This window comes from Alkalithermobacter paradoxus, from assembly GCA_002029295.1.
GTDB lineage: Bacteria > Bacillota > Clostridia > Peptostreptococcales > Peptostreptococcaceae > Alkalithermobacter > Alkalithermobacter paradoxus.
Window position 1 is genome coordinate 230,686 of record MZGW01000003.1, and the last position, 57,671, is coordinate 288,356.

Genomic DNA, 57,671 nt, shown 5'->3' on the forward strand with positions numbered 1-57,671 from the left:
TGAAATTAACTTCTTGAATGTAACATTATAATTTATATATTCGCTAGTATTCTTATCTCTTATTTCATCTATTTTAGCTATACAAGGAGATAAGAAAGCTATTTTATCGTTTATATTATTGTACTTTTTCATATATATAGCAGTACACATCATAGGACTGTGAATCGGTGCTAAACTATTTATAAGCTCTGGCTTGTATTTTTCTATATAACTAACTATAGAAGGACATGGCTGAGCTATGATGGATGATAAATTCATTTTCTTTATAGCTTTAAGATAAGCCCATGTTGTAATATCTGCTCCAAAAGATACATCGTATATTAAGTTTACTCCTAGTTTTTTTAGGTATCCAAATAATTTTTTATAGTTATCTATATTAACTCTTATTGCGGGGGCCACTATTAGAGATATCTTATTTCCTCTTTTCAAATCTTCAAAGAACCTTTGAGTATCGTCATAGTAATCTCTTGCTTTATGGTCACATACATCAATGCAATGTCCACAGTTTATGCATTTAGATTGATCTAGTTTAATTTTATTGTCTTTATCTACTACATAAGCATAATTTGCATCTTGTGCTGGACATCCATGAATGCATTTGTTGCAACCTACACATTTATCTTCATTAGTATATATAATTACATCACTATTTTTCATACTAAAGACCCCCTACTGTTAACTTATTAACAATTTTACATAAATTTTACCTTAATCTCAATAATAACAAATGCGACATAAATTTTCAATATATTACAATACACAAAAAGGAAGTCCTTTTACAGACTTCCCTTTACATTTATCTAAAATAATTTATTCCCGCTTCAAATAGCTTTTGATCTTTGTTTCCACTTATATTCTTTATTACATTAGATCCAACTCTTTCAGAGTGTCCCATCTTACCTAGTATTCTTCCATCTGGACTTGTAATTCCTTCAATTGCATTGAAAGATCCATTAGGGTTGTACTTAATATCATAAGTAGGATTTCCACTTATATCTACGTATTGAGTAGCTATCTGACCATTTAAAATTAATTTATTCATCATCTCTTCATTTGCAATAAATCTACCTTCTCCATGAGATACTGGAATAGAGTGTATATCTCCAACTTTTACATTGTTAAACCATGGAGATAAATTAGATACTACCTTGGTATTCACAACAGTAGATACATGTCTTCCTATTTTATTGTATGTTAGTGTAGGACAATTTTCAGTAATATCTCTTATCTCACCATAAGGGAGCAATCCAAGTTTTATTAACGCTTGAAATCCGTTACAAATTCCAAGTATCAATCCATCTTTATTTTTTATGAAGTTCATAACAGCTTCCTTTACCCTAGGATTTCTAAATACCGTTGCTATGAACTTTCCTGACCCCTCTGGTTCATCCCCTGCACTAAATCCTCCTGATAGCATTAATATCTGAGAATTATTTATTCCTTTAACTATCTCATCTAAAGATTCTTCTATATCTTTAGATGTTAAGTTCCTAAACACTTTAAGATCAACTTCTCCACCAGCATTTTCAAATGCTCTCATAGTATCGTATTCACAATTTGTTCCAGGAAACACTGGTATGAATACTCTTGGCTTTGCTATCCTTAGTAAAGGCTTAGAACTTGTAGGTGCATAGAATAAGTTTTCTTTTATACCTTCATTTATTTCTTCAGTTTTTGTAGGGAATATACTTTCAAGAGGCTCACTAAAAGCTTCAAAAGCTTTTTCTATTTCTATAGTTATTTCTCCTATTACTATAGTATCTCCTTGAGTAACCCCTAACAGCTTGTAATCTACATCTTCAAATATATCTTCTAATTTATGGGAGCTATCTATCTCTAGTATTATAGATCCATAATCTGGCATGAACAACTCTTTTTTAGTTATGCCATCATTAAACTTTACTCCTATTTTATTTCCAAAACTCATTTTGCTTATAGCTTCACAAATTCCACCATGTCTTACAGTGTGTGATGATAATATATATCCACCTTTTATAAGGTCATTTATTTTTGTGAAGTTTCTCTTTAATATATCAAAGTTAGGAATGTAATACTCATTCTTAGGAGCATGAATTAATACTACATTGCTTCCTTCTTTTTTAAGTTCTGGAGATACAACATTATTTACATTTACAGTATCAACAGCGAATGCAACAACTGTAGGTGGAACATCAAGATCATTAAAGCTTCCAGACATACTATCTTTCCCACCTATAGCAGGTATTTGAAGTTCACTTTGGACTAATAATGCTCCTAAAAGTGCACTTGTAGGTTTTCCCCATCTTACAGAGTCTTTTCCTAATTTTTCGAAATACTCCTGAAGTGAAAGTCTTATGCTTTGATATTCTCCACCAATTGCAACTACTTTTGTAACTGCTTCTATTATTGAGTATATGCCTCCATGAAATGGGCTCCACTTTGCAATCTTGGGATTGTATCCATGAGTCATTATAGTTCCAGTGCTTGTATCTTTAGATAAAACAGGTATTTTAGCTACCATACCCTCTGTAGGAGTGTTTTGATACTTACCACCAAACGGCATAAGTACAGAACCACTTCCTATAGTGCTGTCAAATCTTTCTACAAGCCCCTTTTGAGAGCATACATTGAGGTCTTTTAACTTTTCAAACCAAGCAGTTTTTATATCACTGTCCTCAGTTGTATCAAAGTAAGTATTATCTTCACTTGGAGGATCTATTACTACGTCTATTTTTTGCTTTACACCATTTGTATTTAGAAATTCTCTATCTATATCTACTACTTTATTTCCTTTCCAATTCATAATCAGTCTATTTTTATCAGTAACAACACCAACGGCAGTTGCCTCTAAATTCTCAACCTTAGCATATTCTATAAACTTTTCCACATTCTCACTATCTAAAACTACAGCCATACGCTCTTGAGATTCAGATATTGCAAGCTCTGTTCCATCTAGTCCTTCATACTTTTTAGGAATTAAGTCTAAATTTATATCAATGCCATCACAAAGTTCTCCTATTGCAACGCATACCCCACCTGCTCCAAAGTCATTACATTTTTTTATAAGTTTGCTTACATTAGGATTTCTAAAAAGCCTTTGTATCTTTCTTTCTGTAGGTGCATTTCCCTTTTGAACCTGTGCTCCACAAGTTAATATAGATTCTTCACTATGTTCTTTAGATGAACCTGTAGCTCCTCCACATCCATCTCTTCCTGTTCTTCCTCCAACTAAAACTACAACATCTCCACTTTTAGGCTTACTTCTTACAACATTTTCTAATGGAGCTGCTCCTATAAGTGCCCCTACTTCCATTCTCTTAGCTACAAATCCCTCATCATACACTTCACACACGTGACCTGTTGCAAGACCTATTTGATTGCCATAAGAACTATATCCAGCAGCAGCTTCAGTAGTTATTTTTCTTTGAGGAAGTTTTCCTGAAAGTGTATCTTCTATCTTAGCTCTAGGATCACCACTTCCTGTTACACGCATAGCCTGATATACATAACTTCTTCCAGATAAAGGATCTCTTATAGCTCCTCCTATACAAGTTGCAGCACCACCAAACGGCTCTATTTCTGTAGGGTGGTTGTGAGTTTCATTTTTGAACATAACTAGCCAGTCTTCATTTTTACCTTCTACATCTACACTTACCTTTATGCTGCAAGCATTTATTTCTTCAGATTCATCAAGGTCATTAAGTAATCCTCTTTTTCTAAGTTCTTTCATTCCTATTGTAGCTATGTCCATAAGAGATATATCTTTGTCTTTTCCTTGATATACATATTCTCTAGATTTTATATAATTCTCGTATGCATCTTTTATGACACTTGAGTACTTACCTTCATTTATTTTTATGTTTTCTAATTTAGTTAAAAATGTAGTATGTCTACAGTGATCTGACCAATAAGTGTCTATAACCTTTATTTCTGTTATAGTCGGATTTCTTTTTTCTTTACTCTTGAAGTATTCCTGACAAAGCTTAAGATCTTCAAAGTTCATAGCAAGTTCATTTTCTTCCATGAATTTTTTTAATCCTATATCATCTAAATCTATAAATCCATCTAATGTCCTAACACTCTCTGGTTGAGATGTTCTCATATTCAAATCTTCATATTTTCCAAGATATGCTTCTCTAGAGTCTACTGGATTTATACAGTATTTCTTTATTTTATCAAGTTCATCACTACTTATATTTCCTTTTAATACTATTATTCTAGCTGTTAAAACAGTAGGTTTCTCACCCTGTGTAAGTATTTGTATGCATTGCCCTGCCCAGTCACCTCTTTGGTCATATTGACCTGGAAGGTACTCTATTCCAAACTGTATTTCATCACTATCTACGTATAGTTCTTCATGATATATATAATCTACAGTAGGTTCTGACAAAATAGTTTTGTATGCTATTTCATATACCTGTTCAGAAATTGGATATATATCATATCTATTTGCGATTCTTATTCTTTCTAGATTTTTTATTCCTAGATTTTCTTTTAAATCTCTAAATAGGCCCTTAGCTTCAACATCAAATCCACTCTTTTTTTCAACAAAGATTCTTTTAATATTTTTCATGTCAATTTCCCCTTTATTTTAAAGTGAAATTCCTTTATTTATTCTTCCTATGTCTTTTCTATATTGCTTTCCTTCAAACTTTAGCTTTTCTATATTCTCATAAACTCTATTTCTAGCAATATCTATATCTTTTCCAAATGACGTTACACAAAGAACTCTTCCACCATTTGTAACTATATCTTCATTTTCTTTTTTTGTTCCACTGTGAAATACAATAATGTCGCTATCTAGATCATCAAGTCCGTATATTCTCTTATTAGTTTCATACTTTTTAGGATATCCTTTAGATGCTAAAACTACAGATACTACGCTTTCTTGTATCCAGCTTATTTGTATTTCTTTTAGCTTCTTATTAAGAACGCTATCTATTATATCTACAAGGCTTGTTTTTAATCTTGGAAGTATAGCCTGAGTTTCTGGATCTCCAAACCTAACATTAAATTCCAAAACTTTAGGACCTTCACTAGTAACCATTATCCCTATAAATATTATACCTTTGTAATTTAAATTTTCTCTTTTTAGGCCATCTATCACTTTGTCTAATATTTTTTCCTTAACTTCTTTTTCTAATTTATTATCATATATAAGACTAGGAGAGTATGCTCCCATACCACCAGTATTAGGGCCTTTATCTTCATCAAATACTTTCTTATAGTCTTGTGCACTCTCCATTGGAACTATACTTTCCCCATCTACGAATGCAAGTATTGAAGTTTCTATTCCATCTAAAAACTCCTCAACAACTATTTTATTTCCTGCTTGGCCAAGTTCCTTATCTTTCATAATGCTATCTATACTTTCTAATGCTTCTTTCTTGTCTTTAGCAATTACAACGCCTTTCCCAGCTGCTAGTCCATCTGCTTTTATAACTACTGGATATCCGTACATATCTATGCTTTCTCTTGCAGAATATATATCTTCAAACTCTTGATATCTTGCAGTTGGTATTTGATTTCTTACCATGAATTTCTTTGAAAATGCCTTACTTCCCTCAAGCATAGAGCATTCTTTATTTGGCCCAAATATCCTTAGATTGTTTTCTTCGAATTTATCTACTATTCCCATTACTAAAGGCTTTTCTGGACCTACTATAGTTAAGTCTATTTCGCTTTTTATTGCAAAATCTAAAAGCGAATCTATATCATCAGAAGATATATCTATATTTATAGCTATTTCACTAGTCCCTGCATTACCAGGAGCACAATATATAGTTTTTACTTTATCTTCATTTGCAAGTTTCCATACTATAGCGTGTTCTCTTCCTCCACTTCCTATTACCAAAACTTTCATAAAATCACTCCTAGTGTTTGAAATGTCTTATCTTGCTAAATACCATGGAAATACCTAATTCATTACAAGCATTTATAGAATCTTTGTCATTTATAGATCCACCAGGCTGAATTATAGCACTTACTTTATATTTTGCTGCAAGCCTTACACAATCATCAAATGGGAAGAAAGCATCTGATACTAACACAGAACCTTCAAAATTTTTCTCTTTATTGTTACTTAATGCATTTTCAAGTGCCCATATTCTAGAAGTCTGACCAGGTCCTAGTGCTAGTGTTTGTCCATTTTTTACTATAGCAACAGCATTAGATTTCATATGCTTTACTATTTTCATTCCAAATTTCATATCTTCTATTTCATTTTCTGTAGGTTGTTTGTTTGTAACAATCTCTAAGTCATCATAAAGGGATTTATTCTTATCTTGAACAAGCAATCTTCCATCACAGTATTTTAAGTCGTATTCTCCAGATTTATCTAAATTCTTTATCTTTAGTATTCTAAGATTTTTCTTAGTTTTAAGAATTTGCAGTGCTTCATCTGTATAATCATAAGCTGCTACTATCTCTAAGAATATTGCATTTAGAAGATTTGCTGTTTCTTTATCCACCACAGAGTTTATACCAACAATGCCTCCGAATATGGATACTTCATCACTTTTAAAGCATTTAGTAAATGCTTCAAGCGAGTTTTTTCCAACTCCTACTCCACAAGGATTTGTATGTTTTATTCCTACTGCTACTACTTCATCATCAAACTCCTTAAGTATTTCAATAGCTCCGTTTAAATCATTTATATTATTAAATGATAATTCTTTTCCATTTATTTGTTCAAAATCTATCAGCTCTGCAAATGTTTCTTTATATAAAGAAGCACTTTGATGAGGATTCTCTCCATATCTTAAATTGCTTTCTTTTTCAAACGTTAAGTTAAGGTATTGTGGATATTTCTCATTAGTGATCTGTGCAAAATAATTTGAGATTAGACTATCGTAATGACCAGTAATTGAGAATGCTTTAAATGCAAGATTTAATCTATCTTCAATATTTATTGAGTTATCTTTCAATTTAGATATTATAAAGTCGTAATCGCTAGGGTCTACTACCACTAATACATCTTTATAGTTTTTAGCAGCTGACCTTATCATACTAGGTCCACCTATATCTATATTTTCTATTATTTCTTCATGACTTTTTCCACTTTTCACAGTTTCTTTAAATTTATAAAGATTAACTACTACCATATCTATACTTTGTATATCAAGTTCATTTACAGTATTTACATGCTGATCATTGTCTCTTTTAAAGAGTATACCTCCATGAATATATGGATTTAATGTTTTAACTCTACCATCTAGTATCTCAGGGAATTTAGTAACTTCATCTATTAAAATAGTATCTACTCCATTTTCTCTCAAAACCTTATATGTATTTCCAGTAGATATTATTTCGTATCCAAGACTACAAAGATTCTTTGCAAATTCTACTATTCCATCTTTATTAGTAACACTTATTAATGCTCTTTTAGTCATTTATAATCACTTTCCTTCCTTGTATTTTGATCTTACCAAGACAGTAAAGCTTAACAGACTCTTTTAATATTTCATGCTCAACTTCCAAAACTCTATTCTTTAGGGTTTCTACAGTATCATCATCATAGACAACTACACACTTTTGCATTATTATAGGTCCATGATCTAATTTTTCATCTACAAAGTGAACTGTAGCTCCAGTTAATTTTGCTCCGTAATCTATAACACTTCTATGAACGTTCTCTCCATAATACCCCTTACCACAAAACGCAGGTATCAAAGATGGGTGTATATTTATTATCCTATTTTCAAATTCTTTTACGAATTCTTCTCCTATTTTTCTTAGGTATCCAGCTAATACAACAAGGTCTATTTTTTCTTCTTTGAGTATATCTATTATCTTCTTTTCGTTTTTCTCACATATCGCTTTTATACCGTTTTGCTTTGCACGTATCAATCCATATGCATTTTGATTATTTGAAATTACTACCTTTATAACTCCGTTTATATTTCCTTCATTCACTTCATCTATAAGACATTTTAAATTACTTCCACTCCCAGATATCAAAACAGCTATATTCAGCATAATATAACTCCTTCTTTTCCTTTTACTATCTCACCGATTATAAATCCTCTGTCTTCTTTGTTTATATCATTTAATATGCTTTCAGCTTCATCTTTATCAACTACCAAAACTAATCCTATACCCATATTAAAACTTCTATAAAGTTCATCTTCTTCTACTAAATTAAAGCTTTCTATAAGACTAAATATATCAACTTTATCCCAAGAATCTTTTTGTATCTTGCATGATAGTCCATTTGGTATAACTCTAGGGATATTTTCTACAAGCCCTCCACCTGTTATATGAGCTATTGCTTTTATTTCATAATTTCTCAATAAATTATTAACTAAACTTACATATATCTTAGTAGGTCTAAGTAGTGCCTCTCCTAATGTTTGGCCTAGTTCCTCAATATATTTATCAAGTTCCATCTTCATATGATCTATAAATATCTTCCTAACAAGTGAGTATCCATTACTGTGAATTCCTGAAGATGATATACCTATAATTACATCTCCTTCTTTTACTTTTTTGCCATCTATTATATTTTCTTTATCACATATCCCAACAGAAAAACCTGCCAAATCATATTCATCATCAGAGTACATTCCTGGCATTTCTGCTGTTTCTCCACCTATTAATGCACATCCAGAAAGTTTGCATCCAGTAGCTATTCCAGAAACTATTTCATCTACTTTATTAGCATCTAGCTTGCCAGTTGCTATATAATCTAGGAAAAATAATGGTCTTGCTCCCTGACATAAAAGATCATTTACACACATTGCTACTAAATCTATTCCTATTGTATGATGTATACCTGTCATTTGAGCTAATTTAAGCTTTGTTCCTACTCCATCCGTAGATGAAACGAGTACAGGCTCTTTCATATTAATAAATTCTTTAAGAGAGTATAATCCACCGAAATTTCCAAGATCACCTAACACATTATTATCATAAGTTGACTTAACCTTATCTTTTATAAGGGATACCGCTTTGTTACCTTCATCGATATCTACTCCTGCAGATTTATAACTAATTTTATTCATTGTCTTATTCCTCCCTCATAGGATTTATAGGATAATCTCCTGTAAAACAAGCCATGCAGAAATTACTTGAATTAGCTGCTTTTAACACTCCTTCTGTTGATAAAAACTTAAGTGAATCTGACCCTATAATTTCATTTATCTTATCAACTGAATTGTTAGAAGCTATCAACTGACTTCTTCTTGGAGTGTCTATTCCAAAGTAGCAAGGATGAGTAACTGGTGGTGATGTTACTCTAAGGTGTACCTTTTTAGCTCCAGCTTTTCTAAGACTTTCTATAAGTCTCTTTGATGTTGTTCCTCTAACTATAGAATCATCTAAAAGTACAACTGATTTTCCTTCAACAACTTCTCTAAGAGGATTAAGCTTTATTTTAACTCCTATCTCTCTTTCAGTTTGTGTCGGCTTTATAAATGTTCTTCCTACATATCTATTTTTAACTAACCCTTCCATAAAAGGGATTTTACTTTCATTTGAATATCCAACTGCTCCAGCCCACCCAGAATCAGGAACAGGAACAACTATATCAGCATCTACAAAAGACTCTTTAGCAAGTATTTCTCCACACTTTACTCTGAAGTCGTATACATTTATTCCATCTATATTTGCATCATTTCTTGCAAAGTATATATGCTCGAATATACATAAGCTTTTCTTTTCACTCTTATCGTAGTGATAAGAATTTGAACTTTCTTTATTTATAACTAGTATTTCACCGGGATTTATATCCCTTACAATCTCTCCTCCTAGTATGTCTATAGATGCACTTTCAGATGATACTATATAATCTCCATCTCTTACCCCAAGAACTAATGGTCTGAATCCATGTGGGTCTCTTACAGCTATTAGCTCTTTCTCAGTCATTATAACTAGAGAATAAGCTCCTTTTATATGACTCATAACTGTCTTTATGCTATCTACAATATCTCCATTGTAGTGCTTAGCTAAAAGATACAATATAACCTCAGAATCTATAGATGTTTGAAATACAAGACCTTCATCTTCAAGTCTACTTCTTAATATATCGCTATTTATTAGATTTCCATTGTGTGCTAGGGCTATATTTCCACCTTTAGATGTTCCTACTAATGGTTGACAGTTAGCAAAGTGACTTCCTCCAGCTGTTGAATATCTTACATGACCTATTCCTATGGTTCCTTTTAATTCACTGAGAATTTCCTCCTTGAATACTTCCGTTACAAGCCCCATACCTCTTCTGTAGTTTATATGATTATCTGCTACTGCTATCCCACAACTTTCCTGACCTCTATGTTGAATAGTATATAGTCCATAATAAACATCTTTAGCTGCATCACGATTCGAAAAAACTCCAACAATTCCACACATACAAAGTCCCCCTATTTTTGTATCCTATTAAGAACCTCTTTGTATCCTTCTATTACCTTTCCTAAATCCTGTCTGAATCTATCTTTGTCTAACTTTTCATTACTATTGATATCCCAAAGTCTGCATGTATCTGGAGATATTTCATCTGCAAGTATTATTTTAGATTCGTGTTTTCCAAACTCTAATTTAAAATCTACAAGTGTCAAATCTACCTTAGAAAAAAACTCTTTCAATACTTCATTTACCTTAGTTGCATACTCTTTTATTATTTTTATCTCTTCTTCATTTGCAATGTCTAATACTAATATGTGATCTTCATTTATAAGAGGATCTTTGTACTCATCACTTTTATATGAAAATTCTAATATACTTTTTTTGAATTTCTTTCCTTCCTCAATTCCTAATCTTTTGCATATAGACCCTGCTCCTATATTCCTAACTATAACTTCTAGTGAAATTATATCTACCTTTTTTACTAACATTTCTCTATCTGATACCATTTTTATAAAGTGATTATCTATTCCTTTTTGGTGAAGAAGCTCGAATATCAAGGAAGATATTCTATTATTTACTATGCCTTTTTCGTTAACTTCACTTCTTTTTTCTCCATTAAATGCTGTTGCATCGTCTTTAAAGTAAACTATATATTCATTTTCATTATCAGTTCTGAAAACTTTTTTAGCTTTTCCTTCATAAAGTAGATTCATATGACACCTCCGAATGTATAATGGGTACAAAAAGAGCCCCTACTGTATTTTGGGGCTCTATTAAATTTAACCTGCAAATGCATACTTTACTATAAACAGTAAAGCTAGCACATATAATGAAGGCTCAACTACCTTGCCTTTTCCTGTTAGAAGTTTTATTCCAGCATAAGAAACTATTCCAAATACTAATCCTTCAGCTATACTGTATGTTAAAGGCATAAGTATTATAGTTAAGAATGCAGGTATTGCTTCTGTTAAATCGTTAAAATCTATTTTAAGCATTGATGATGCCATCATTACTCCCACTAGTATTAAAACTGGTGCAGTAGCTTCTGCTGGTATGGCTGTAAATATCGGTGCAAAGAACGTAGATATTAAGAATAATACACCTGTAGTTAAGGCAGTAAGTCCTGTTCTTCCTCCTTCTGCTATTCCTGCAGCACTTTCTACATATGTTGTTACTGTTGAAGTTCCAAGCATAGCTCCTGCTGTAGTTCCTATAGCATCTGCAAATAAAGCTTGCTTAGCTTTTGGAAGTTTTCCATCTTTGTCTAACATTTCTGCTTTACTTGCAACTCCTACTAGACATCCTATAGTATCGAATAAATCAACAAATAATAATGTGAATACTACTATCATCATATCTAAGCTGAATATTTGAGATGTTGGAACATGTGTAAATGCCATAAATATTGGTGATAGTGAAGGTGGTATATCCATTACCTTACCAGGAGATGGAACAAACCCTAATGCCATTCCTGCCACTGATGTTAATATCATTCCTATAAGGAAAGCTCCTTTTACTTTTCTTGCAAATAATACTGATGTTAAAAGTAATCCACATAAAGAAAGTACTATTAATGGACTTTGTATATGTCCAAGCGTTATTATAGCTCCACCTTGCTCTATAAGTTTTATATTTACTAAACCTATGAATGCTATGAAAAGTCCTATACCTGCACTAACTGCATTTTTTAGCACTGCTGGAATTGCATTTATTATTTTTTCACGAACATTAAAGAAAGTAAGTAATATAAATATAAGTCCTTCTATAAAAACTGCTGTTAAAGCAAACTGCCAACTATACCCCATTCCTAAAACCACTCCATAAGCAAAGAATGCGTTAAGTCCCATTCCTGGAGCTAGTGCAAATGGGTAGTTTGCTAAAAATGCCATTACGAAAGTTGCAAGTGCAGCTGATAAAGCAGTAGCAACGAATACTGCACCTCTATCCATGCCTGCATCTCCAAGTATTAATGGGTTTACAACTAATATGTATGCCATAGTCATAAAAGTTGTAATACCTGCTATTACCTCTGTTTTTACATTAGTTTTGTTTTCAGAAAGCTTAAAGATTCTATCTAAGATACCTTTAGTCTCTTTTGTTTGAGCTGTTTTTGATACCATTTCCATTTTATTTCCTCCTTTTTATACTGTATTTTTTCAAAAAAAGTGCTAGTTAAGAGCGAAGTCCTAACTAGCAAAAAGTTGAGAAGAAAAGGAAACTTCAGCTCATAGTAGAAGAATTTACGGCTCTTCTGTAGAAACTCCCAGACCATATTACCGGGATTATATGAGAAAAGTATTCTTATTAGCTTTGTATCTTTATTTTAAACTAATTATTAATTACAGTCAATACTTTTTCTGAATTTTTATTTTTATTTTTATTTTAAAGTTCATGTATTAACGAATATTATTTTTATATACTTCGTATATTATTCCCACTCTATCGTACTTGGTGGCTTACTAGTAATATCATAAACAATCCTATTTACATTAGGAACCTCATTAACTATTCTTATAGATATCTTTTCTAATACATCATAAGGTATTCTGTACCAATCACCAGTCATGCCATCACTACTTGATATAGCTCTAAGTCCTATAAGATAAGAGTATGTTCTTTCATCTCCCATAACCCCTACAGTCTTAACATCAGGAAGCACAGCAAATGCTTGCCATATTTCTCTATCAAGTCCAGCATTTTTTAGTTCTTGTCTATATATATAGTCAGCTTCTTTAAGTATATCTAGTTTCTCATCTGTTACCTCTCCTAAAACTCTAATTCCAAGTCCAGGACCAGGGAATGGATGTCTAAATATTAGATCTTCTGGTATTCCAAGATCTAATCCAACTCTTCTAACTTCATCTTTAAATAGTTCTCTTAAAGGCTCTACTATCTCAAATTTCATATCTTCTGGAAGACCACCTACGTTGTGATGACTTTTTATAACAGATGCACCACTTCCATCTCCTCCACTTTCTATTACATCAGGATATATAGTTCCTTGAACTAAGTAATCTATTTCCCCTAATTTAGTTGACTCTTCTTCGAATACTCTTATAAATTCTTCTCCAATTATCTTTCTTTTTCTTTCCGGATCAGTTACTCCTTTTAATTTATCCAAAAATCTTTCCTTAGCATTTACTCTTATAAGATTCATATTAAATCTATCTCTGAATATATTTTCTACTTCATCACCCTCATTTTTTCTTAAAAGGCCATGATCTACAAATATGCAAGTTAAATTATCTCCAATAGCTTTATGAACTAAAACTGCTGCAACAGATGAATCAACTCCACCACTTAATGCACATAACACTTTCTTGTTTCCAACTCTTTTTCTTATTTTTTCTATATTTTCCTCTATGAAAGATTCTGTAGTCCAATTGCCTTTTAGCCCACATATATTCATAAGGAAATTTTTTATTATTTTAAATCCTTCATTTGTGTGCTCAACTTCTGGATGAAACTGAACAGCATAAAGGTTTTTTTCCTTATTTTCCATAGCTGCTATTGGACAGTCCTCTGTGTGAGCCTTTATTTCAAATCCTTCTGGCATTTTATCTATAAGATCAGTATGACTCATCCAGGATATATTTTCTTTATTTATATCTCTAAACAAATCACTTTCTTTATAATTTATAACAGTTTTTCCGTACTCTCTTTTATCCCCTCTTTTTACATTTCCTCCAAGAAGATGAGCCATAAGCTGAGCTCCATAACATATTCCAAGTATAGGAATATTAAGGTCAAATATTTCTTTAGGTATAGTAGGAGCTTTATCTAAATATACACTCGAAGGTCCACCAGTAAATATTATTCCTTTAGGATTCTTACTTTTTATTTGCTCTATTGAGTAAGTATTAGGAATAACTTCACAGTACACATTACATTCCCTTACCCTCCTAGCTATAAGCTGATTGTATTGCCCTCCAAAATCTATTACAAGTACTAATTCTCTTTCCATACTAGTTACCCTCCTGAGCACTGTAATTTGGTGCTTCTTTAGTTATAGTTATATCATGCGGATGACTTTCTTTAAGTCCTGCTCCTGTTATTTTTACGAATTTTCCATTCTCCATTAAATCTTCTATAGTTGCCGTTCCACAGTACCCCATACCAGCTCTTAGTCCACCAACTAATTGATATATTATATCTGATATAGATCCTTTATAAGGAACCATGCCCTCTACACCTTCTGGTACTAATTTTTTAGAATCACTTTGGAAGTATCTATCCTTAGATCCTTTATCCATAGCTCCTATAGAACCCATTCCTCTATATGCCTTAAACGCTCTACCTTTATATATAATTCTCTCTCCAGGACTTTCTTCTGTTCCTGCAAGCAAAGACCCCATCATAACAACAGATCCACCTGCTGCTATAGCCTTTACAACATCTCCTGAATACTTAACTCCACCATCAGCTATTATAGGTACTCCATATTCTTTAGCAGCTTCAAAACAATCCATTATAGCAGTAACTTGAGGAACTCCAACCCCTGCTACAACTCTAGTAGTGCATATAGACCCTGGTCCTATACCAACTTTTACACAGTCTGCACCAGCTAATATAAGCTCTTTCGTAGCTTCATATGTAGCTACATTCCCTGCTATAACCTGAAGATTAGGATACTTTTTCTTAATAGTTTTTACACCTTCTATTACTCCTTTAGAATGTCCATGTGCTGTATCTAAAACTACAACATCTACGTTTACATTTACAAGTGCATCTACCCTATCCATCATATCAGATGTTATTCCAACTGCTGCTCCACACAAAAGTCTTCCTCTAGAATCTTTTGCAGAGTTTGGATATTGTATTTTCTTTTCTATATCCTTTATAGTTATAAGTCCTTTTAAGACCATATTATCATCAACTATAGGAAGCTTTTCTATTTTGTTTGATTTTAGTATACTTTGAGCTTCATCTAGTGTTATTCCTTCTTTTGCAACTATTAGATTTTCTTTAGTCATAGCATCTTCTATCTTCTTAGAGAAGTTTTCTTCAAATCTAATATCTCTATTAGTAATTATCCCTACTAATTTTTTATTATCATCAACTATCGGAACGCCAGATATTCTATATCTTGCCATAAGCTCATCTGCATCAGCTATTGTATGGTCTTTACTAAGATAAAAAGGATCTACAATTACTCCATGTTCACTTCTTTTAACCTTGTCAACTTCAAGGCATTGTTCCTCTATGCTCATGTTTTTGTGTATTATCCCTATTCCACCTTCTCTAGCCATAGCTATAGCCATTTTAGATTCAGTAACAGTGTCCATACCAGCACTCATTAATGGAATGTTAAGCTTTATAGACTTTGTTAAATAAGTAGATGTGTCTACGTTCTTTGGAAGAACTTCAGATCTTTGAGGAACTAATAGTACATCATCGAAAGTTAATCCTTCTTTTAGTATCTTACCCATGATTATCACCCCAATAGTTTATTTAGTAGCTAGTACTTTGAAAAAAAGAGCCTATATAATGATTTCACACGTGAAATCATTATATAGGCTCTCCATCAGTATATATTATATTAGGCAAACTCATAGGGATAATTAATCAGCCTACAAACCCACCTACTTTATATACCTATAATAACAATTTCACCCATAGTCGAGAATTTTACGGTTTCTCGGTAGAGACTTTCGGACCATATTACCGAAGTTATACGAGCGAATTAATTTTTAAATTGTATGCTAATTAATTTATCAGAGTTTTTTTTAGTTGTCAATATATTTTGGAATAATTAAAAATAATGTAAAATTTTCTTAATTTTTATCGTTTCTTGGGTTATTTGCGAGAAATAAGTTTTATATATTTACTTGTTTCATAATTTATTTCATCATAAACTTTTCTTATTGGTATATCAAAATTCTCACTTATAACCTTACACTCTTCATACTCTGGGGTATATTTTAATACCCTACCATCATAATATGCTACTTTGATAGATATATTACCAAATTTTGTTTTTATCTTTATAATTTTTCTATCGAGTACTTTTCTGTTTAACTGTTTATATCTAACCCCAAATGTTGTAGTTTCTTTTAGTATTTCTGTACACACTTTATCTAAATCATCTTTCTTACACAAAACAGAAAGCTTTACAGCTGGTCTATTTTTCTTCATATATATACTTTGTGTATATATATCAAGTGCACCTATATTTAGAATCTTATCATATAAATATGAATATATTTCTCCATTCATATCATCTATATTAGCTTCTACTTCATATATTACATTTTCTTTTTTTTTACACCCTTTATAACTCTTAACATATTAGGAATTTCAAGCTTTTTCTTACCCATTCCATAACCTACAGAGTCTACCTCAAACTCTAATTCATCTACAAATTCATCTACCAAAGTTTTTAGTATTGCAGCTCCAGTTGGTGTAGTTATCTCACCTTTTATGGTATTTAGTTTAACATTCATTCCTTTTAGTATTTCTAAAGTAGCAGGAGCCGGAACAGGCATAATTCCATGATCGCATTTTACAAATCCACTTCCTAAAGGAATAATAGATGAATATATCTTGTCAGGCTTTAACATATCTATAAGTATTGCACATCCAACTATATCTACTATTGAATCTGTTGCTCCAACTTCATGAAAGTGAACTTTATCTACAGTAGTGCCATGGACCTTAGCTTCTGCTATTGCAACATTCATGAATATATCTTTTGATATGCTCTTTGCATTTTCGCTTATATCTGAATCATCTATTATTTTATATATATCGCTTAAATGTCTATGGTGATGATGACCATCATGACTATGATTATGCTTTAATATTACATTCACATCAGTTCCTTGTATTCCACTTTCAGTTCTTGAAGTTATAACTATTTCAAATTCATCATCTATATTTAATTTTGAAAGCTCACTCAAAAACTCATCTTTATCAAGTCCAAGATCAAGAAGTGCTCCAAGCGTCATATCCCCTGAAATTCCTGAATTGCATTGAAAATATAATATATTCTCCATAATACCCTCCTAAAGTTTATTTATCATACTAGCAAGATACCCTGCTCCAAAGCCATTATCTATATTTACAACCGATATTCCTGATGCACAGCTGTTTAGCATAGTTAAAAGTGAAGATAATCCCTTAAAATTAGCTCCATATCCAACAGATGTTGGAACTGCTATAACAGGAACGTCAACAAGTCCACCAACAACACTAGGAAGTGCTCCTTCCATTCCAGCTACTGCTATTATAACTCTAGCAGACATAATCTTTTCCATATTATTAAAAAGTCTATGTATTCCAGCAACCCCTACATCATAAATTCTTTCTACATCATTACCTAAGAATTTAGCAGTATGATAAGCTTCATCGGCAACTGGTATATCGCAAGTACCACCAGTAAGTACTAATATTTTTCCCTTGCCTACATTCTGTATATTCTTATTTTCAACTTTTATAATTCTAGCAAGCTCCTCATATTGTATATTTGGATATATTTTTTTTAGATAATCATATGTTTTTTTATTTATCCTAGTAACAAGTATATTGCTTCCTTTTTCCATCATCTTTTCCATTATACCTGCTATTTGCTCATCCGTTTTTCCTTCTCCATAGATAACTTCAGGATATCCATTTCTTATACTTCTGTGGTGATCTACTTTTGCATATTCTATGTCCTCAAAAGGAAGATTTCTAAGTTTTTTTAAAGCTTCGTCTATTTCTATATTCCCATTTTTTACATCTAGAAGCATTTCTTTTAAGTCCATTTAATCACTCCTATTTATTTTATATTAACTTGATTTTATAATAATAGAATATTTTTTGCAATTGAGTAGAAAATTTAAAATGTTGAGTTTATTTTGAAATTGTTGTAGAAATATGGTATAAATAAATTATACATATAGTTTTTTTAATACGACGAAATGTCTAGGAGGTATTTATATGGATATTAATTTAATTGGAGTTCCTATTTTTTATGGGTGTGATAAAGAAGGCCCACAGTTTGGACCTGATAAACTTAGAGAAAAAAATATAGTAAGCGTTCTAAAAAAGCACAATCATAAGGTATACGACCTTGGAAATATTCACGTTCCTAAAGTTAGTGTAAAAGATAAGTTCTCTTACCATTCTAACATGAAATACCTAAAACCTATAGTTACTGCTAACACTAATCTTGCTCACGTAGTAAATATGTCTATAAAAAATAACAACTTCCCTCTTATAATAGGTGGGGACCATAGTATAGGTCTAGGAAGTATATCTGGAGTTAGCAGCTCTTATAAAAATATAGGAGTTATATGGTTAGATGCTCATGCTGATATTAACACTCACGAAACAAGTCCTAGCGGAAATGTTCATGGTATGCCACTTGGAGCGTCTATGGGAATAGGCCACGAAGATCTTACAAACTTATATTATGGGGAAGCTAAGGTTCGTCCTGAAAACGTTTTTATTTTGGGCGCTAGAGATATAGACTCTGGAGAAATTGATTTAATAAAAGAAAAAAATATAAATGTATATTCTCCAAAGGAAATTCGTGAAATAGGTATAGAAAATCTTGTTAACTCTATATTAGACAAACTTAAAGCAAATGATGTAGATGCTATTCATCTAAGCTTTGATATGGACTTTATAGATTCAAGTTATGTTCCTGGTACTGGAACTCCTGTTAGTAATGGATTTAATGTAGATGAAACAAAGCTTCTTCTTAGAAAATTAGTTCAAACTGACATGATAAAATCTATGGATTTTGTAGAGCTTAACACTCTCCTTGATGAGGGTGATAGAACTTCAGATTTAGCTATTGAAATTTTAGATTCAGTTTTTGAGTGCATAAAATAAGGAGACCATAACGGTCTCCTTTTTATTACATCATTGGCATTCCGCCACCCATTCCTCCTGGCATTGGAGCTTCTTTTTCTGGAAGATCTACAACAGCAGCTTCAGTAGTTAAGAATACTCCTCCTACTGATGCAGCATTTTGAAGAGCTGATCTTGTAACTTTAGTTGGGTCTACTATGCCAGCTTCTATCATATTTACATAAGTTTCATTTAATGCATCAAATCCTATTTCTGGATCAGAGTTTTTAACTTTTTCTACTATAACAGCTCCCTCAAGTCCACAGTTTACTGCTATTTGTTTTAGAGGCTCTTCTAAAGCTTTTCTTATTATTTTAGCTCCAGTTTTTACTTCTCCTTCTAGAGAATCTACTAATGCTTCTACTGCTGGTATTACGCTAACAAGTGCAGTTCCTCCACCTGCTACTATACCTTCTTCTACAGCAGCTCTAGTAGCATTTAAAGCATCTTCTATTCTTAATTTTCTTTCTTTTAATTCTGTTTCTGTAGCAGCTCCAACTTTTATTACAGCTACTCCACCAGAAAGCTTAGCAAGTCTTTCTTGTAATTTTTCTTTATCAAATTCAGAAGTAGTTTCTTCTATTTGTCTTCTTATTTGACTTACTCTATCCTTAATTTCTTGAGGATTTCCAGCTCCATCTACTATTATAGTATTTTCTTTTGTAACTTTAACAGTTTCAGCTCTACCTAATAAGCTTAAATCTGCTTCTTTAAGGTCATATCCTAATTCTTCAGAGATTACTTGACCTCCAGTTAAGATAGCTATATCTTTAAGCATATCTTTTCTTCTATCTCCAAATCCTGGAGCTTTAACAGCTACAACTTCAAATGTTCCTCTTAACTTGTTAACAACAAGTGTAGCTAAAGCTTCTCCTTCAACATCTTCAGATATTATAAGAAGTTTTCTTCCTTGTTGTACTATTTGCTCAAGTATAGGTAGTATTTCTTGGATATTAGATATTTTCTTATCTGTAATTAATATATACGGATTATTTAATACAGCTTCCATCTTCTCTACATCAGTTACCATGTATGGAGAAAGATATCCTCTGTCAAACTGCATACCTTCAACAGTATCAAGTTCTGTTCCCATTGATTTAGACTCTTCAACAGTTATAACTCCATCTTTGCCTACTTTTTCCATAGCGTCTGCTATTAATTTACCTACTTCTTCATCTCCTGCAGATATAGCAGCAACTTGAGCTATAGATTCTTTGCTTTCTATAGTTCTTGATACTTTCTTTAATTCATCAACTGCAACATCAACAGCTTTTTGTATACCTTTTCTAAGTAATATCGGGTTAGAACCAGCTGCTACATTCTTTAATCCTTCTCTTATAATAGCTTGAGCTAAAACAGTAGCTGTAGTAGTACCGTCTCCTGCTACATCGTTAGTTTTAGTAGCAACTTCTTTAACAAGTTGTGCACCCATATTTTCGTATCTGTCTTCAAGCTCTATTTCTCTAGCTATAGTAACACCGTCATTTGTTATAAGTGGTGAACCAAACTTTTTATCTAATATAACGTTTCTTCCTTTTGGTCCAAGTGTAACCTTTACAGCATCTGCTAATTTATTAACTCCATTTTCTAAAGCACGTCTTGCTTCTTCAGAGAATCTAATTTCTTTAGCCATTTTTACCCCTCCTATTATTTATTATATATATTATCTATTCAACAACTGCTAATATATCATTTTGTCTTAATATAGTGTATTCTTGTCCTTCTAACTTAACTTCAGTTCCAGCATATTTAGAGAATATAACTTTGTCTCCAACTTTAACTTCCATCTTGATTTCTTTTCCTTCAACAACTCCTCCTGGTCCTACTTCCACTACTTCTGCCATTTGAGGTTGTTCTTTAGCACTTCCTGGTAAAACTATACCGCTTTTAGTTTTTTCCTCTGCTTCTAACTTCTTAATAACAACTCTGTCAGCTAATGGTTTAATCTTCATTTTTACCCCTCCTTATGTATAATCAATAATAATGTATATTCATATTTATTAGCACTCTATCTTACTGAGTGCTAACCTCACTTATAATATTATAAAAAAAAAACTTACTTTGCAAGATATTTTTTATTATTTTTTTCAGAAATTTTGTTTAATTATAAACGTAATTATAGGGACAGATTTGCCCCTATAATATTGGAGATAACAACCTAGATGCTGATTCTTTTATTTTTTGAATCATAGGTCTATTTATATATTCATCTAGAGTTATTTCTTTACTATCTTCTATATCCTTTACAAAATCATCTAAAAGCTCCTTAGCTATTTGTTTATCGTATATAAATCCATTTATTTCAAAATTCAGCATAAAACTTCTCATATCCATATTAGCAGTACCTACAGAAGATATATCATCGTCTAAAATCAATATCTTAGAGTGTAAAAATCCCTTTTGGTACAAATATACTTTGCCACCTGCTTTTAGTATATCCTTAAAGTAGGATAAAGATGCTAAATAAACTACTTTATTATCTGGTTTTCCTGGGAATATAATCTTAACATCTACTCCACTTAAAGCAGCACTTTTGAGAGCCATAAGTATGCTTTCATCAGGTATAAAGTAAGGGGTTTGGATATATATTCTCTTTTTAGCTTGACATATTGCAGTAAAATAAGCTTGATGTATGGCTTCCCAATCAGAATCTGGACCGCTTGAAACTATTTGAACTATACTTTCCCCACAAAATCCTAGGCGTGGAAAGTATTTCTTATCGAATAGAAGTGTTTTGCTTGAAAAGTACCAGTCAAATAAAAACGTTAGCTGCATCATATATACAGCTTCTCCCTCTATCTTCATATGAGTATCTCTCCAAAATCCAAATCTTTTACTTTTTCCTAAATACTCATCTCCTATATTTATTCCACCAATGTATCCTATTTTTCCATCTATTACTGTTATTTTTCTATGATTTCTATAATTTATTTTTCTATTTAAGAAAGGTAGTAGTGATGGCAAAAAAGGATATATCTTTACCCCTTCTTTTCTCATTTCATCAAAGAAGCTCTTTTTGAACCACAATCTCCACGATCCAACATCATCGTATAGAATTCTAACATCTATTCCCTCTTTAGCTTTCCTAACAAGGATTTCTTTTATCGTTCTTCCTATTTGAGAATCTTTTATTATATAGTATTCCATGTGAATATGATCTTTTGCATTTTCCAAATCATTTGCAAGTTCATTAAATTTTTCTTCACCGTTTGTGAGTATTTTTATTTTGTTGTTGAGTGTAAATGGAGATCTACCCATATTGAGCAAAAGGTTCATTATCCTTTTCTTTGCAAATGAACCTTCATCATCAAATAGCAAATTTTCTGTTATTGCATTTTTTTGTATAGCAACTAAATTTTCAAATTCTTTAATACTTTTGAATGTGTTAGAAGATTTCAGTTCTAAAAGCAGCTTTTGAGTTTTGAATATCTTCTTTTTTCTTATATTCTGGCCAAATAGAAGATATATAATAAATCCTGAAACAGGAAATAGTATAAAGACCAAAAGCCAAGCTATTGTTTTGGCTGGATCTCTATTTTCTAGAAATATAATTATAGATACAGATGCGACAGAAATCGTAAATATAATTCCAACTATCCACCAAAGGTAATTTAATACATCCATATTACCCTCCTATCTCTTTCTTCCTATACCCAACTCCCTTGCATAATAAAATAAATACTGCTGAGCAAAGCCCGAAATGTCTTTGAATTTATTTATACCGTACTCTCTTATTTTATTCAAGCTCATTTCTTCATCTAAATAAAATTCTTCCATAACTCTCTTTACCCAAACATCTACTGGAAACGTATCGTATTTTTGCATTGAAAATAGCATGATGCAGTCTGCAACTTTTGGTCCTACTCCACAAAACATCATAAGTTCACTTTTACACATATCTGTGTTTAGATTCTTTAGGTTATATATGTTTGTTTGTTTATTTTCTACTATGAAAGCAGTGTCTTTTATATATGTAGATCTATATCCTGTTCCACACTTTTCTATTTCTTCTACTGAAAGTGAATTCATCTTTTCAATAGTAGGAAATGCATAATATTTCTTTCCTTTGTACTCTCCTATTTCTTTTCCATATAATCTAGATAAATTTTCTATAGATTTTTTTATCATAGGAATTCTGTTATTTGCTGATATTATAAATGATATTAAAATTTCCCAAGGATCTTGATTTAGTATTCTTATTCCACTTCCAAAATTCACAGCTTTCTCAAGATATGTATCTATTTTTCTAAGTTTATCTTTTATCTTACCGTAATCTCTATGTAAATCAAAATATTCATACCATATACTATGAAATTCATTTACATTAGTATTATTAAAATATATTTTATTCTTATCTTTTTTTATATTAAGTATTCTTTCAAATGCAACTATTGTATACGACTCATCTTCTTCTTTTTCCCATCTGAAGCATTGTCCACATTCAAATATATGTTCGGGTTCAAAATGCTCTAAGTTTTCAACTACTACAGAGTTATTTTCTTCATATATATTCATAAAATCATTCCTTTCTAAAGCTATTATATTTAATTTACCCAAAAACTTTTATTTTAAGCTAGTGAAGGAGTTTTGTTTATTCATCTAGAATTTTTGATTTAACATACATATATATGGAGGAATTTTGATGAACCTTTTAAAACAGACAATTAATTCTATATCAAAACTTGATTATTTTCATATGGAAGAATCTAAAAAAAGACTTGATAGCCTTATAAAACCTGTAGGTAGCCTTGGTAAGCTAGAAGATATATGTATCAAACTATCAGGCATATATCAAAGTAAGTATTTTGACGTTCAAAAAAAAGCTATAATAGCTTTTGCAGCTGATCATGGAGTTTACGAAGAAGGTGTAAGCCCTGTTCCACAAGCTATCACCAAAATTCAAATACCTAACTATGTTAAGGGAGTAAGCGGAGTAGGTGTACTTTCTAAATTTGCAGGTGCAAAGGTTGTAGCTGTAGATGTTGGTATAAACTGTGATGAAAAGTTAGAAGGAGTTTTAGATTATAAAATAAGGAAGGGAACAGATAATATGAGCAAGGGCCCTTCTATGAGTAAAGAAGAAGCGATAAAAAGTATAGAAATAGGAATAGAGATTGCTAATAATCTAATAGATGAGGGATATAAGGTTCTTGGAATCGGAGAAATGGGAATAGGCAATACAACTCCATCTACTGCTATAATTTCTGTATTTGGAGATTTTAACCCTAAGGATATAACAGGAATGGGTTGTGGATTAGATTCAAACGGAATAGTTCATAAAGCAAATGTGATCGAAAAATCAATAAAACTTAACTGTCCAGATAAAAAAGATGCTCTAGATGTGCTATCTAAAGTTGGAGGATTTGAAATAGGTAGTATGGCTGGTGTTATACTTGCAGCAAGCTCAAGAAGAGTTCCAGTTGTTATAGATGGATTCATTTCATATGCATCTGCTTTAATTGCATATAATCTGTGTCCTTTATGTAAAGACTATATTATAGCTTCTCACTTTTCTGCTGAACCTGCTTCACAAAAAGCATTATCGCTCTTAGGGCTTGATCCTATGCTTAATATGAATATGAGATTAGGAGAAGGTTCTGGAGCAGCACTAGCTTTTAATATTATAGATGCAGCTAACTATATGTATGAAAATATGCTTACTTTTGAAGAAGCTAATATGAATATATAAAGGGGCTAACTAGCCCCTTTTAAAATACAGAAGTTAAACCTATTATAACTTCTTTATTTATAATATCTTCATTTATTCCAGTTATATCAAATCCGTTTTTGATTAAGAAATTTATAGCTGGATAATTCTTAGAGTCCACTTCAACATAAACACCCTTTGAATTTACATATCTTGCATATCCTTTAGAAGATTTTATAAGTTTTTTTCCTATATTATCTCTTCTTTTATCTTCCCTTACCCATATATTCATGATTACAGCCATTTTGTTCATTTCTTCGTATCCCATTTGTATAAAGCCTATTATTTCGCCCTGTTGCTCTATTACATTTATATGAACTTCTTTTAGATAGTTATCTTCAATATTGATACTTAATTCTCTTTTTATAACATGTCCTATATCTTTTAAATCTAAATCAAAGGTCATTCCTGATCTTTTCAGTATATATTCTTTATCGCTTTCATAGTAGTACTCTATATTTCTTATCAAATCATACTCATTTTGTTCTAATTTTCTTATTAGCATAATTCCACTCCTTATATAGATTTTTAATAAAAAAGTATTTTTTTGAAAGATTTTAAAGGTAGACTTTTTTGAAATTCATAACGGAAATTATAAATTATCCACAATTCAAAAAGTTTATAATTTCCTATTCATTATAAAAAAGTAGGAGCTACGCTCCTACTTTTGCCAACGAATCTTTTAATCTGTCAGGATGTACCGGCTTTATTATAAAGTCAGTAGCTCCATTTTTTATAGCTTCTATTATTTTATCATGCTGACCTATATCAGATATCATTATAACCTTAGCATTTGTATCAATCTTAATTATTTCTTTAAGTGCCTCTATACCATTCATTTTAGGCATGGTTATATCCATAGTAACTAAATCTGGATTCAGCTCTACGTACTTCTCTACTGCTTCTTTTCCGTTACTAGCCTCTCCTACAACTTCATATCCCAACTGTCTTATATTATCAGTTAAAAAATTCCTCATAAATGTGGCGTCATCTACGATTAATACCTTCATTGTTTCCCGCCTTTCATAGTTATTGCTAATAACATTCTAACATGATTTTATCAAAATTTCAATGTATCTTTTAATCATGAGTACATATTTCCAGATACATTTTATAGCTTATTTTGTAGAATTAAATCTATTTTTTTGATAAACTATTCTACATGATTATATTTATAGAAGGTGATTACATTGAAGGAAAATGTCAGAAAAGGCATTCTAGTTTCTGTAGAGGGCCCTATAGGTGTAGGTAAAACTACACTAACTAATATATTAAGTTCTCATTTTAATGCTCATACCTTAATGGAAATTGTTGAGGAAAATCCGTTTTTATCAAATTTTTATAAGAATATAAAAGAGTATGCTCTTCAGACAGAAACTTTCTTTTTCTTTAACAGAGTGAAGCAGTTAGAGGATATTGAAAAAGTTCTTAGGAAAGGAAATACCGTTATTAGCGATTACAATATAATCAAAAACTTGATATTTGCTGGACTTACTTTAAACAAAAAACAATTCCACAAATACAAACAAGTTTACGATGTATTTGTAAGTGGCCTGCCTCAATCAGATATAATAGTGTATTTAACATCAGATACCGATACTCTAATGAAAAAAATTTCTCTTAGAGATAGAAGTTTTGAGAGAAAAATGGATAGATCTTATATAGATAATTTGAGAGAGGAATATGAATATTACTTCAACGAAAGATCTATAAAACACTACTTCGGAGAAAAGACTCCAAGAATAATACGAGTTGATAACTCTAATTTAGATTTTATAAATAATGAAGAACACAGAAATATGATAATAAAACAAATACAAAAAGAGATTGATTTTTTAGGAGGAAAATAATGCTAAATCTTGTTACTCACCCTGAATATATAAAAACTGAAAATGAAGGGAATTTATTTATAACTGTTGCGGGAAATGTTGGTGCTGGAAAATCCACGCTTACTAAAATGCTTGGGGAAAAATTAAATTTTAAGACACATTTTGAAAAAGTAGACACAAACCCATATCTAGATGATTTTTATACTGATCAAGAAAAATGGGGTTTTCACCTTCAACTTTACTTTCTAGCTCAAAGATTCAAACAGCAAAAAGAAATATCTTGTAATGGATTTGATAATATTCAAGATAGAAGTATATATGAAGACGTAGAGATATTCGCAAAGTCCCTTTATGAAAACGGAAAAATGAATAAAAGAGATTTTGAAACTTACACTGAACTTTTCTACGATATGATCCCTTATCTTAAAAAACCTGATCTTATGATATATTTAACTGGGTCTATAGATTCTATAATAAGTAGGATAAATACAAGAGGAAGAGACATGGAAAAAAGAGTTTCAAAAGACTACTGGGAAAATCTTCATAGAAGATATGATCATTGGATAAAAAATTATAAAGAATCTCCTGTTCTTTATGTAAATATAGATGAAGTTGATATTATAGAAAATCCTCATCACTTAGATATAATAGCATCTAAGGTATTAGATATACTTAAACTTAATAAAGCTATATAAACTTTAAACCCCTTCACAATAATTATGAGAGAAGGGGTTTGAAATTTAACTTTATCTACTACCTGGTTTCACAAAAGGTATATTATCTTTGCAAAGCTTACAATCTGATTCATCAAAAGTTTCTATATCAAGCTTTATCGCACTATATATAGGCATTCCTATATCAGTGCTGCTTCTATCTATAATACACGCTACTCCTATAACTTCTCCGCCCATACTTTCTATAGCTTCCTTTGTTTCAAGTGTAGACTTTCCTGTTGTTACTACATCTTCAGTTATAAGTACTTTAGCTCCTTTTTCTATCTCAAATCCCCTTCTTATCTGCATTAATCCATCTTTTCTTTCTGCAAATATTGACTCTTTACCTAGTTGTCTTCCAAGTTCGTACGAAACTAATATTCCACCCATTGCAGGCCCAACTAATATATCTATATCAATATCTTTTATTTTATCTGCAACAACTTTAAGTACCTTTTCTGCTTTGTCTGGATATCTAAGTATCTTAGCACACTGAACATATCTATTGCTATGCTTTCCTGATGATAATAAAAAGTGTCCTTCAAGTAATGCTCCACATTCTTTTAATATGTTTTCCATAGTATCTCCTCCTAAATTATCCCTCTTATTTCATCTAGCGATTTTATATTTTCTTTTTTCATATATTCATTTATGCCATCTATTATATCTATACCTATCCTAGGATTTATAAAGTTTGCAGTTCCTACCTGAATACAAGTAGCTCCTGCCATTATAAATTCCAAAGCATCTTTATGATTGCTTATACCTCCCATTCCCACAACAGGAATTGATACATTCTTACAAACCTGATGAACCATTCTAAGTGCCATTGGCTTTATACAAGGACCTGAAAGTCCTGCATACATATTATCAAATATAGCCTTTCTTTTATCTATATCTATAGCCATTCCCATAAATGTATTTACTAATGATACTCCATCTGCTCCTTCTTCTTCGCACATAACCGCCATATTCACTATATTTTCTGCATTAGGAGATAATTTTACTATCAAAGGAACATTACAAACATCTCTTACTTTTCTAACTACTTGTCTTGCAATATCAGTTCTTATTCCAAATGCTATACCGCCTTCTTTTACATTAGGACAAGATATATTAAGCTCTATTGCATCAACATTGTTCTTACAGGCTATTTCTACACTTTCTATATATTCATCTATAGTAGATCCACCTATATTTACAATGCTTACAGTATCAAGTAATTTTAAATAATCATTATACTCCTCTACAAATTTATCAATACCTGGATTTTCAAGCCCTACACTATTTAGCATACCAGATGCTGTTTCCCAAACTCTAATTCCATTATTTCCATCTCTTTTATTAAGTGTTATTCCTTTGGTACATATGCCCCCAAGCTTTTGAATATCATATATTCTTTCATACTCTTTCCCAAATCCAAATGTACCAGATGCCATAACAACTGGGTTTTTAAAGTTTAGTTTTCCGAATTTCACACTTAAATTAGGCATCAAATATCACCTCATCTCCTAAGAAAACAGGTCCATCTAAACATGTCTTCTTATTCCCTCCCTTTGTCTTACATGTACACACTAAACAGCCCCCAACTCCACAAGCCATTCTTTTTTCTATCGATACATATACTTTTGTTTTTTTATCTCTTGCCATATCTACTATCTTCTTCATCATAGGCATAGGCCCACAAGTCATTATATAATCATACTCTGATACATCTAATATATCAGTTATGTTCTTACCTACTGTTACATAGAATCTATCAGATAAGTCCCTATACTCATCCAAAAGTATAGCCTCTTTACTAAATCCCATATATATATCAACATTTTTTAATGTTTTAGCAGCTAGATATAAAGGTGCTACTCCCATTCCACCTCCAACTAAAGCTATCTTGCCTTCAACTTTTGGAAATGTATTGCCGTAAGGGCCTTCTAACTTAATAGTATCATCACTCTTTAACTTGCTTAGTATCTTTGTTCCTTCCCCAACTACCTTATATAAAAAGCTTATATAATTATCTCCTATATCATGTATACTTATAGGCCTTGAAAGAAGTGGATGCTTATCCCAAGCCCTTAACATATAAAACTGTCCCATACTTCCTTCAAATTTCCCTTGTACTTTAAGAAGGTACATACCTTCACCAATGTATTCATTAGAAATTACCTTAGCCATTTCAGTATGTCCTCCCTCATATTTATAACTTCTCTTCTAGAAAATTCACTAAAATTTACTCCTTCTTCTTTTCCTTTATGAGCTGTTATTATTCCTCTTGAAGAATTTACAACTCCACTCATGTTTTTCCCTAAAAGATGTGCTATATCTTTAGCACTCCCCCCTTGTTCTCCATACCCAGGTATTAAGAAGAACATATTATTAAATCTATTCTTTATATTTATCATTTCATCAAAATGTGTTCCCCCAATAACACCACCTATACAGCTAAATCCACTTTCTCCTATATATTCACTTCCCCAACTAGTTACTTTTTGTCCTACCTTAACATATAGTTTTTCATCATTTACTTTAAGCTCCTGAAAATCGTTAGAACTTTCATTTGATGTTTTTATTAGTACAAATAATCCCTTATCCTTATTTTTTACATATTCAAAGTAAGGGCTTACAGCATCAACTCCCATATATGGGCTTACAGTTATAAAGTCACATTCAAAATCTCCTTCAAAGTGAGCTTTTGCGTACATCTTTGCAGTTGATGATATATCTCCTCTTTTTATATCACCTATTGATATTCCCTTGATATCCTTTATATATTTTAAAGTTTTGCTGTATGCCATAAGGCCTTCAATTCCTAGTGCCTCATAGCAAGCTATCTGTAGTTTGTAGCATGAACAAACATCAAAAGTTGCATCTATTATACTTTTATTAAACTCAAATATCTTATCTTGTATTGATTTTGTGCTATTTAATATATATTCTGGAATATACTCAAGTCTGGTATCAAGGCCTACGCATACTGGCCCTTTTTCTATTACACTTTGGTAAAGTTTATCTATTATCATAAAGAATCGCCCCGCCTTTTATAGTCATTTTTACTTCTCCACATACCTCATAACCATCGAATGGATTATTTTTTCCCTTAGATATAAATTTGCTAGTATCTATTTTATATTTTTTATTTAAGTCAACTAAAACCAAATCCGCTACATATCCTTCTTTTATAAGCCCACACTTTAAATTTAATATCCTAGCTGGATTATAACTCATCATTTCACTTAGCTTATTTATTGATATGTCATTTTCCTTAAAAACTCTATATACCATCGAAAAAGCTACTTCTATATTTGATATTCCCGGTGCATTATTTTTTTTATCTTCCATGCTGTGTGGTGCATGATCCGTTCCTATAATATCTATATATCCTTCTTTTATTCCTTGTATTAATGCACCTACATCTTCTGTAGTTGCAAAGCTAGGATTGACCTTATAATCTATGTTGCTCTTAAATATGTGGTGTGGTGTTACCTCACAAGTAAATTTTATATTCTTATCCTTAAACTCTCTTATCGTATCTAATGTACTTTTTAGACTTATATGGCATATATGAAGATTTCCACCTACATCTTCTAAAATTTCAAGATCTCTTCTTACTATCTCCTCTTCAGAATCGCAGTGAGTTAACACCTTAAAGTTCATATCTTTTGATAACTTAAGAGCTTTTCTCATAATATCTTCATTTTCTATTGTTTTCCCATCGTCAGAAAACAATTTAGTGTATTTTATCATCTTATCAAAGTCTACAGTTTCTACTCCGTCTAAATTTTTAGTTACAGAACTTATTTGAACAACATTGCATAGATTAAGGTTTTTCACTTTCTCATTTATAAATTCCATTACATCTTCGTTATCGCAAACTGGATTTGTATTAGCCATTGCACAAAGAGTTGTAAATCCACCTTTCAATGCTGCTCTTTGACCACTTTCTAAATCCTCTTTATATTCATATCCAGGAGTTCTAAGATGTGTATGCATATCTACAAACGAAGGAAGTAGTGTTAGCCCTTTAGCATCTATACTTTCATACTCTGATCTAATGTTTTGGCCAACTTCTTTTATTATTCCATTTTCAATCATTACATCTGCATGCATATCCCTAGTAGCATCAATTACATTTACATTCTTTATTAATAAATTCATATAGACACCCTGCAATCGCAGTATTCGCATTTATATTCTTTATTTTCTTTATCTACAAGCACAAATTCTATATCTTCTATATTCTCAACAGTACTTATGCATCTAGGGTTTTTGCATTTTAATGTTCCTTTTATTTTTTGTGGCAATCTTAGTTGTATTTTTTCTCTTATCTTTCCGTCTTCAATTATATTTATAGTTATATTTGGATCTATAAGTCCTAGTATATGAACATCTAGATTTATCTCGTTCTCTATTTTTATAATGTCTTTTTTATCCATTTTATTAGAGCTTACATTCTTTAAAAGTGCAGTGCTATATTCAGCTTTGTGAAGTCCTAATTCTTTAAATATTTTGTATCCACAACCTGATTTAATATGGTCTATTACTATTCCTCTTTTTATGCTAGTTACATTAAGCATCTATCTCAACCCCCAAAAGTTTAATTATAAGAGCCATTCTAACAAACATTCCAAATTTAGCTTGATCAAAGTATACACTTTTACTATCTTCATCTACTTCTGTGGCTATCTCATTTACTCTTGGAAGTGGGTGCATTATTATCATATCTTTTTTAGATTTTTCTATTTTCTGTTTAGTTAGTACATAACTATCTTTCAATCTTAGATAATCTTCTTCATTAAAAAATCTTTCTTTCTGAACCCTAGTCATATAAAGTATATCTATATCATCTATGACTTCTTCTAAGTTCGTAGTTTCTATATATGAATTAGAATCTATCTCATCTTTTATATATTCTGGAATTTTTAGTTCTGGTGGGGATATAAATATGAATTTAGTATTTTCATATTTATTCATAGCTTTAACTAAAGAATGAACTGTTCTTCCAAACTTTAAATCTCCACAAACTGCAACTGTGTGACTTGAAAGTTTGCCTTTTAATGAATTTATTGTAAGTAAATCTGTAAGAGTTTGGGTGGGATGATGATGTCCTCCATCACCAGCATTTACCAAAGGAATTGTTGAGTATTTAGAAGCAAGCTTAGGTGCTCCTTCTTTTGGGTGTCTCATAACCGCTAAATCAGCATAACAAGCTATAGTTCTTATTGTGTCTGCAATACTTTCTCCTTTTGATACAGATGATCCATTAGGATCAGAAAATCCTATTATGCTTCCTCCTAATCTAAGCATAGCTACTTCAAAACTAAATCTCGTTCTAGTAGAAGGCTCATAAAATAGTGTAGCTAATACTTTTCCTTTGCATACATCACTATATCTTTCTGGATTGATTATTATTTCTTTAGATAAGTCTAATATTTCTCTTATCTCATCTAAAGAAAATTCTTCTAAATCGATTAGATGCTTTCCTTTTAACATTTTATTTCCTCCTTTTTTAGCCTCTCTGGACTATTTTAAAAGACAAAAAGCCTCCCTACATTTTGGCGTAGGAAGGCATAGATATCCCTAGATATTATTTAATAACCTTCCTAGCCTCTCTGGACTAGCTTAAAGATAACATTTTCTTTATAAGATAATATCACCTAGAAGATACATTGTCAATATATTGTATTCGACAAAGAGAAATATATTCTCTTATTTTTATACATATTTCCCGAGAAATAATCATAAGTATATTTTTATTTGTCATTAATTAGATGTGACCCTTGCATTAGAAAGTTTAGTACAAGTTTTGCTTCTTCTTCGTTTTCTACTTCAACTACAATATCATTAGGATTTTCATTAACTATATACATCGCTCCTATTATTGATTTTGCATTTACTGAATATTCTCCAGATTTAAGATATACTTTTCCCTTTAGTTTAGATACAAATTCTACAAATCTGTTTATATCTTCTACCTTCATAAAAGTAACTCTCATTTTATCATCTCCTTATATTATTTTTCAATTATATGATACACATAATTTATTAAATCTAAACGCAAAAAGAGAACCCCAAATGGGATTCTCTGAATAATTTCTAGTATATTCCTTGTGCCATCATTGCTTCTGCAACTTTTTTGAATCCAGCTATGTTAGCACCAGCAACTAAGTTGTAACCAAATCCATATTCCTCAGCAGCTTGCTTAGCATTTTCATGGATGTTGATCATTATTTGATGTAATTTAGCATCTACTTCTTCTCTAGTCCAAGCAAGTCTCATGCTGTTTTGAGACATTTCAAGAGCAGAAGTTGCAACTCCACCAGCGTTAGCAGCTTTAGCAGGTCCTACTATAACTCCATTAGCTAAGAAGTATTCTACAGCTTCGTTAGTACATGGCATGTTAGCTCCTTCAGCAACATACTTAACTCCGTTTGCAACTATTTGTTTAGCATGCTCTAAAGTAATGTCGTTTTGGATTGCACATGGCATTACTATGTCAACTTTAACATTCCATGGTTTTTCTCCTGCAACGAACTCAACACCGTATTTATCTGCATAGTCTTTAACTCTAGCACCTTTGTTTTCTTTTAACATTTCAACTAAGTAATCTATTTTTTCTCCAGTTATTCCTTCTGGATCGTAGATGTATCCGTCTGGTCCAGAAAGCGTAACTACTTTACCACCTAAATCAGCAACTTTTTGGCATGCTCCCCAAGCAACGTTACCAAATCCTGAAACAGCTACTGTTTTACCTTCGAAAGTTTCTCCATTATGCTTAAGCATTTCGTTACAGAAGTAAGTTACACCAAATCCTGTAGCTTCAGGTCTTATTAAGCTTCCTCCGTAAGATAATCCTTTTCCAGTAAGAACTCCGTTTTCGAATGCTCCTCTGATTCTTCTGTAGTGTCCATACATGTATCCTATTTCTCTTGCTCCAACACCGATATCTCCAGCTGGAACGTCTACATCTGGTCCTATATGTCTGTAAAGCTCTGTCATGAAGCTTTCGCAGAATCTCATTATTTCAGCATCAGACTTTCCTCTAGCATCGAAATCTGATCCACCTTTTCCTCCTCCTATTGGAAGTCCAGTTAATGAGTTTTTGAATATTTGCTCAAATCCTAAGAATTTGATTATTCCTGAGTAAACTGTTGGATGGAATCTAATTCCTCCTTTGTATGGTCCTATAGCTCCATTGAATTGAACTCTCATTCCACGGTTTACTTGTACATTTCCTTGATCGTCAACCCAAGGCACTTTAAATGATATCATTCTTTCAGGCTCAATCATTCTCTCTAAAAGATTAGCTTTTATGTACTCTGGATGTTTTTCTAATACTGGAGTTAAAGAATGTAATACTTCCTCAACTGCTTGAATAAATTCTGGTTCACTAGCATTTCTAGCTTTTGTATTTTCTAATACTTTCGCTATGTACTCTTTAGGACTTAAAACTTGGTTTTCCATATTAAGAAGCCCCCTTCATTTATTTTTATTTGTAGAATCTTGTTACAATTTGTTGAAAACATTTTCCCTGTCTCCTAATTGGATTATAACATAGTGATTTCACCTTTGTAAATATCATTTATGAATTATTTATCAAAGTATATTCTCACTATATTTATATTTATAGCTAGTATATTTAGAAGTGTCATATTTTCTAAGCTTTTTAATATATTCTGTTGAATTTTATATGATGGAGATATTAAATTACCATACTTCATTCCAACTTTTATATTTATTTCTATTCCTTTCGATAAATCACTTACCTCTATTGCATATACTCTTATATCTTCATTTAGGTTTGATATTTCATAGTCAATTATCTGAATAATCGCTCTTTCTGATATAAAGTATTTTCCAAGGTAGCTAAACGTAGGTCTAACCAATGTTTTCTCTACTTCTTCAACCTCACTATTTTTATTCTTGAATAGAAGTTTTATTGGATTTCTAAACATTCCAGAAAAATGTCTTTTTACCTCGAATGTCGGAAGTGGAACTATGTGTATGCCTTCTTGCAATCTACTTGTCTTGGCTTTTTCTATTTCTTCTTTTGTGGCTATATCGTATATACTTATTTCTTTATGTACTTTTCCAAGTTCTAATCTATCACATATTATATTTATCATTCTTCTAGAAGTTCCAATTACAAGTATTTTATCTACATTATTTCTTTTTATAGCTTCTTTTACCTTATTTTTATGAACTACATCTTCAAATATAGCTCTTCTTACAGCTTCCATTTTTGTTGATGCCCTCTTAGCCGAAACTCCTGCTATTATCTTGTTTTTATGTATGAGTATTCCGTCATCTATTATGTACTCTATATCATTTTCATAAGATACCTTCAATGCTCTATAACTTTTTCCTGTACCACTTGGTCCAACTAAAGAATATACTTTCATAGACACCTCTCTGATTTTGTTATTATTTAATATTATATCAAAAAAAGAAAGGTATTTTTACCTTTCTTTCTCCATATTTCTAGTAGCAACTATATCTACTCCAGTATTAAGTATATTCTCAACTATAATATCTCCTAATTTTATAGGTGCTTCTACAACTATATCATCTAGATATTCCATTATTTCGAATATCATCTCTTTAGGAACAGCATCTTTTGTCTTTACAGGTATTAATCTAAGCTGCCCATTATTTATTCTAACAGTAGTAGTTATCATTCTTTTAGGATTTGTAACTTCTTCTATTGCGTATTTTTCTCCTCTTTTACATTTGTTTAAGCTAACTTTGTAATCTTTAGAATCTGTTTTTTCTATACTCATCCTACATCCTATAGGACAAACTATACAAACAAGATCTCTTTGCATATTTACGCCCCCTCTACACAAATTTCTATATCACCATTTATTTTCTTTAGAATATGTGGAGATAATTTGATATTTTCCATCTCAGAAGGTATCATATGCAGTCTACTCTTTTCTAGTATTATTTTTTCTCCACATCTTATAATTAGCTTCTTGTTTTCGTATATATTTCTAACCCTCATAAATAAGTCGATGTTTTCGTTACTGTTAGTATCTATGTATTGAGGAACAATGTAGCTTATTCCATTTCCTCCTTTTGTTTTTACATATGATTTATCTTTATTTTCTCCTAGTGCATATATAGCTGCATTTCTTCCTGCTATTCTGCTTTCCTTGGTTACAAAATCAACTAAATCATGAACATGAACAACATTTCCGCACGCAAATATTCCTTCTATATTAGTTTCCATACTACTATTTACAACAGGTCCTCTAGTTGTATTATCAAGATTTATATTAACCTCTCTTGAAAGTTCATTTTCAGGAATCAATCCAACGGATAATAATAATGTATCACACTCTATAAATTTTGAACTCTCATGGATTATATCCATATTTTCATCAAGCTTTGATATAGTAACTCCATTCACTCTATCCCTTCCATGTACATAACTTATACAGTGACTTAATAAAAGAGGTATATTGTAATCATTAAGGCACTGTACTATATTTCTATTAAGTCCACTAGAAAACGGATTTCTTTCAACAACAGCCTCTACCTTAGCTCCTTCTAATGTAAGTCTTCTAGCCATTATAAGTCCTATATCCCCTGAACCATATATAACTACCCTCTTACCAACCATATATCCTTCCATATTCATAAATCTTTGAGCAGCACCAGCTGTATATATCCCTGCTCCTCTATATCCCGGAACATCTATTGCTCCTCTTGACCTTTCTATACATCCCATAGCTAAAACTATTGCTCTTGCACTTATATCTATAAGTCCTCTTTCACCAAGAGCTACTATATTTCTATTTTCATCTATACTCAAAACCATAGTATTTAGCATATATTCTATATTAAATTCTTTCACCATATCTATAAATCTACTAGCATACTCTGGTCCTGTTAACTCCTCTTTAAATTCATGCAATCCAAAACCATTGTGTATACACTGATTTAATATTCCTCCTAATTCCCTATCTCTTTCTAATATTATCACTTTCTTAGCACCTGTTCTTTTTGCTTCAATAGCAGCACCTAGTCCTGCTGGCCCTCCTCCAATTATAACAACATCATATTTCAATTTTCTCACCCCTCATTTCCTTTACTTTTCCTAGTATCATATTTGAATTTCTGTGTTCTTTAAGGACATCTTCCATATCTATATTTAGCTCTCTTGAAAGTATCTCTAAAACTCTAGGCCCACAAAATCCACCTTGACATTTTCCCATTCCTGGTCGTATTCTTCTTTTTATTCCATCTAAAGTTTTAGCTCCTGCATTTCTATGAATAGCATTTATTATTTCACCTTCCGTTACAGTTTCACATCTACATATTATTTTTGAATGCTTATCATTCTTAGCTATAGCTTCCTTTCTTTCTTCTTTAGTCATATGAATAAATGGTTTTTCTATTTTTCTATATGGATTAAAATTTTCTTTCTTATTTAAATTCAATCCTTCCTTTTTTAAAATATCTACAACATATGTAGCTATGGCTGGTGCAGCTGTAAGACCTGGTGATTCTATGCCTCCAACATTTATAAATCCTTTGGCCTTACTTGATGGGAATATCATAAAATCTCTAGTATTAGGAGTTGCCCTAAGACCTGCAAATGATGTTATTGTCTTTGATATATCTATATCTGGAACAGATTTTTTGGATAAATCCCTAACTAAACTCAAACCTTCATAGCTAGTACATACATCATCTTTATCATCTACTTCAATAGCTGTAGGACCTACTAATATATTTCCATGTACTGTAGGAGTTACAAGTATTCCTTTTCCTTTTTTAGTAGGACATTGAAATATAACACTATTTATAATTTTCCCTTCAGATCTATCTAGTACTCTATACTCTCCTTTTCTTGGAATAATGTAGTATTCATCTCCTCCTATCATATTGTTTATTCTATCTGCATACACCCCTGCAGCATTTACTACGTACCTTGCTTTCATATTTCCTTTTGTAGTTTTTATTAAAAATCCTTCTTCTTCAGTTTCTATACCTAAAACCTCACAATCTGTTTTTAGTTGTACCCCATTGTCTATACTATTTTCCATTAAAGCTACTGTAAGGTTAAAAGGACAAACTATTCCTGCACTTGAACAATGAAGTGCTCCAACTACATCATCACTTATATTAGGCTCAATTAATTTTGTTTCTTCTTTATTTAGGATTTTCAGGCCATCTACTTTATTTTCTATACCTCTATCATAAAGCTCTTTTATCCTTATCATTTCTTCTTCACTAAATGCTAAAACTAAAGATCCTACTCTTTTGAAATGCACATCTAACTTTCTACACAAATCATCGTACATCTTATTCCCTTCTACATTTAATTTTGCTTTCAAAGTTCCAGGGTAAGCATCATATCCACCATGAACTATGGCACTATTTGCCTTTGTTGTTCCCTGACATACCTCTATACCCTTTTCCAAAACAACTATATCTATTTCATATTTTGAAAGTTCTCTAGATATGCTAGCTCCTACTACACCAGCTCCTATTATCGCTACATCAAACATATAATCATCTCCTTTTTCTTAAAAATACAAAAAGAGAGCCTAATATACTAGGCCCTCTCTCGTCTCTATGCCTTAAAGTCAATTCTTATGCTTCAGTTAATGCAAGTTCCTCATTATCTTCTTTTTCCCACTCTAATGCTCTTTTAACTGCTTTTTTCCATCCACTATAAAGCTTTATTCTTTTATTTTCATCCATATTAGGAGTGAATTCTCTATCTATTGACCATTTCTGTTTTATCTCTTCTTTGCTAGACCAAAATCCTACTGCAAGACCTGCTAAATATGCTGCTCCTAAAGCAGTTGTTTCTATAACACTTGGTCTATAAACAGGAACATCTAATATATCTGCTTGGAATTGCATCAGGAAATTATTAGCAGATGCTCCTCCATCTACTTTAAGTCCCTTAAGCTCTATATTTGAATCTTCCTGCATAGCATTTAGAACATCTTTAGTTTGGTAATCTATAGATTCTAGTGTTGCTCTAACTATATGCTCTCTTTTAGCACCTCTAGTTAAACCTACTATAGATCCTCTTGCATACATATCCCAGTATGGAGCTCCAAGACCAGTAAATGCTGGAACCACATAAACTCCATTCGTATCCTCAACACTATTTGCGTAAAACTCAGATTGTTGAGCATTATATATAAGTCTTAATTCATCTCTAAGCCACTGTATAGATGCACCACCTATGAATATACTTCCTTCTAATGCATATTCAACTTTTCCATCTACTCCCCAAGCTATAGTTGTTAGAAGTCCATTATTTGAATACACAAGATTTGTTCCTGTATTCATAAGCATAAAGCATCCTGTTCCATAGGTATTCTTTGCCATTCCTTCTTCAAAACAAGCTTGACCAAATAGTGCCGCTTGCTGATCTCCTGCATCTCCTGCTATTGGAATTTGAGCTCCTCCAAATGTATGTATATCAGTAGTTCCATATACATGACTTGAAGGCTTAACATCTGGAAGCATAGACATTGGTATATCTAGTTCTTTAAGTATATCTTCATCCCATTTAAGTTCTTTTATATTATAAAGCATTGTTCTTGATGCATTAGAGTAGTCAGTAACATGAACTTTTCCTCTAGTTAAATTCCATATAATCCATGTATCAATATTTCCAAATAACAATTCTCCTTTGTTAGCTTTTTCTCTAGCACCTTCTACATTATCTAATATCCACTTTATCTTAGTTCCCGAAAAATAAGCATCAACTACAAGACCAGTTTTTTCTTTTATCTCTTTTTCTAGACCTTTTCTTTTTAATTCATCGCATATATTTGCAGTTCTTCTACACTGCCAAACTATAGCATTGTATATAGGCTTTCCGGTATTTTTATCCCAAACTACAGTAGTTTCTCTTTGATTTGTTATTCCTATAGCTGCTATTTCATCTGGTCTTATTCCTGTTCTTTCCAAAACTTCTCTTGCAACTCCACTTTGAGTACCCCATATCTCCATAGGATCATGTTCAACCCATCCTGCCTTAGGATATATCTGAGTAAATTCCTTTTGAGATGTTCCAACTATATTAGCATCATGATCAAATAGTATTGCTCTTGAACTTGTAGTTCCTTGGTCTAAAGCCATTATATATTTTTTCATATTTCTCCCCCTAATTATTTGCTCTTTCTTTTACGTTAGACTCTAAGTACTTTCTTACTCCCTTATCATAAACAATTCCACCAACTAAAGCTCCTATTACAGGCCCTACTATAGGCACCCAGAAATAATTATTAACTCCAAATGCAATTTTTCCCCATCCAGCAATATATGCAAATAATTTAGGTCCAAAATCTCTAGCTGGATTCATTGCAAACCCTGTTAGACTTCCAAATGAAGAGCCTATTATCGCTATGGTCAAACCTATTATAACAGGAACCATGTTTGACTTAGGAGCTGCACTATTTCTATCATCTGTAATCGCAAATATAACCATAACTAAGAACATAGTTATAACTATTTCTACAAAAAGTGCCTCAAAGTTATTTAGATAAGATTTTGGATAAGTAGAAAATATTCCTGCATTTGCTAAACTTTCAACACTTCCTCTTATTATATTGTTGCTTTTTTCAAACTCTATGAATGCATCTTTATAAAGTAAATATGTAGTTGCAGCACCTGCAAAAGTTCCTAGAAATTGTGAAACTATATATGGTCCTACCTTTTTCTTAGGAAAATCCCTATACGCAGTAAGTGCCAAAGTTACAGCTGGATTTATGTGAGTTCCAGATACTGCACTTGTTACATAAATAGCCATAGTAACTCCTAAACCCCATATAATACTTATCTCCCACTGGGTAACAGGTGCACCATTTAAAACTAGTGATGCAACGCACCCTGAGCCTATGAATAGCAAAATCCAAGACCCAATAAATTCTGAAATACACTCTCCTAATAACGTTTTCCTCATGAATATATCCCCCCCTAAATTTTACACAAAAAAGAGAGAGCCACTCTATCACAAAATGGCTCTCTCTTCTCTTGCCGATTTACTATATACTATTCATGATTATATTTTAATATGACTATAAATTAATGTCAATTATTTTTAAAATTTTCTGTATATTTATTACTTTGCTACTTCAAACATACCTTTTGTATTGTTTGCTATTTTAACAAGTGCAAGCATGAGAGGAACTTCTACTAATACACCAACAACTGTAGCAAGTGCTGCTCCAGATTGAAGCCCAAACAAAGATATAGCAACTGCAACTGCAAGTTCAAAGAAGTTACTTGCTCCTATCATTGCTCCAGGAGCCGCTATATTATGAGGTAATTTCCAAACTTTAGCCCATAAGTAAGCTACAAAGAAAATTAATAATGTTTGAATAATTAGTGGTACAGCTATTAAAGCTATATGAATTGGATTGTTTAATATTACTTCTCCTTGGAAAGAGAAAATTATAATAAGCGTAAGTAAAAGCCCTATTATAGTAACATTATTGAATTTCTTTAGGAACACATTTTCAAAATAATCTAATCCTTTTTTCTCTATTATATACTTTCTTGAAAAATATCCTCCAGCAAGTGGAACAACTATAAATAATACAACAGATAAAAATAGCGTATCATATGGAACTGCTACATTAGTTACTCCAAGTAAAATAGCAACTATTGGTGTGAATGCAACAAGTAGTATAAGGTCATTTACAGCAACTTGAACTAAAGTATAAGCAGGATCTCCATCAGTTAAGTGACTCCAAACAAATACCATTGCTGTACAAGGAGCTGCACCTAATAAAACTGCTCCTGCTAGATAATCAGATGCTAAGTCAGCTGGTATAAAGGCTTTAAATACTACCTTTAAGAAAAATGCTGCTATCAAATACATAGTAAAAGGTTTTATAAGCCAGTTAGTAACACATGTTACAGTAAGACCTTTTGGCCTTTTCGTAGCTTCAACTATACTTGTAAAGTCAATCTTTAACATCATAGGATAAATCATAAGCCATATTAATATTGCAACTGGTATAGATACTTTTGCATACTCAAATTTGCTAAGAGTTTCTGGGAGTGCTGGGAAAAGCTGACCTATAGCTACCCCTATTACTATACAAAGAGTAACCCAAACTGTCAGGTATCTTCCAAAGAAGTCTAATCCACCACTTTTTTTAGTTTCGTTTGACATTTTATCACTCCTTTAATTTTTATTCTTCTATGCATTTATTTTTAACTTTATTGCAAATACATCCATCTTTATATGATGTTATATTTTTTATAAATTCACATATAAGCTTAATATTATCAGTATTTATAGAGTAAAATACCCATTTTCCTTTCTTTTGTGAATTTACAAGTCCTGATTGTTGAAGTATCTTCATATGATGTGAGATAGTTGGCTGTGTCAACTCTAATCCTTCCATAATGTCACAAGCACACATTTCTCCACACGAAAGCATTTCTAATATCATTAGTCTATTTTTATCTGATAGTGCTTTAAATATCTCTACTTTTTCTTCCATCTTCAGTCTCCTTACATTATATGAATAGATATATTTAAATGTGTCTATATACATAATAATTTTATTCATGAAATTTGTCAATTCATTTATTGTTAAGTTTTTGAGTAAGAAGACCTGAAAAATCAGATCTTCTTTTTAATTATTCTTCCCAAAGCTTTGAGTTAGTAGTAGACACGGATACAGCTCCACTTTTTAGAGCATCCATTATGTCTTCCTTTGTTTTTATAAGCCCTCCCGCTATAAGAGGTATGCTTGTTTCATCTTTCAACCTTTTTATGACTTTTGGCATAATTCCAGGCATTATTTCTATCGCAGATGGTCTTACTTTCTTTATACTATCCATAGCACTTTCTAAAGACATTGAATCTAGTATAAAAAATCTTTGCACTACATTTATATTTTTCTCTATAGCCCTTTTTACTATATTTACTTTTGTACTTATTATTCCATCTACTTTTATATTTTCATGTATGTAATCTACTATTATAGGATTTGAGGCTATTCCACTTATCATATCAAGATGTATAAAAACTTTCTTATCGTTCTTTTTTATGATTTCTACTTTATCTCTTAAAGTAAGTATATCCCCATAAAGTAAAAATACTATCTCACAGTCTGATTTAATTGCACTATTGAATGTTTCATCACTTTTTACTGCAGCTATTACTGGATTATATTCTAATATTTCCCTCATAATTATGCCCCCTATATCATTAAGTAATACTGTTATTATACATATCTATCATAAATTTCACAATATTCACTATTATTAATGCAATTATTTATTTCAAAATCCCTTTTCAAATTGTATTTATATGGATATAATAGTAGTATCAGTTGTGTCTTTATGATACGTACTGAAAATATATTTATAAATACCAAGGAGGTAATTCATATGGCTTACATAATCAACGATGCTTGCATAAGCTGTGGAGCTTGCGAACCAGAATGTCCAGTTAGCTGCATAAGTGCTGGAGATGATATCTATGTTATAGATGCAGATGTTTGCATCGACTGTGGAGCTTGTGCTGGAGTATGTCCAGTTGACGCACCTCAACCAGAATAATAAAGTAAAGAAGCTACCAAATTATTTGGTAGCTTCTTCATTTTCATTAAGTAAATATGATAATGTAAATAAGCTTTCTTTTAAGTGGACATTTTCTACAACTACATCATCTGGCAAATGTAAATCTATAGGTGCAAAATTCCATATACCTTTTATTCCTGCTCTTACTAATATGTCTGCAACTTGTTGTGCTTTTTCTTTAGGAATACATATAGCCGCTATTTTTATATCGTTTTCCTTCACGTATTCTTCCATTAGTTCAACATCTAGCACTTCAAGATCTCTAATTTTAAGACCTATAATTCTTGGGTTTGCATCAAATATTGCTTTTATCTTAAATCCTGATTTTTGGAACCCTGAGTAGTTAGCAATAGCTTGACCTAAATTACCAGCCCCTACTAATATAGTGTTGTATTCTTTGTTTAGCCCTAATATCTTTCCTATCTCATCATATAATTCAGATACATTGTATCCATATCCTTGTTGTCCAAATCCCCCGAAGTTATTTAAATCTTGTCTTATTTGAGATGCAGTAAATCCTATTATCTGACTTAACTCTTTAGAAGAAATACGATTCACATCTTTATCCATAAGCTCTTTTAGATACCTATAGTATTTAGGTAATCTTCTTATTACTGCCATAGAAATTTTCTTTGACATCCTCTTTCACCCACTCTATATAGTTTTGTAAAATTCCATAAATTTTGTTTTTTTGTCATAATTATAACAAATGTCACGTTCAATGTCAAACCTATTCTGATATATTTTATCATATAGTTCGCTATTTTGAAAGTTCTCAGCTTGATTATATATATGTTAAGATTTATAATTTTATTTATGAGGAGGCTAAATTTATGATAATTTTATCTTGTAATAATATAACCAAGAGTTTTGGTATAGATACTATACTTGAAAATATAAGCTTTACTATAAATGAAGGAGATAAAGTAGGACTTGTAGGAGTTAATGGTACAGGAAAAACTACTCTGTTTAAAATAATAACAGGAGAGTACGGGTATGACTTTGGTGATATATATATATCAAAAAACACTAGCATAGGATATCTTCACCAAAATCCTAACTTCAAATCTAACAATAATATACTAGATGAAGTATTGACAGTATTCGAAGATCTTATGTTGATGGAAAAGGAACTTAGGAATTTAGAAATTCTTATATCAGATGAGAGTCAAAATAAAAACTCTAATAAACTCGAGTCTATTATGAATGAGTATTCTGCTAAGCTAGAAGAATTTAATAGCAAAAATGGATACGGATATAAATCTGAAGCTAAAGGTACTCTGAAGGGCCTTGGATTTAGCGATGAAGATTTTGAAAAAGATGTAAATATATTGTCTGGAGGAGAAAAAACGAGAGTATTACTTGCAAAATTACTTCTTAAAAAACCTGATTTATTGCTACTTGACGAACCTACAAATCACCTTGATACAGGTGCAATAGAATGGCTTGAAAATTTTCTTAAACAATACAAAGGAACTGTTATTACAGTTTCTCATGATAGATACTTCCTTGATCAGGTGGTCAATAGAATATTCGAACTTCACAACAGACGCCTTAAAGATTATAGTGGTAATTACTCAACATATATAAAGAAATCTGCCATAGAGAAGGAATTAGAACTTAAAAAATACGAACAGCAACAAGCGAGTATAAAAAAACAAGAAGATGTTATAGATAAATTAAAATCGTTCGGCAGAGAAAAGCATGTAAAAAGAGCTAGAAGTAGAGAAAAAGCACTTCAAAAGATAGATGTTTTGGATAAACCTGAAATGTATAGAAAAAAAGCTAAAATAAGGTTTGAGCCAGAGATAAGCAGTGGTTATGAGGTGTTGAATGTAGAAAATCTATCTATGGCTTATGGAGATAGAACTTTATTTAAGAATGTTTCATTTAATATATACAAGGGAGAAAAAGTAGCTTTAATAGGTCCAAACGGGATGGGTAAATCAACTATATTTAAAATACTTATGAAGGAGATTGCTCAAACTGAAGGTAAATTTAAGCTCGGTACAAATGTAAATATAGGTTACTATCATCAAGAACAAAAAACTTTAAATTTAGAAAATACTATAATAAATGAAATTTGGGATTCTAATCCTAATCTAGATCAAACTAAAATAAGAACTGTTCTAGGATCATTCTTATTTGAAGATGAGGAGGTTTTTAAGGAGATATCTAAACTAAGTGGTGGAGAAAGAGGTAGAGTAGCTCTTGCAAAGCTTATGCTATCAAAATCTAATTTTCTTTTACTAGATGAGCCTACTAATCATCTTGATATAGATTCTAAAGAAGTCCTAGAGGAAGCTTTATCTAATTACGAAGGAACTTTATTTATGATATCTCACGATAGATATTTCCTAAACACTGTAGTAAATAAGATACTTGTTCTTACCGAAGATGGAATAAAAGAATATCTAGGTAACTACGACTATTATATAGAAAAAAGAAATGAATTAAATGAAGTTCATGAGGAAGTAGAAGAAAAAACTAAGACACAAATTAAAGAGGAAAGAAAAAAGGAAAGAGAAAAAAAAGATCTAGAGAAAAAGCAAAGGATTGAAAGAGAAAAAGTTGAAAAGGAAATAGAAAAGATAGAACTTGAGTTAGAACAAATAGATATATTAATGTGTCAAGAGGAAGTGTATTCAAATGAAGAAAAATGCAGAGAAGTAAATAAGAAAAAACAAGAGTTAAGTTCTAACTTAGAAAATCTGTATGAGAAATGGGAAAGTTTGATGTAGAAAAATCTGCACTTTTGTAAACTTATTTATGTTTTTTAGTTGACATATAACTTCAATCTATGTAAACTATATTTGTCAACATAATGCATATTGTAAGTTAACAAAAGGAGGATATTATGAAAACTAAAGATTTGATACTAGTGTCTTTATTCGCAGCTATAACAGCTATATTTTCTCAAATTTCAATACCTATTCAACCAGTACCTATAACATTTCAAGTTCTTGCGGTTGCACTGGCTGGTGCATTTTTAGGCAGAAAGCATGGATTTTTATCTCAAGTTGTATATCTTTTATTAGGTGCAATAGGAGCTCCTGTATTTGCAGGATTTAAGGGAGGATTTAATTTCTTAATAGGTCCTACTGGAGGATATTTATTCGCTTTTCCAATAGCAGCTTATTTAATAGGTATGCTCTCTGAAAGAAAAGGTATTATAAATATGTTCATAGGTATGCTGTTAGGGATTATTTCTATATATACATTAGGAATGCTTCAATTAAAAGTTGTTCTTAATTTAAGTATTCAGGAGGCATTTGCTGCAGGTGTTGCTCCATTTTTAGTTCTTGATATAATAAAAATGGCGTTTGCTTCATTTATTGCAAATGAAGTGCTAAAAAGAACTAACATGCTTCAAAGAGCATAAATTTAAGCCCTTGATTATAATCAAGGGCTTTATATTCTATTTTTGTCCTAGTTTTAAATTAGGAACAGCATTTAAATATAAATCTGAAACCTTTCCATTTAAATAGTCGTAGTATGCTGCACATCCTATCATTGCTGCATTGTCTGTACATAAGGATAAAGGTGGATATTTTATATCTATATTGTATTCCTTTCCTTTCTCGCTTAGCTTTTCTCTAAGACCAGAGTTTGCTGCAACTCCTCCTGCTAATACTACTTTGTCATATCCCTTAACTCTTGCTGCTTTTATAGACTTATCTACTAATACATCAAGAACTGCTTCTTGAAAAGACGCAGCCACATCTTCTACAACTATCTCTTCGTTTTTCATTTTCTTAGAGTTTAGATAATTAAGTACTGCCGATTTTAGACCACTAAAGCTAAAATCGAAGCTATCTTCTTCTAGATATATTCTTGGAAAATCTATAGCTTTCTTGTTACCTATCTTAGATAACTTATCTATCTTAGGCCCTCCAGGATATCCTAAATTAAGAGCTCTTGCTATCTTATCGAATGCTTCTCCTGCAGCATCATCTCTAGTTTTTCCTAGTATTTCATACTCTCCATATCCTTTTACTTCAACTAAATGAGTATGTCCACCAGAAACTATAAGACATACAAATGGTGGTTCAAGGTCCTTATGCTCTATAAAATTTGCTGCTATATGGCCTTCTATATGGTTTACCCCAACTAATGGGATATCTAAAGCAAATGACAATGCTTTAGCACTTGAAAGTCCAACCAAAAGTGCTCCAACAAGTCCAGGTCCATATGTAACTCCTATTACGTCTATATCCTTAAAGCTTAATTTAGCTTCATCTAATGCACTTTGTATAACTAACTCTATATTTTCTATGTGCTTTCTCGAGGCAACCTCTGGGACTACTCCGCCAAATTTTTTGTGAAGATCTATTTGAGTTGAAACCACATTAGATAAAATTTCTCTACCATTTTTTAATATAGCAGCGCAAGTTTCATCACAACTGCTTTCTATAGCCAAAGTAATTATGTCTTTCATATCCACACTCCTTTATAACTCTTTCCACATAATAAGAGCATCTTCTTTATTATCGCTATAATACTCAGGTCTTACCCCTACCATCTTGAATCCGTACTTTGTGTATAAATTCTGTGCAATCACATTTGACCTTCTAACCTCAAGTGTCATAGATAAAATATTATTTTTTCTGCACTCACTTATCAATCCTTCTACAACTACATTTCCAAGTCCTTTACCAGTATAGTCTGGATGAACTGCAATATTTGTTATATGACCTTCATCTACTATAAGCCATATACCTCCAAATGCTACTACCTTTGAGTTATATTCTATTACAACATATCTTGCAAGTTTGTTTGAAAGCTCCTTTTTAAATGCATCTTTATTCCAAGGTATAGGAAATACTAAGTTTTCTATCTCAACTAAATCATCTATATCACTTTCTCTTAGATTTCTTACTACTATGTTATTCATTGTTATTCATCCTTTTTAACTTCTCTTCATACTGAACTTCTGCTTGGGATTTTCTTATATATAGTGGCTCTACTTTTTTGTAATCGAGTGTATCTCCGCTTTCGTATTTTTGAAGTGCTATCTGACATACACTAGATGCCTTAGATAACTTGTGTGAATTTGGAGCAATATATATATTTCCTAGTTTGTTTAGCTTTTCTCTATGTATATCTACTCCTTCTCCTAATAAAACTATCTCATCATATCTATCATTAAGCTCATCTATAAGATCATCTATATTCTTTACACTCATCTCCTCAATACTTACAAGAGTATTGCTTTCCCATGTATATTTAGATGTATATACATCACTTCTTTGAGCATCTATTATAGGACATATTATTCCTTTAGAAAAATTCATATTAAACGCTAATGCTTCTAAGCTATTTACAGGAGCTATAGGTATATTTCTAACGTGTGCAATTGCCTTTGCTGTTGCAACACCAATTCTAAGTCCTGTGAAAGACCCAGGGCCTATACATACTCCTATCAAATCTATATCATCAACTTTCATATCACAGCTTCTAAATATTTCACTTATCATCGGCATCAAATTTTCAGAATGATTCTTTTTATAATTTATAGTGTATTCTGCTATTAACTTATCTTCATCCATTATAGCAACAGTTGCTACTTGAGAAGATGTATCTATTCCTAATATCTTCATTAGCTTAACAACTCCTTAACTAATTTCTCGTATTCATCTCCAATTGGATTTAAAATCATTTCTCTTCCCTCTTGTAAGTATTTAAGCTCTATCCAAAGACAATCTTTAGGTATTATATCTTCTATAAGATTTGCCCACTCTATTATACATACTCCATTTCCATTTATGTATTCATCAAATCCTATATCATACATTTCCTCACTACACCCTATTCTATAAACATCAAAATGGTAAAGAGGAATATCACCATCATATTCATGTACTATAGTAAATGTAGGGCTAGTAATATATTCATCTATACCTAATCCTTTTGCAATGCTTTGAGTAAGTGTAGTTTTTCCAGCTCCTAAATCTCCCTTAAGACATATTACATTTCCTTTATTTAGTAGCTTTCCTAGTTTATATCCAATTTCCTTAGTATATTCCTCATCTTTTAGAACTAGCTTCTCCATTTTTATCTTCTCCAATCTATTGCCATAATATATTTAAATATAATTTTCCATCTACACAATTTCTTATGTATTATAGCAAAAAAGAAAGTAGGTTAAAACCTACTTTTTAAGAAGAACACGAACTCTTTTGTATAATGCTATTGTTAATACTGAAAGAAGTGCACCCTTTATTATATTAAAAGGAATTATCCCATAAATTATTAAAGTCTTAAGATCTACTATAGATTTATTAACAGCACTTCCCATTGCAATTATAGCTTCAATCGGATAAAATCTCGTATAAAAAGGTATTAATATATAGTAGTTAGCAATACCACCAACTAATCCCATAACTATAGTACCTAGTATACATCCTATTAGTGCATTTTTCTTTGTTTTATTCATATGATATATCCCTGATGATACAAATACAAATGCTCCACCAACTATAAAGTTTGCAAACTCTCCAACTCCACCTGTACTAGTCTTAAATGCAAAATGAAGTAAATTTTTTAAAAGTTCTATAAATACTCCTGCTATAGGCCCTAGTGCAAATCCTCCTATTACTGCTGGAATATCTGAAACGTCTAACTTCAGAAACTCCGGAAAAAATATAAGCGGTGTTTGAATGAACATTAATAAAAACGATAAAACAGAAAGCATAGATATTTTTACTAAGTTAGATGTTGTAAAAATTTGTTTTCTAATAGACATATGCTTATACATAATATCTCTCCTATTTATTTTATTTTTCTTGATACACAACTTCTCCATTTACAATTGTATATAATACTTTACTTTGTATATCAAGCGGAAACTCATCCCATATAACAATATCTGCATCTTTTCCTACTTCTATTGACCCTACTCTATCTTCTATACCTAACACTATTGCTGGGTTTATAGTTATAGCTTTAAGTGCATTTTCTACTGTCATTCCACTTTTTACAGCTAGTGCTGCACATAAAGTAAGATATTGCACAGGTACAACAGGGTGATCAGTCATAAGACATATAGTCATTCCTTTATTAGATAATATTCCTGGTGTTTCAAAAGTTAAGTTTCTAAGTTCTATCTTAGATCTATCAGATAAGCTAGGTCCTACAATAGCTGGATATCCTTCTTTAACTAAATGATCAACTATTAAATGTCCTTCTGTACAGTGCTCAAGAGTAAGTTTCAGGCCAAATTCTTTAGCTATTCTTATAGCAGTAAATATATCATCAGCTCTATGTGCATGAGCCTTTAGAGGAATTTCTCCTCTTAATACAGGAAGTAATGCTTCCTTTTTTATATCGTAATCCGGCTTATCATTATCTTCATCTTCCTCATGCTTTATAAGCTCATCAAGATATATTTGAGCTTCCTTTAATGTTTCTCTCAAAAGTGCAGCAGTTGCCATTCTAGTTTGAGGTGTCTTTTCATTCTTTCCATACACAGATTTCGGATTTTCTCCGAATGCTATCTTCATTCCTATAGGATCTTTTATTACCATATCATCTATTCTATCTCCATATGTCTTGATAGCTATAAATTGTCCTCCTATTACATTTGCACTTCCCGGTCCACTTGCAACAGTAGTAATTCCACCTTCTAGTGCTTCTTTGAAATTTCTATCCATAGGATTTATTGCATCTATAGCTCTTAACTGAGGAGTTATAGGATCTGTTTCTTCATTTCCATCAGCACCTTCATATCCCATACTATCTTCCCACATTCCTAAGTGAGTATGTGCATCTATAAATCCTGGGAATACAAACTTCCCTTGAGCATCTATTATTTTAGTGTCAAGTGGTGCTACTATATCTTTTCCTATTTCTATTATTTTTCCATCTTTAATAAGTATATCTCCATTTTCTATTATTCCATTTGTTATTGTATATACTTTACCATTTTTTATACATATCATATTACTTCTTCCTCTCTTATTGGAATTTTTATTATACACTTAGTCATTTCTCCCTTTATAGATTCTACAGTTATTTCTCCACCATTGTATTCTACATTCTTTTTAACTATACTAAGCCCTAGACCTGTACTCTTTTCTTTAGTTGTAAAGAATGGATCAAATATATTATTTAAAAACTCTTCATCTATCCCAGTTCCTTCATCTATTATTTCAGTAACAACATATTCTTTTTCATCATACGTATTTATGTATATATTACCTCCATCTACCATTGAATCAGCTGAGTTAAACAGTATATTTATTATAGATTCTTTTATTTCATTTTCTCTTACTAGTAAGGTCTTAGTACTATTCAGGTTCAAAATAACATTTATATCTTTACCACTAACATATCCTACATTTTGCCACTTCAGCTTTGATGTGTCTATAGCTTTTTCTATTATATCATTTATGAGTATATATTTCTTTTCCTCAGGTATATTTCTAGAAAAATCTTGTATTATCTTTATTTTATCTATAGCTTCATTAGTAACATCAGATATAGTATTTATATACTCTTTTATGTCAGAGGCCCCTTTAACTATCTGAAGAAGCTGTGTATATCCTTTTATTATAGCAAATATATTATTAAGATCGTGAACTATGCCCCCTGCAACTTCTCCCATAACTTTTATCTTATTAGTACTATCCTTTAGTTTTTTTCCATCTTCTCTCTTTCTAAAAGTATATATAAAGTCTCCTATACTTGAACATATGAAATTGATTATATAATCGTCTTCTTTTCCTTTATATGACTTTTCTTTATATCCTAAAGTTAATATCCCTACAATTTCGTTATTAGAGTATATTCTGTAGCTGTATGTAAGATCTATATCTGCGTATGAGTATTCTTTCTCTATCTTTTCGCCACCAAACATTATGGTTATAGATCCATAGTCAGCATTTGTAATATCAAGACAAGTTTTTATAGATTTTTCTATTACCTTTTCAATGTCACTTTCAAAACTAAAGCTTATTATAGAATCATTAAGTATTTGAAGATTTTTCTTATTATTTTCAAGATTTCTTCTATCCATCTCTGCCTTTTGAATAGACTTAAACAAAAAACCTATATTACTTAATTCTTCTCTATCTATAACTTGTCTTTTATTCTCATCATCAAATATTATTTTATCATAATATTTGGTGTATTTTTCTAGAATGTCTATAGGAAAGTCTACTATATTAAAATATGTTAATATGTTAATATCTTTATCTTCTAGTAGTTTGTCTATATACTCTCTTTGCTTTATTAATACCTTTATATTTTTAAGTATCCAATTTGAAGTTACAATTATGTATATCTTTCTTTTATCTTTATGTTTTATAGCTTCTTTTGTATCTATATTTGCATCTGTAATATACATTATTTTATCTTTATGAATAGAGTCTATATTATGGAATAGTCTATTCGTTCCTAGAAATATACAAGTTCCATCGTTTTTGAAACAATTGGATATAAACTCTTCTATAAGATCTACTCCAAATATCTCTTCAGGCCCTATTAAGCATACTTTACTAGCAAAGCTCATACATTTCCTCCTACTTAAGTCTTTCTAAAAGCTCTTTTATTTCTTCTATTCCAAAGGGCTTTTCTAGAATATACTTAACAATATTATCATTACACTCATCTATATCTCCTAGCCAACCTGTCATAATCACAAATTTTATATCCGGATAATCTTCTTTAACTCTTTTAGCAAGTTCTATTCCATTCATATTAGGCATAGCAAGATCACTTATTATTATATCATAGTCATTTTTTGATATGCTCTCAAGCGCCTCTTGTCCACTGAAACAAATACTAACCTCAGATACCATACTCTTTAGTATTTCTCCAGTAGCTACAGCAACAGCTGCTTTATCATCTACAACTAATACATTAAAGTCATATTTATCTAAACTCTCATCTACTTGCTCTATATGTATAACTTCTTCATTTTCTCTAGGAAGTTCTATTATAAACTTACTTCCTACTCCTAATGTACTTTCAGCTACTATAGTTCCCTTATGATCCTTTATTATTTTGTATGAAACGCTAAGGCCTATCCCATTTCCATTTACACCTTTTGTACTAAAGAAAGGATCAAATATTCTAGCTAATACTTCTTTTGTCATTCCACTTCCACTATCTATTATCTCTATTACTATAGTATCTTCTTTATTATAGCTAACTACATTTATCTCTCCACCATCTGGCATTGCATCTATAGCATTATTTAATATATTTATTATTACTTCCCTTAATTCAGACTCTCTTCCTTTTATATTTCCTTTTGCTCTTAAATCCTTAACTATGTTTATATCTATTCCGCACGATTTTCTTTCTGATATTCTTGTATGAATCATACTTAAAGCTATTTTTATTATAGAATCTATATCAAATGAATGCTTTTCTTCTTTTCTTATATCTTTAGTAAATTCTTGTATTCTTCTTAGCATTTCTGCTCCATCTAAGGAAGCCTTTTTTATTATCTCTAGATATTCTCTTACAGACTTATCATTGTTTTTAACTAGTGATAAGGACACATATCCAGAAACGCTAGCTAGTATATTATTAAAGTCGTGTGCTATTCCACTTGAGATTTCCCCTAATGCATTTAATTTTTCATTCTGAGCTAATATGCTATCATTTTTTACTCTCTCTAAAAAAGCATTGAGTATATTTCTTGCTGAATATGTAGCTATTTTGAATACATCTTCATTTTCATATATATTTTCATTAGTTTTGAAAGTCAGATACATTATTGTAAACTTATCTATATTTAAAAGAATAACTTTTTCTTCATTTATATATGCTTCTTTCACTATTTCATTTTCTTTTAGATTTAGATCTATATGATTTTGTATTTCAAGGTCTTCTCCTACTAAATGCGATGCCTTAAATTTAGTTTCTTCTGAATATGTAAGTATTCCACCTCCAGAAGCATGAGTCATAACCATCAAGAAGCGTACAAACTTGTGAAGAAACTCATCTAGACTTTCAATCTTATTAACACTTGTTAAAAATTTATTTAGTTTTTCCAGAGCCTTTACATTCTCATATGTCTTTTTCTTTGATCTTACCGATGACTGAAGGCTCTCAACTATTAGCTCTAATTCTTTTATTTTTTTGTTGCTGTATATTTCTATATCGTATTCATCTTCAAATACTATAGCTTTATAGTAAGAGGATAACTCTAAAATGCTCTTCACAGGCAAGTCTATAACATTGTAATAGCAAAAATATTCATATCTATGCTTAGTTGCAAAATCCAAAAGCTTTATTTTATTATCTAGTTTCTTTGGAGACCAAATAACGAGTTTTGCATCTTTAAATCCAAGCTTTAGACTTTCTTCTCTAATTTCTAGTAGCTTATCAGTATTCTTTAGGATTTCCTCAATTTCTAATAAAACAACTTTATTTTGTTTTATATAATTTTCTATTTGAATCTGATAGTCTGGAATATTTCCATTATTATTTATTCTATTGATTATAAGTATAGCTCTTGAACCCTCGTTAAGAACTAAATTTATGTATCTCATTATATAGTGAAAGCTCTTTTCTAGCTGTGAACTTAGAATCATAACATTTTTTAAATGCCCTACAAATTTAAGCTTTTTATTGACTGACATACATATCCCCCTAAATACCTTTCATGGAAAGTGATACTCTTTGCTTTTGAATATCTACGCTAATAACTCTAACATCTACAATATCCCCTACAGATACTACGTCCATAGGATCCTTTACAAATTTGTCACTCATCTGTGATTTATGTAAAAGTGCATCATTTTTTATTCCTATGTCTACGAAAGCTCCAAAATCTACTACATTTCTGACTGTTCCCTTTAATACCATTTCTTCCTTTATATCTTCTATCTTAAGTACATCGCTTCTAAATATAGGCTTTAAGCTTTCTTCTCTTGGATCTCTTCCTGGTTTTTTAATTTCATTTATTATATCTTTGAGCGTAGGAATTCCAACATTTAATTCTTCGCTTAAGCTATTTATTCCTATTTCTCTTACCCTTTGCTCTATATTATTTATATTTTTATTTTTAACATCATCTAATGTGTATCCTAATTTTTCTAAAAGGTTTTTGCATATGTCATAGCTTTCTGGATGAACTGAGCTATTTTCTAGTGGATTTTCCGAATTAGGTATTCTCAAAAAACCTGCACACTGCAAGAATGCAGCAGGGCCTAATCTCTTAACTTTTTTCAGTTCACTTCTTGATTTAAACTCTCCTACTTCTTCTCTATATGCAATTATATTTTTAGCAACCCCTTTACTTATTCCTGCAACATACTGAAGAAGTGAATAAGATGCAGTGTTTAAATCAACACCAACAGTATTTACAGAATCTTCAACAACTCCATTTAACACCTCTTCTAATCTTTTTTGATTTACATCGTGCTGATATTGACCTACCCCTATATGTTTTGGATCTATCTTTACAAGCTCTGCTAGTGGATCTTGTAATCTTCTAGCTATAGATATTGCCCCTCTTAGTGACACATTTATATCCGGGTGTTCTTCATTTGCAACTTCCGATGCTGAATATACAGAAGCTCCTGCCTCATTAACTATTATATATTTGATATCTCTATCCATTTCTTTTATTAGTTCTGCTACGAACATCTCAGACTCTCTTGATGCTGTACCATTTCCTATAGCTACTATATTTACATCGTGCTTATTTATAAGTTCCTTGAGTATCTTCTTAGAAGTTTCGATATCTTCTTGTGGAGCTGTTGGATATATAGTTGTAGTATCTATAAGTTTTCCATTTTGATTTACTATTGCTATCTTGCATCCAGTTCTGTAAGCTGGATCAAATCCCATAACTACACTTCCTTTAACAGGAGATTGGAGAAGTAGTTTCTTTAAGTTTTCTCCAAATACTCTTATAGCTCTTTCTTCTCCTATTTCAGTAAGATGTGATCTTATTTCTCTTTCTATAGACGGGTATATAAGTCTTTTGTAAGAATCATTTATAGAATCTATTATATATTTAGATATATCTCTTTCATTATTTTTTATATAACTTGAAGATATTCTGTGAACTATCTTATCATCTGAAAGCTCTAACTTTACCTTTAGGTATCCTTCTTTTTCTCCTCTATTTATAGCAAGTATTCTATGTGGAGCCATAGTTTTTACTCTCTCACTATATGAGTAATACATACTATAAACAGAGTCTTCTTCAGTAGCTCCTTTAGATGATATTATCCCTTCATTTAGAGCTATATTTCTTATCACTTTTCTTAAATTAGCATCCTCTGATATAATTTCAGCTATTATATCACATGCCCCTTTTATTGCTTCTTCAATGCTATTTACTCCCTTTTCTTCATTTATGTAAATGCTAGCTTCTTTATCTATATCTTCAATAGTATAATTTAATATTCCAAGTGCTAAAGGCTCAAGGCCCTTTTCTTTTGCCATTGTAGCTCTTGTTCTTTTCTTAGGTCTAAACGGGGCATATATATCTTCTATCTCCTGAAGTGTTTCACACTTTTCTATACTTATCTTTATTTCATCTGTAAGCTTATCCATATCATTTATAAGCCTTATTACATCTTCTTTTCTACTTTCTAAATTTCTAAGATACATAAGTCTATCGTGAAATTGTCTTAGTACTACATCGCTTAATTCTCCAGTCATTTCTTTTCTATATCTAGCTATAAAAGGAATTGTATTTCCTTCATCTATAAGTTTTATTGT

Annotated in this window: 55 protein-coding genes and 2 riboswitches (2 of these 57 only partly in view); of the genes, 7 read left to right on the forward strand and 48 right to left on the reverse strand. The window is 31.3% G+C overall.

Annotation, left to right across the window (positions count from 1 at the left end; genetic code table 11):
* The 14 genes from CLOTH_RS05745 to larB form a co-directional block, all read right to left on the reverse strand.
* On the reverse strand, nt 1-657 hold the 5' portion of the coding sequence (locus tag CLOTH_RS05745; protein WP_079412046.1) for a [Fe-Fe] hydrogenase large subunit C-terminal domain-containing protein. 1,260 nt of this gene lie to the left of the window's left edge; the window shows 657 of its 1,917 coding nt (coding positions 1-657); its start codon is at nt 655-657; its stop codon lies beyond the left edge, outside the window.
* Between the two features lie 139 nt (nt 658-796).
* Nucleotides 797-4,552 carry a phosphoribosylformylglycinamidine synthase gene (locus CLOTH_RS05750; protein WP_331722024.1) on the reverse strand — a complete coding sequence of 1,252 codons (3,756 nt, stop codon included), beginning with the start codon at nt 4,550-4,552 and terminating at the stop codon, nt 797-799.
* Nucleotides 4,553-4,570: 18 nt separating this feature from the next.
* The gene (gene purD, locus CLOTH_RS10800; RefSeq protein WP_331722025.1) at nt 4,571-5,842 is read right to left on the reverse strand and encodes a phosphoribosylamine--glycine ligase; all 1,272 of its coding nucleotides are present in this window, start codon (nt 5,840-5,842) and stop codon (nt 4,571-4,573) included.
* Between the two features lie 10 nt (nt 5,843-5,852).
* The gene (purH, locus tag CLOTH_RS05755) at nt 5,853-7,370 is read right to left on the reverse strand and encodes a bifunctional phosphoribosylaminoimidazolecarboxamide formyltransferase/IMP cyclohydrolase (protein WP_079412047.1); all 1,518 of its coding nucleotides are present in this window, start codon (nt 7,368-7,370) and stop codon (nt 5,853-5,855) included.
* Nucleotides 7,363-7,956 carry a phosphoribosylglycinamide formyltransferase gene (gene purN / locus CLOTH_RS05760; protein WP_079412050.1) on the reverse strand — a complete coding sequence of 198 codons (594 nt, stop codon included), beginning with the start codon at nt 7,954-7,956 and terminating at the stop codon, nt 7,363-7,365. Before purN ends, purH begins: the two co-directional genes overlap by 8 nt.
* Complete coding sequence (gene purM / locus CLOTH_RS05765) at nt 7,950-8,981, reverse strand: phosphoribosylformylglycinamidine cyclo-ligase (RefSeq protein WP_079412052.1); 1,032 nt, start codon at nt 8,979-8,981, stop codon at nt 7,950-7,952. Before purM ends, purN begins: the two co-directional genes overlap by 7 nt.
* A gap of 4 nt (nt 8,982-8,985) precedes the next feature.
* Complete coding sequence (gene purF / locus CLOTH_RS05770) at nt 8,986-10,326, reverse strand: amidophosphoribosyltransferase (protein WP_079412054.1); 1,341 nt, start codon at nt 10,324-10,326, stop codon at nt 8,986-8,988.
* An 11-nt stretch (nt 10,327-10,337) separates the two neighbouring features.
* Nucleotides 10,338-11,033 carry a phosphoribosylaminoimidazolesuccinocarboxamide synthase gene (gene purC / locus CLOTH_RS05775; protein ID WP_079412056.1) on the reverse strand — a complete coding sequence of 232 codons (696 nt, stop codon included), beginning with the start codon at nt 11,031-11,033 and terminating at the stop codon, nt 10,338-10,340.
* 66 nt (nt 11,034-11,099) lie between these two features.
* On the reverse strand, nt 11,100-12,446 hold the full coding sequence (locus tag CLOTH_RS05780; RefSeq protein ID WP_143715429.1) for an NCS2 family permease: 1,347 nt from the start codon (nt 12,444-12,446) through the stop codon (nt 11,100-11,102).
* 82 nt (nt 12,447-12,528) lie between these two features.
* Nucleotides 12,529-12,630, reverse strand: a riboswitch (purine riboswitch).
* A gap of 118 nt (nt 12,631-12,748) precedes the next feature.
* Complete coding sequence (gene guaA / locus CLOTH_RS05785; RefSeq protein ID WP_079412058.1) at nt 12,749-14,284, reverse strand: glutamine-hydrolyzing GMP synthase; 1,536 nt, start codon at nt 14,282-14,284, stop codon at nt 12,749-12,751.
* Between the two features lies 1 nt (nt 14,285).
* Nucleotides 14,286-15,749 carry an IMP dehydrogenase gene (gene guaB / locus CLOTH_RS05790; RefSeq protein WP_079412060.1) on the reverse strand — a complete coding sequence of 488 codons (1,464 nt, stop codon included), beginning with the start codon at nt 15,747-15,749 and terminating at the stop codon, nt 14,286-14,288.
* A gap of 167 nt (nt 15,750-15,916) precedes the next feature.
* Nucleotides 15,917-16,018: riboswitch (purine riboswitch) on the reverse strand.
* Nucleotides 16,019-16,116: 98 nt separating this feature from the next.
* The gene (larC2, locus tag CLOTH_RS10735; RefSeq protein WP_456297649.1) at nt 16,117-16,566 is read right to left on the reverse strand and encodes a nickel pincer cofactor biosynthesis protein LarC2; all 450 of its coding nucleotides are present in this window, start codon (nt 16,564-16,566) and stop codon (nt 16,117-16,119) included.
* Nucleotides 16,566-17,315: a nickel pincer cofactor biosynthesis protein LarC gene (gene larC, locus CLOTH_RS10740; protein WP_331722026.1), complete on the reverse strand. Its 750-nt coding sequence runs from the start codon at nt 17,313-17,315 to the stop codon at nt 16,566-16,568. The genes larC2 and larC overlap by 1 nt, the downstream gene beginning before the upstream one ends.
* Before the next feature lie 9 nt (nt 17,316-17,324).
* Entirely contained in the window at nt 17,325-18,065 is a 741-nt protein-coding gene (gene larB / locus CLOTH_RS05800; RefSeq protein WP_079412062.1) for a nickel pincer cofactor biosynthesis protein LarB, read from the reverse strand.
* Between the two features lie 175 nt (nt 18,066-18,240).
* Between larB and rocF the strand changes: the two genes are divergently transcribed.
* Nucleotides 18,241-19,140, forward strand: coding sequence for an arginase (gene rocF, locus CLOTH_RS05805; RefSeq protein WP_079412064.1), 900 nt, complete (start codon nt 18,241-18,243; stop codon nt 19,138-19,140).
* Nucleotides 19,141-19,165: 25 nt separating this feature from the next.
* On the opposite strand, the gene groL is transcribed toward rocF, so the two are convergent.
* From groL to CLOTH_RS05825, 4 genes are all read right to left on the reverse strand, one after another.
* A complete protein-coding gene (gene groL, locus CLOTH_RS05810; RefSeq protein ID WP_079412066.1) occupies nt 19,166-20,791 on the reverse strand; it encodes a chaperonin GroEL in 1,626 nt (541 codons plus the stop codon).
* Between the two features lie 34 nt (nt 20,792-20,825).
* Nucleotides 20,826-21,110 carry a co-chaperone GroES gene (gene groES, locus CLOTH_RS05815; protein WP_079412069.1) on the reverse strand — a complete coding sequence of 95 codons (285 nt, stop codon included), beginning with the start codon at nt 21,108-21,110 and terminating at the stop codon, nt 20,826-20,828.
* 184 nt (nt 21,111-21,294) lie between these two features.
* Nucleotides 21,295-22,782 (reverse strand): cardiolipin synthase, encoded by a 1,488-nt coding sequence (gene cls, locus CLOTH_RS05820; protein ID WP_079412071.1) that lies wholly within the window; start codon nt 22,780-22,782, stop codon nt 21,295-21,297.
* Between the two features lie 9 nt (nt 22,783-22,791).
* On the reverse strand, nt 22,792-23,673 hold the full coding sequence (locus CLOTH_RS05825; RefSeq protein WP_079412073.1) for a DNA-3-methyladenine glycosylase family protein: 882 nt from the start codon (nt 23,671-23,673) through the stop codon (nt 22,792-22,794).
* Nucleotides 23,674-23,800: 127 nt separating this feature from the next.
* Here CLOTH_RS05825 and cobT point away from each other — a divergent pair, with 127 nt between their 5' ends.
* A complete protein-coding gene (cobT, locus tag CLOTH_RS05830) occupies nt 23,801-24,847 on the forward strand; it encodes a nicotinate-nucleotide--dimethylbenzimidazole phosphoribosyltransferase (RefSeq protein ID WP_079412075.1) in 1,047 nt (348 codons plus the stop codon).
* A gap of 19 nt (nt 24,848-24,866) precedes the next feature.
* Here cobT and CLOTH_RS05835 read toward each other — a convergent pair whose 3' ends face one another.
* Both CLOTH_RS05835 and CLOTH_RS05840 read right to left on the reverse strand, forming a co-directional pair.
* The gene (locus tag CLOTH_RS05835) at nt 24,867-25,370 is read right to left on the reverse strand and encodes a GNAT family N-acetyltransferase (protein WP_079412077.1); all 504 of its coding nucleotides are present in this window, start codon (nt 25,368-25,370) and stop codon (nt 24,867-24,869) included.
* A gap of 148 nt (nt 25,371-25,518) precedes the next feature.
* Nucleotides 25,519-25,875 carry a response regulator gene (locus CLOTH_RS05840; RefSeq protein WP_079412079.1) on the reverse strand — a complete coding sequence of 119 codons (357 nt, stop codon included), beginning with the start codon at nt 25,873-25,875 and terminating at the stop codon, nt 25,519-25,521.
* A gap of 180 nt (nt 25,876-26,055) precedes the next feature.
* Between CLOTH_RS05840 and CLOTH_RS05845 the strand changes: the two genes are divergently transcribed.
* Nucleotides 26,056-26,715: a deoxynucleoside kinase gene (locus CLOTH_RS05845; protein ID WP_079412081.1), complete on the forward strand. Its 660-nt coding sequence runs from the start codon at nt 26,056-26,058 to the stop codon at nt 26,713-26,715.
* Nucleotides 26,715-27,389: a deoxynucleoside kinase gene (locus CLOTH_RS05850; RefSeq protein WP_079412083.1), complete on the forward strand. Its 675-nt coding sequence runs from the start codon at nt 26,715-26,717 to the stop codon at nt 27,387-27,389. The genes CLOTH_RS05845 and CLOTH_RS05850 overlap by 1 nt, the downstream gene beginning before the upstream one ends.
* 51 nt (nt 27,390-27,440) lie before the next feature.
* Here CLOTH_RS05850 and pyrE read toward each other — a convergent pair whose 3' ends face one another.
* From pyrE to CLOTH_RS05940, 18 genes are all read right to left on the reverse strand, one after another.
* Nucleotides 27,441-27,986, reverse strand: coding sequence for an orotate phosphoribosyltransferase (gene pyrE, locus CLOTH_RS05855; protein WP_079412084.1), 546 nt, complete (start codon nt 27,984-27,986; stop codon nt 27,441-27,443).
* Nucleotides 27,987-27,997: 11 nt separating this feature from the next.
* A complete protein-coding gene (locus CLOTH_RS05860) occupies nt 27,998-28,900 on the reverse strand; it encodes a dihydroorotate dehydrogenase (protein WP_079412085.1) in 903 nt (300 codons plus the stop codon).
* A complete protein-coding gene (locus tag CLOTH_RS05865) occupies nt 28,893-29,582 on the reverse strand; it encodes a dihydroorotate dehydrogenase electron transfer subunit (protein ID WP_079412086.1) in 690 nt (229 codons plus the stop codon). Before CLOTH_RS05865 ends, CLOTH_RS05860 begins: the two co-directional genes overlap by 8 nt.
* A complete protein-coding gene (gene pyrF / locus CLOTH_RS05870) occupies nt 29,570-30,427 on the reverse strand; it encodes an orotidine-5'-phosphate decarboxylase (RefSeq protein ID WP_079412087.1) in 858 nt (285 codons plus the stop codon). Before pyrF ends, CLOTH_RS05865 begins: the two co-directional genes overlap by 13 nt.
* On the reverse strand, nt 30,414-31,562 hold the full coding sequence (locus CLOTH_RS05875; RefSeq protein ID WP_079412088.1) for a dihydroorotase: 1,149 nt from the start codon (nt 31,560-31,562) through the stop codon (nt 30,414-30,416). The genes pyrF and CLOTH_RS05875 overlap by 14 nt, the downstream gene beginning before the upstream one ends.
* Complete coding sequence (locus tag CLOTH_RS05880) at nt 31,559-31,981, reverse strand: aspartate carbamoyltransferase regulatory subunit (protein WP_079412089.1); 423 nt, start codon at nt 31,979-31,981, stop codon at nt 31,559-31,561. Before CLOTH_RS05880 ends, CLOTH_RS05875 begins: the two co-directional genes overlap by 4 nt.
* Entirely contained in the window at nt 31,974-32,897 is a 924-nt protein-coding gene (gene pyrB, locus CLOTH_RS05885; RefSeq protein ID WP_079412090.1) for an aspartate carbamoyltransferase, read from the reverse strand. The genes CLOTH_RS05880 and pyrB overlap by 8 nt, the downstream gene beginning before the upstream one ends.
* 260 nt (nt 32,898-33,157) lie before the next feature.
* Nucleotides 33,158-33,400: an HPr family phosphocarrier protein gene (locus CLOTH_RS05890; protein WP_079412091.1), complete on the reverse strand. Its 243-nt coding sequence runs from the start codon at nt 33,398-33,400 to the stop codon at nt 33,158-33,160.
* Nucleotides 33,401-33,500: 100 nt separating this feature from the next.
* On the reverse strand, nt 33,501-34,868 hold the full coding sequence (gene gdhA / locus CLOTH_RS05895; RefSeq protein ID WP_079412092.1) for an NADP-specific glutamate dehydrogenase: 1,368 nt from the start codon (nt 34,866-34,868) through the stop codon (nt 33,501-33,503).
* A gap of 125 nt (nt 34,869-34,993) precedes the next feature.
* Entirely contained in the window at nt 34,994-35,806 is an 813-nt protein-coding gene (locus CLOTH_RS05900) for an Asp23/Gls24 family envelope stress response protein (RefSeq protein ID WP_079412094.1), read from the reverse strand.
* 57 nt (nt 35,807-35,863) lie between these two features.
* On the reverse strand, nt 35,864-36,229 hold the full coding sequence (locus CLOTH_RS05905; protein WP_079412096.1) for a DUF1667 domain-containing protein: 366 nt from the start codon (nt 36,227-36,229) through the stop codon (nt 35,864-35,866).
* Between the two features lie 2 nt (nt 36,230-36,231).
* The gene (locus CLOTH_RS05910; protein ID WP_456297647.1) at nt 36,232-37,485 is read right to left on the reverse strand and encodes an FAD-dependent oxidoreductase; all 1,254 of its coding nucleotides are present in this window, start codon (nt 37,483-37,485) and stop codon (nt 36,232-36,234) included.
* Nucleotides 37,466-38,923, reverse strand: coding sequence for an NAD(P)/FAD-dependent oxidoreductase (locus CLOTH_RS05915; protein ID WP_079412100.1), 1,458 nt, complete (start codon nt 38,921-38,923; stop codon nt 37,466-37,468). Before CLOTH_RS05915 ends, CLOTH_RS05910 begins: the two co-directional genes overlap by 20 nt.
* Before the next feature lie 85 nt (nt 38,924-39,008).
* Nucleotides 39,009-40,535, reverse strand: a complete 1,527-nt coding sequence (gene glpK, locus CLOTH_RS05920; RefSeq protein ID WP_079412102.1) for a glycerol kinase GlpK — start codon at nt 40,533-40,535, stop codon at nt 39,009-39,011.
* A 10-nt stretch (nt 40,536-40,545) separates the two neighbouring features.
* The gene (locus CLOTH_RS05925) at nt 40,546-41,343 is read right to left on the reverse strand and encodes an MIP/aquaporin family protein (RefSeq protein WP_079412104.1); all 798 of its coding nucleotides are present in this window, start codon (nt 41,341-41,343) and stop codon (nt 40,546-40,548) included.
* Nucleotides 41,344-41,502: 159 nt separating this feature from the next.
* A complete protein-coding gene (arsB, locus tag CLOTH_RS05930) occupies nt 41,503-42,561 on the reverse strand; it encodes an ACR3 family arsenite efflux transporter (protein ID WP_079412106.1) in 1,059 nt (352 codons plus the stop codon).
* Between the two features lie 19 nt (nt 42,562-42,580).
* Nucleotides 42,581-42,895: an ArsR/SmtB family transcription factor gene (locus CLOTH_RS05935; RefSeq protein WP_079412108.1), complete on the reverse strand. Its 315-nt coding sequence runs from the start codon at nt 42,893-42,895 to the stop codon at nt 42,581-42,583.
* A gap of 139 nt (nt 42,896-43,034) precedes the next feature.
* The gene (locus tag CLOTH_RS05940) at nt 43,035-43,589 is read right to left on the reverse strand and encodes a glycerol-3-phosphate responsive antiterminator (RefSeq protein ID WP_143715430.1); all 555 of its coding nucleotides are present in this window, start codon (nt 43,587-43,589) and stop codon (nt 43,035-43,037) included.
* Nucleotides 43,590-43,790: 201 nt separating this feature from the next.
* Between CLOTH_RS05940 and CLOTH_RS05945 the strand changes: the two genes are divergently transcribed.
* Nucleotides 43,791-43,961, forward strand: a complete 171-nt coding sequence (locus CLOTH_RS05945) for a 4Fe-4S binding protein (RefSeq protein ID WP_079412112.1) — start codon at nt 43,791-43,793, stop codon at nt 43,959-43,961.
* 21 nt (nt 43,962-43,982) lie between these two features.
* On the opposite strand, the gene CLOTH_RS05950 is transcribed toward CLOTH_RS05945, so the two are convergent.
* Nucleotides 43,983-44,621: a redox-sensing transcriptional repressor Rex gene (locus CLOTH_RS05950; protein WP_079412114.1), complete on the reverse strand. Its 639-nt coding sequence runs from the start codon at nt 44,619-44,621 to the stop codon at nt 43,983-43,985.
* Between the two features lie 194 nt (nt 44,622-44,815).
* Here CLOTH_RS05950 and abc-f point away from each other — a divergent pair, with 194 nt between their 5' ends.
* Nucleotides 44,816-46,723: a ribosomal protection-like ABC-F family protein gene (gene abc-f, locus CLOTH_RS05955; protein ID WP_079412116.1), complete on the forward strand. Its 1,908-nt coding sequence runs from the start codon at nt 44,816-44,818 to the stop codon at nt 46,721-46,723.
* A 116-nt stretch (nt 46,724-46,839) separates the two neighbouring features.
* Nucleotides 46,840-47,364, forward strand: coding sequence for a biotin transporter BioY (locus CLOTH_RS05960; protein WP_079412118.1), 525 nt, complete (start codon nt 46,840-46,842; stop codon nt 47,362-47,364).
* A 36-nt stretch (nt 47,365-47,400) separates the two neighbouring features.
* Here the strand turns inward: CLOTH_RS05960 and tsaD are convergent, their stop codons facing one another.
* The 9 genes from tsaD to CLOTH_RS06000 form a co-directional block, all read right to left on the reverse strand.
* The gene (tsaD, locus tag CLOTH_RS05965) at nt 47,401-48,420 is read right to left on the reverse strand and encodes a tRNA (adenosine(37)-N6)-threonylcarbamoyltransferase complex transferase subunit TsaD (protein ID WP_143715431.1); all 1,020 of its coding nucleotides are present in this window, start codon (nt 48,418-48,420) and stop codon (nt 47,401-47,403) included.
* Between the two features lie 12 nt (nt 48,421-48,432).
* A complete protein-coding gene (gene rimI / locus CLOTH_RS10530; protein ID WP_143715432.1) occupies nt 48,433-48,876 on the reverse strand; it encodes a ribosomal protein S18-alanine N-acetyltransferase in 444 nt (147 codons plus the stop codon).
* Nucleotides 48,869-49,582 (reverse strand): tRNA (adenosine(37)-N6)-threonylcarbamoyltransferase complex dimerization subunit type 1 TsaB, encoded by a 714-nt coding sequence (gene tsaB / locus CLOTH_RS05970; RefSeq protein WP_079412120.1) that lies wholly within the window; start codon nt 49,580-49,582, stop codon nt 48,869-48,871. The genes rimI and tsaB overlap by 8 nt, the downstream gene beginning before the upstream one ends.
* Nucleotides 49,582-50,034, reverse strand: a complete 453-nt coding sequence (gene tsaE / locus CLOTH_RS05975) for a tRNA (adenosine(37)-N6)-threonylcarbamoyltransferase complex ATPase subunit type 1 TsaE (protein ID WP_079412122.1) — start codon at nt 50,032-50,034, stop codon at nt 49,582-49,584. The genes tsaB and tsaE overlap by 1 nt, the downstream gene beginning before the upstream one ends.
* A gap of 99 nt (nt 50,035-50,133) precedes the next feature.
* Nucleotides 50,134-50,739 carry an ECF transporter S component gene (locus tag CLOTH_RS05980; protein ID WP_079412124.1) on the reverse strand — a complete coding sequence of 202 codons (606 nt, stop codon included), beginning with the start codon at nt 50,737-50,739 and terminating at the stop codon, nt 50,134-50,136.
* Nucleotides 50,740-50,758: 19 nt separating this feature from the next.
* Entirely contained in the window at nt 50,759-51,922 is a 1,164-nt protein-coding gene (locus CLOTH_RS05985) for an amidohydrolase (RefSeq protein ID WP_079412242.1), read from the reverse strand.
* Entirely contained in the window at nt 51,919-53,493 is a 1,575-nt protein-coding gene (locus CLOTH_RS05990; protein WP_079412126.1) for an ATP-binding protein, read from the reverse strand. The genes CLOTH_RS05985 and CLOTH_RS05990 overlap by 4 nt, the downstream gene beginning before the upstream one ends.
* A gap of 10 nt (nt 53,494-53,503) precedes the next feature.
* Complete coding sequence (locus tag CLOTH_RS05995) at nt 53,504-55,576, reverse strand: ATP-binding protein (protein WP_079412128.1); 2,073 nt, start codon at nt 55,574-55,576, stop codon at nt 53,504-53,506.
* A 10-nt stretch (nt 55,577-55,586) separates the two neighbouring features.
* A protein-coding gene (locus CLOTH_RS06000) for a Tex family protein (protein WP_079412130.1) crosses the window boundary here: on the reverse strand, nt 55,587-57,671 show its 3' portion. It continues 60 nt past the right edge of the window; 2,085 of the gene's 2,145 nt are visible here — the last part of the coding sequence; the start codon falls outside the window, past its right edge; it ends in the stop codon at nt 55,587-55,589.

Excerpts from the sequence above, each read along its gene's own strand:
- CLOTH_RS05750 (WP_331722024.1), bottom strand. The coding sequence starts at position 4,552 with ATGAAAAATATTAAAAGAATCTTTGTTGAAAAAAAGAGTGGATTTGAT.
- purD (WP_331722025.1), bottom strand. The coding sequence starts at position 5,842 with ATGAAAGTTTTGGTAATAGGAAGTGGAGGAAGAGAACACGCTATAGTA.
- purH (WP_079412047.1), bottom strand. The coding sequence starts at position 7,370 with ATGACTAAAAGAGCATTAATAAGTGTTACTAATAAAGATGGAATAGTA.
- purN (WP_079412050.1), bottom strand. The coding sequence starts at position 7,956 with ATGCTGAATATAGCTGTTTTGATATCTGGGAGTGGAAGTAATTTAAAA.
- purM (WP_079412052.1), bottom strand. The coding sequence starts at position 8,981 with ATGAATAAAATTAGTTATAAATCTGCAGGAGTAGATATCGATGAAGGT.
- purF (WP_079412054.1), bottom strand. The coding sequence starts at position 10,326 with ATGTGTGGAATTGTTGGAGTTTTTTCGAATCGTGATGCAGCTAAAGAT.
- purC (WP_079412056.1), bottom strand. The coding sequence starts at position 11,033 with ATGAATCTACTTTATGAAGGAAAAGCTAAAAAAGTTTTCAGAACTGAT.
- CLOTH_RS05780 (WP_143715429.1), bottom strand. The coding sequence starts at position 12,446 with ATGGAAATGGTATCAAAAACAGCTCAAACAAAAGAGACTAAAGGTATC.
- guaA (WP_079412058.1), bottom strand. The coding sequence starts at position 14,284 with ATGGAAAGAGAATTAGTACTTGTAATAGATTTTGGAGGGCAATACAAT.
- guaB (WP_079412060.1), bottom strand. The coding sequence starts at position 15,749 with ATGGGTAAGATACTAAAAGAAGGATTAACTTTCGATGATGTACTATTA.
- larC (WP_331722026.1), bottom strand. The coding sequence starts at position 17,315 with ATGGAGAATATATTATATTTTCAATGCAATTCAGGAATTTCAGGGGAT.
- larB (WP_079412062.1), bottom strand. The coding sequence starts at position 18,065 with ATGGACTTAAAAGAAATGCTTCTAGATGTAAAAAATGGGAATATAGAA.
- rocF (WP_079412064.1), top strand. The coding sequence starts at position 18,241 with ATGGATATTAATTTAATTGGAGTTCCTATTTTTTATGGGTGTGATAAA.
- groL (WP_079412066.1), bottom strand. The coding sequence starts at position 20,791 with ATGGCTAAAGAAATTAGATTCTCTGAAGAAGCAAGACGTGCTTTAGAA.
- groES (WP_079412069.1), bottom strand. The coding sequence starts at position 21,110 with ATGAAGATTAAACCATTAGCTGACAGAGTTGTTATTAAGAAGTTAGAA.
- cls (WP_079412071.1), bottom strand. The coding sequence starts at position 22,782 with ATGGATGTATTAAATTACCTTTGGTGGATAGTTGGAATTATATTTACG.
- CLOTH_RS05825 (WP_079412073.1), bottom strand. The coding sequence starts at position 23,673 with ATGAATATATATGAAGAAAATAACTCTGTAGTAGTTGAAAACTTAGAG.
- cobT (WP_079412075.1), top strand. The coding sequence starts at position 23,801 with ATGAACCTTTTAAAACAGACAATTAATTCTATATCAAAACTTGATTAT.
- CLOTH_RS05835 (WP_079412077.1), bottom strand. The coding sequence starts at position 25,370 with ATGCTAATAAGAAAATTAGAACAAAATGAGTATGATTTGATAAGAAAT.
- CLOTH_RS05840 (WP_079412079.1), bottom strand. The coding sequence starts at position 25,875 with ATGAAGGTATTAATCGTAGATGACGCCACATTTATGAGGAATTTTTTA.
- CLOTH_RS05850 (WP_079412083.1), top strand. The coding sequence starts at position 26,715 with ATGCTAAATCTTGTTACTCACCCTGAATATATAAAAACTGAAAATGAA.
- pyrE (WP_079412084.1), bottom strand. The coding sequence starts at position 27,986 with ATGGAAAACATATTAAAAGAATGTGGAGCATTACTTGAAGGACACTTT.
- CLOTH_RS05860 (WP_079412085.1), bottom strand. The coding sequence starts at position 28,900 with ATGCCTAATTTAAGTGTGAAATTCGGAAAACTAAACTTTAAAAACCCA.
- CLOTH_RS05865 (WP_079412086.1), bottom strand. The coding sequence starts at position 29,582 with ATGGCTAAGGTAATTTCTAATGAATACATTGGTGAAGGTATGTACCTT.
- pyrF (WP_079412087.1), bottom strand. The coding sequence starts at position 30,427 with ATGATAATAGATAAACTTTACCAAAGTGTAATAGAAAAAGGGCCAGTA.
- CLOTH_RS05875 (WP_079412088.1), bottom strand. The coding sequence starts at position 31,562 with ATGAATTTATTAATAAAGAATGTAAATGTAATTGATGCTACTAGGGAT.
- CLOTH_RS05880 (WP_079412089.1), bottom strand. The coding sequence starts at position 31,981 with ATGCTTAATGTAACTAGCATAAAAAGAGGAATAGTAATAGACCATATT.
- pyrB (WP_079412090.1), bottom strand. The coding sequence starts at position 32,897 with ATGTTAAAAGGAAAGCATCTAATCGATTTAGAAGAATTTTCTTTAGAT.
- CLOTH_RS05890 (WP_079412091.1), bottom strand. The coding sequence starts at position 33,400 with ATGAGAGTTACTTTTATGAAGGTAGAAGATATAAACAGATTTGTAGAA.
- gdhA (WP_079412092.1), bottom strand. The coding sequence starts at position 34,868 with ATGGAAAACCAAGTTTTAAGTCCTAAAGAGTACATAGCGAAAGTATTA.
- CLOTH_RS05900 (WP_079412094.1), bottom strand. The coding sequence starts at position 35,806 with ATGAAAGTATATTCTTTAGTTGGACCAAGTGGTACAGGAAAAAGTTAT.
- CLOTH_RS05905 (WP_079412096.1), bottom strand. The coding sequence starts at position 36,229 with ATGCAAAGAGATCTTGTTTGTATAGTTTGTCCTATAGGATGTAGGATG.
- CLOTH_RS05915 (WP_079412100.1), bottom strand. The coding sequence starts at position 38,923 with ATGTTTGATGTAGCGATAATAGGAGCTGGTGTAGTAGGAGCTAGCATA.
- glpK (WP_079412102.1), bottom strand. The coding sequence starts at position 40,535 with ATGAAAAAATATATAATGGCTTTAGACCAAGGAACTACAAGTTCAAGA.
- CLOTH_RS05925 (WP_079412104.1), bottom strand. The coding sequence starts at position 41,343 with ATGAGGAAAACGTTATTAGGAGAGTGTATTTCAGAATTTATTGGGTCT.
- arsB (WP_079412106.1), bottom strand. The coding sequence starts at position 42,561 with ATGTCAAACGAAACTAAAAAAAGTGGTGGATTAGACTTCTTTGGAAGA.
- CLOTH_RS05935 (WP_079412108.1), bottom strand. The coding sequence starts at position 42,895 with ATGGAAGAAAAAGTAGAGATATTTAAAGCACTATCAGATAAAAATAGA.
- CLOTH_RS05940 (WP_143715430.1), bottom strand. The coding sequence starts at position 43,589 with ATGAGGGAAATATTAGAATATAATCCAGTAATAGCTGCAGTAAAAAGT.
- CLOTH_RS05945 (WP_079412112.1), top strand. The coding sequence starts at position 43,791 with ATGGCTTACATAATCAACGATGCTTGCATAAGCTGTGGAGCTTGCGAA.
- CLOTH_RS05950 (WP_079412114.1), bottom strand. The coding sequence starts at position 44,621 with ATGTCAAAGAAAATTTCTATGGCAGTAATAAGAAGATTACCTAAATAC.
- abc-f (WP_079412116.1), top strand. The coding sequence starts at position 44,816 with ATGATAATTTTATCTTGTAATAATATAACCAAGAGTTTTGGTATAGAT.
- CLOTH_RS05960 (WP_079412118.1), top strand. The coding sequence starts at position 46,840 with ATGAAAACTAAAGATTTGATACTAGTGTCTTTATTCGCAGCTATAACA.
- tsaD (WP_143715431.1), bottom strand. The coding sequence starts at position 48,420 with ATGAAAGACATAATTACTTTGGCTATAGAAAGCAGTTGTGATGAAACT.
- rimI (WP_143715432.1), bottom strand. The coding sequence starts at position 48,876 with ATGAATAACATAGTAGTAAGAAATCTAAGAGAAAGTGATATAGATGAT.
- tsaB (WP_079412120.1), bottom strand. The coding sequence starts at position 49,582 with ATGAAGATATTAGGAATAGATACATCTTCTCAAGTAGCAACTGTTGCT.
- tsaE (WP_079412122.1), bottom strand. The coding sequence starts at position 50,034 with ATGGAGAAGCTAGTTCTAAAAGATGAGGAATATACTAAGGAAATTGGA.
- CLOTH_RS05980 (WP_079412124.1), bottom strand. The coding sequence starts at position 50,739 with ATGTATAAGCATATGTCTATTAGAAAACAAATTTTTACAACATCTAAC.
- CLOTH_RS05985 (WP_079412242.1), bottom strand. The coding sequence starts at position 51,922 with ATGATATGTATAAAAAATGGTAAAGTATATACAATAACAAATGGAATA.
- CLOTH_RS05990 (WP_079412126.1), bottom strand. The coding sequence starts at position 53,493 with ATGAGCTTTGCTAGTAAAGTATGCTTAATAGGGCCTGAAGAGATATTT.
- CLOTH_RS05995 (WP_079412128.1), bottom strand. The coding sequence starts at position 55,576 with ATGTCAGTCAATAAAAAGCTTAAATTTGTAGGGCATTTAAAAAATGTT.